The 56,795-nt window shown below is 65.1% G+C and carries 52 protein-coding genes and 3 pseudogenes (1 of these 55 cut by a window edge); 41 read left to right on the top strand and 14 right to left on the bottom strand.

What is annotated here, in order from left to right:
* The 3 genes in view from AS156_RS09400 to AS156_RS09390 are tightly spaced (at most 16 nt apart) and all read left to right on the top strand, a layout consistent with a single transcriptional unit that may run on beyond the window.
* On the top strand, positions 1–391 hold the 3' portion of the coding sequence (locus tag AS156_RS09400) for an AtzE family amidohydrolase (protein ID WP_245312656.1). Its footprint begins 1,007 nt before the window's first position; only the last 391 of its 1,398 coding nucleotides appear in the window; its start codon lies beyond the left edge, outside the window; it ends in the stop codon at positions 389–391.
* 1 nt (position 392) lies between these two features.
* Positions 393–785 carry an oxalurate catabolism protein HpxZ gene (gene hpxZ, locus AS156_RS09395; RefSeq protein WP_066503068.1) on the top strand — a complete coding sequence of 131 codons (393 nt, stop codon included), beginning with the start codon at positions 393–395 and terminating at the stop codon, positions 783–785.
* Positions 786–801: 16 nt separating this feature from the next.
* Entirely contained in the window at positions 802–1,548 is a 747-nt protein-coding gene (locus tag AS156_RS09390; RefSeq protein WP_066503067.1) for a GntR family transcriptional regulator, read from the top strand.
* A gap of 188 nt (positions 1,549–1,736) precedes the next feature.
* Here the strand turns inward: AS156_RS09390 and atzF are convergent, their stop codons facing one another.
* Together atzF and AS156_RS09380 are read right to left on the bottom strand one after the other, a co-directional pair.
* Positions 1,737–3,518 (bottom strand): allophanate hydrolase, encoded by a 1,782-nt coding sequence (gene atzF / locus AS156_RS09385; RefSeq protein WP_066503065.1) that lies wholly within the window; start codon positions 3,516–3,518, stop codon positions 1,737–1,739.
* A gap of 204 nt (positions 3,519–3,722) precedes the next feature.
* On the bottom strand, positions 3,723–4,253 hold the full coding sequence (locus tag AS156_RS09380; RefSeq protein WP_082747401.1) for a MarR family winged helix-turn-helix transcriptional regulator: 531 nt from the start codon (positions 4,251–4,253) through the stop codon (positions 3,723–3,725).
* 150 nt (positions 4,254–4,403) lie between these two features.
* On the opposite strand from AS156_RS09380, the gene AS156_RS09375 reads away from it, so the two are divergent.
* On the top strand, positions 4,404–6,332 hold the full coding sequence (locus AS156_RS09375) for a feruloyl-CoA synthase (RefSeq protein WP_430641788.1): 1,929 nt from the start codon (positions 4,404–4,406) through the stop codon (positions 6,330–6,332).
* A gap of 450 nt (positions 6,333–6,782) precedes the next feature.
* Here AS156_RS09375 and AS156_RS09370 read toward each other — a convergent pair whose 3' ends face one another.
* The gene (locus AS156_RS09370) at positions 6,783–7,307 is read right to left on the bottom strand and encodes a MarR family winged helix-turn-helix transcriptional regulator (protein WP_066503171.1); all 525 of its coding nucleotides are present in this window, start codon (positions 7,305–7,307) and stop codon (positions 6,783–6,785) included.
* Positions 7,308–7,389: 82 nt separating this feature from the next.
* Here AS156_RS09370 and AS156_RS09365 point away from each other — a divergent pair.
* The 3 genes and pseudogenes from AS156_RS09365 to AS156_RS09360 all read left to right on the top strand — a co-directional run.
* Positions 7,390–8,420 (top strand): annotated as a pseudogene (locus AS156_RS09365) (cytochrome P450); the annotation flags it as partial.
* Between the two features lies 1 nt (position 8,421).
* Positions 8,422–8,593: pseudogene (locus AS156_RS44145) on the top strand (cytochrome P450); the annotation flags it as partial.
* A gap of 58 nt (positions 8,594–8,651) precedes the next feature.
* Positions 8,652–9,863, top strand: a complete 1,212-nt coding sequence (locus AS156_RS09360) for an ABC transporter substrate-binding protein (protein ID WP_066503169.1) — start codon at positions 8,652–8,654, stop codon at positions 9,861–9,863.
* A gap of 163 nt (positions 9,864–10,026) precedes the next feature.
* Here AS156_RS09360 and AS156_RS09355 read toward each other — a convergent pair whose 3' ends face one another.
* Positions 10,027–10,686, bottom strand: coding sequence for an isochorismatase family protein (locus AS156_RS09355; protein WP_066503062.1), 660 nt, complete (start codon positions 10,684–10,686; stop codon positions 10,027–10,029).
* Positions 10,687–10,835: 149 nt separating this feature from the next.
* Here AS156_RS09355 and AS156_RS09350 point away from each other — a divergent pair, with 149 nt between their 5' ends.
* Positions 10,836–11,780, top strand: a complete 945-nt coding sequence (locus AS156_RS09350) for an AraC-like ligand-binding domain-containing protein (RefSeq protein ID WP_066503060.1) — start codon at positions 10,836–10,838, stop codon at positions 11,778–11,780.
* Positions 11,781–11,895: 115 nt separating this feature from the next.
* Here the strand turns inward: AS156_RS09350 and AS156_RS09345 are convergent, their stop codons facing one another.
* The gene (locus AS156_RS09345) at positions 11,896–13,170 is read right to left on the bottom strand and encodes an NAD(P)/FAD-dependent oxidoreductase (protein ID WP_066503057.1); all 1,275 of its coding nucleotides are present in this window, start codon (positions 13,168–13,170) and stop codon (positions 11,896–11,898) included.
* Between the two features lie 115 nt (positions 13,171–13,285).
* A complete protein-coding gene (locus tag AS156_RS09340; protein ID WP_066503054.1) occupies positions 13,286–14,692 on the bottom strand; it encodes a DHA2 family efflux MFS transporter permease subunit in 1,407 nt (468 codons plus the stop codon).
* Positions 14,693–14,857: 165 nt separating this feature from the next.
* Between AS156_RS09340 and AS156_RS09335 the strand changes: the two genes are divergently transcribed.
* A complete protein-coding gene (locus AS156_RS09335) occupies positions 14,858–15,166 on the top strand; it encodes a hypothetical protein (protein ID WP_066503052.1) in 309 nt (102 codons plus the stop codon).
* Positions 15,167–15,185: 19 nt separating this feature from the next.
* Positions 15,186–16,070, top strand: a complete 885-nt coding sequence (locus tag AS156_RS09330) for a sigma-70 family RNA polymerase sigma factor (protein ID WP_066503167.1) — start codon at positions 15,186–15,188, stop codon at positions 16,068–16,070.
* Positions 16,071–16,486: 416 nt separating this feature from the next.
* Here AS156_RS09330 and AS156_RS09325 read toward each other — a convergent pair whose 3' ends face one another.
* Positions 16,487–17,191 (bottom strand): hypothetical protein, encoded by a 705-nt coding sequence (locus AS156_RS09325; RefSeq protein WP_136626101.1) that lies wholly within the window; start codon positions 17,189–17,191, stop codon positions 16,487–16,489.
* Between the two features lie 243 nt (positions 17,192–17,434).
* Between AS156_RS09325 and AS156_RS09320 the strand changes: the two genes are divergently transcribed.
* The 5 genes from AS156_RS09320 (at position 17,435) to AS156_RS09300 (ending at position 22,199) form a co-directional block, all read left to right on the top strand.
* Positions 17,435–18,607 (top strand): ABC transporter substrate-binding protein, encoded by a 1,173-nt coding sequence (locus AS156_RS09320; RefSeq protein WP_066503051.1) that lies wholly within the window; start codon positions 17,435–17,437, stop codon positions 18,605–18,607.
* Between the two features lie 249 nt (positions 18,608–18,856).
* Positions 18,857–19,774: a branched-chain amino acid ABC transporter permease gene (locus AS156_RS09315; RefSeq protein ID WP_066503050.1), complete on the top strand. Its 918-nt coding sequence runs from the start codon at positions 18,857–18,859 to the stop codon at positions 19,772–19,774.
* The gene (locus tag AS156_RS09310; RefSeq protein ID WP_066503049.1) at positions 19,771–20,718 is read left to right on the top strand and encodes a branched-chain amino acid ABC transporter permease; all 948 of its coding nucleotides are present in this window, start codon (positions 19,771–19,773) and stop codon (positions 20,716–20,718) included. Before AS156_RS09315 ends, AS156_RS09310 begins: the two co-directional genes overlap by 4 nt.
* Positions 20,711–21,478: an ABC transporter ATP-binding protein gene (locus AS156_RS09305; protein ID WP_066503048.1), complete on the top strand. Its 768-nt coding sequence runs from the start codon at positions 20,711–20,713 to the stop codon at positions 21,476–21,478. Before AS156_RS09310 ends, AS156_RS09305 begins: the two co-directional genes overlap by 8 nt.
* Positions 21,471–22,199 (top strand): ABC transporter ATP-binding protein, encoded by a 729-nt coding sequence (locus tag AS156_RS09300; protein ID WP_066503045.1) that lies wholly within the window; start codon positions 21,471–21,473, stop codon positions 22,197–22,199. The genes AS156_RS09305 and AS156_RS09300 overlap by 8 nt, the downstream gene beginning before the upstream one ends.
* Before the next feature lie 112 nt (positions 22,200–22,311).
* Here AS156_RS09300 and AS156_RS09295 read toward each other — a convergent pair whose 3' ends face one another.
* Both AS156_RS09295 and AS156_RS09290 read right to left on the bottom strand, forming a co-directional pair.
* Positions 22,312–23,748, bottom strand: a complete 1,437-nt coding sequence (locus AS156_RS09295) for a glutamine synthetase family protein (RefSeq protein WP_066503044.1) — start codon at positions 23,746–23,748, stop codon at positions 22,312–22,314.
* 129 nt (positions 23,749–23,877) lie between these two features.
* The gene (locus tag AS156_RS09290) at positions 23,878–25,236 is read right to left on the bottom strand and encodes an aromatic ring-hydroxylating dioxygenase subunit alpha (protein ID WP_066503042.1); all 1,359 of its coding nucleotides are present in this window, start codon (positions 25,234–25,236) and stop codon (positions 23,878–23,880) included.
* Between the two features lie 123 nt (positions 25,237–25,359).
* Between AS156_RS09290 and AS156_RS09285 the strand changes: the two genes are divergently transcribed.
* Positions 25,360–26,145: an IclR family transcriptional regulator domain-containing protein gene (locus AS156_RS09285; RefSeq protein ID WP_066503039.1), complete on the top strand. Its 786-nt coding sequence runs from the start codon at positions 25,360–25,362 to the stop codon at positions 26,143–26,145.
* Between the two features lie 5 nt (positions 26,146–26,150).
* Here the strand turns inward: AS156_RS09285 and AS156_RS09280 are convergent, their stop codons facing one another.
* Positions 26,151–27,092, bottom strand: coding sequence for a helix-turn-helix transcriptional regulator (locus AS156_RS09280; RefSeq protein WP_082747399.1), 942 nt, complete (start codon positions 27,090–27,092; stop codon positions 26,151–26,153).
* 109 nt (positions 27,093–27,201) lie between these two features.
* Between AS156_RS09280 and AS156_RS09275 the strand changes: the two genes are divergently transcribed.
* The 5 genes from AS156_RS09275 to AS156_RS09255 all read left to right on the top strand — a co-directional run bounded on the left by AS156_RS09275 (position 27,202) and on the right by AS156_RS09255 (position 34,249).
* Positions 27,202–28,734: a benzoate-CoA ligase family protein gene (locus AS156_RS09275; protein ID WP_066503037.1), complete on the top strand. Its 1,533-nt coding sequence runs from the start codon at positions 27,202–27,204 to the stop codon at positions 28,732–28,734.
* Between the two features lie 168 nt (positions 28,735–28,902).
* Entirely contained in the window at positions 28,903–29,712 is an 810-nt protein-coding gene (locus tag AS156_RS09270; protein WP_066503035.1) for an alpha/beta fold hydrolase, read from the top strand.
* Between the two features lie 157 nt (positions 29,713–29,869).
* The gene (gene boxC / locus AS156_RS09265; RefSeq protein ID WP_066503033.1) at positions 29,870–31,558 is read left to right on the top strand and encodes a 2,3-epoxybenzoyl-CoA dihydrolase; all 1,689 of its coding nucleotides are present in this window, start codon (positions 29,870–29,872) and stop codon (positions 31,556–31,558) included.
* A gap of 154 nt (positions 31,559–31,712) precedes the next feature.
* Positions 31,713–33,164 (top strand): benzoyl-CoA 2,3-epoxidase subunit BoxB, encoded by a 1,452-nt coding sequence (boxB, locus tag AS156_RS09260; protein WP_066503031.1) that lies wholly within the window; start codon positions 31,713–31,715, stop codon positions 33,162–33,164.
* Positions 33,165–33,412: 248 nt separating this feature from the next.
* A complete protein-coding gene (locus AS156_RS09255) occupies positions 33,413–34,249 on the top strand; it encodes an alpha/beta fold hydrolase (protein WP_082747398.1) in 837 nt (278 codons plus the stop codon).
* 182 nt (positions 34,250–34,431) lie between these two features.
* Here the strand turns inward: AS156_RS09255 and AS156_RS09250 are convergent, their stop codons facing one another.
* A complete protein-coding gene (locus AS156_RS09250) occupies positions 34,432–35,232 on the bottom strand; it encodes an SDR family NAD(P)-dependent oxidoreductase (protein WP_066503030.1) in 801 nt (266 codons plus the stop codon).
* Positions 35,233–35,353: 121 nt separating this feature from the next.
* Positions 35,354–36,412, bottom strand: coding sequence for a polysaccharide deacetylase family protein (locus AS156_RS09245; RefSeq protein WP_066503153.1), 1,059 nt, complete (start codon positions 36,410–36,412; stop codon positions 35,354–35,356).
* A gap of 166 nt (positions 36,413–36,578) precedes the next feature.
* On the opposite strand from AS156_RS09245, the gene AS156_RS09240 reads away from it, so the two are divergent.
* From AS156_RS09240 to phoB, 14 genes are all read left to right on the top strand, one after another.
* Positions 36,579–37,973 (top strand): OmpA family protein, encoded by a 1,395-nt coding sequence (locus tag AS156_RS09240; RefSeq protein WP_066503029.1) that lies wholly within the window; start codon positions 36,579–36,581, stop codon positions 37,971–37,973.
* 2 nt (positions 37,974–37,975) lie between these two features.
* Positions 37,976–38,272: a hypothetical protein gene (locus AS156_RS09235; RefSeq protein ID WP_066503027.1), complete on the top strand. Its 297-nt coding sequence runs from the start codon at positions 37,976–37,978 to the stop codon at positions 38,270–38,272.
* Positions 38,273–38,374: 102 nt separating this feature from the next.
* Positions 38,375–38,965, top strand: a complete 591-nt coding sequence (locus tag AS156_RS09230) for a TetR/AcrR family transcriptional regulator (protein ID WP_066503024.1) — start codon at positions 38,375–38,377, stop codon at positions 38,963–38,965.
* A complete protein-coding gene (locus AS156_RS09225; RefSeq protein ID WP_066503019.1) occupies positions 38,962–39,870 on the top strand; it encodes a haloalkane dehalogenase in 909 nt (302 codons plus the stop codon). Before AS156_RS09230 ends, AS156_RS09225 begins: the two co-directional genes overlap by 4 nt.
* 19 nt (positions 39,871–39,889) lie before the next feature.
* Positions 39,890–40,117, top strand: a complete 228-nt coding sequence (locus tag AS156_RS09220; protein ID WP_066503017.1) for a SelT/SelW/SelH family protein — start codon at positions 39,890–39,892, stop codon at positions 40,115–40,117.
* 2 nt (positions 40,118–40,119) lie between these two features.
* The gene (locus tag AS156_RS09215) at positions 40,120–40,581 is read left to right on the top strand and encodes a GNAT family N-acetyltransferase (RefSeq protein ID WP_066503014.1); all 462 of its coding nucleotides are present in this window, start codon (positions 40,120–40,122) and stop codon (positions 40,579–40,581) included.
* Between the two features lie 293 nt (positions 40,582–40,874).
* Positions 40,875–41,930 (top strand): lysylphosphatidylglycerol synthase domain-containing protein, encoded by a 1,056-nt coding sequence (locus AS156_RS09210; protein WP_066503011.1) that lies wholly within the window; start codon positions 40,875–40,877, stop codon positions 41,928–41,930.
* Positions 41,931–42,014: 84 nt separating this feature from the next.
* The gene (locus AS156_RS09205; protein ID WP_066503008.1) at positions 42,015–43,319 is read left to right on the top strand and encodes a sensor histidine kinase; all 1,305 of its coding nucleotides are present in this window, start codon (positions 42,015–42,017) and stop codon (positions 43,317–43,319) included.
* A 136-nt stretch (positions 43,320–43,455) separates the two neighbouring features.
* Positions 43,456–44,466, top strand: a complete 1,011-nt coding sequence (pstS, locus tag AS156_RS09200; RefSeq protein WP_066503006.1) for a phosphate ABC transporter substrate-binding protein PstS — start codon at positions 43,456–43,458, stop codon at positions 44,464–44,466.
* Between the two features lie 224 nt (positions 44,467–44,690).
* On the top strand, positions 44,691–45,680 hold the full coding sequence (gene pstC, locus AS156_RS09195; RefSeq protein ID WP_066503004.1) for a phosphate ABC transporter permease subunit PstC: 990 nt from the start codon (positions 44,691–44,693) through the stop codon (positions 45,678–45,680).
* A 4-nt stretch (positions 45,681–45,684) separates the two neighbouring features.
* Complete coding sequence (pstA, locus tag AS156_RS09190; protein WP_066503002.1) at positions 45,685–46,530, top strand: phosphate ABC transporter permease PstA; 846 nt, start codon at positions 45,685–45,687, stop codon at positions 46,528–46,530.
* On the top strand, positions 46,527–47,345 hold the full coding sequence (pstB, locus tag AS156_RS09185; protein WP_066503000.1) for a phosphate ABC transporter ATP-binding protein PstB: 819 nt from the start codon (positions 46,527–46,529) through the stop codon (positions 47,343–47,345). Before pstA ends, pstB begins: the two co-directional genes overlap by 4 nt.
* Before the next feature lie 11 nt (positions 47,346–47,356).
* The gene (phoU, locus tag AS156_RS09180; protein ID WP_066502999.1) at positions 47,357–48,076 is read left to right on the top strand and encodes a phosphate signaling complex protein PhoU; all 720 of its coding nucleotides are present in this window, start codon (positions 47,357–47,359) and stop codon (positions 48,074–48,076) included.
* 59 nt (positions 48,077–48,135) lie between these two features.
* The gene (phoB, locus tag AS156_RS09175; protein WP_066502997.1) at positions 48,136–48,849 is read left to right on the top strand and encodes a phosphate regulon transcriptional regulator PhoB; all 714 of its coding nucleotides are present in this window, start codon (positions 48,136–48,138) and stop codon (positions 48,847–48,849) included.
* Positions 48,850–48,989: 140 nt separating this feature from the next.
* Here phoB and AS156_RS09170 read toward each other — a convergent pair whose 3' ends face one another.
* On the bottom strand, positions 48,990–49,502 hold the full coding sequence (locus AS156_RS09170; protein WP_066502995.1) for a GcrA family cell cycle regulator: 513 nt from the start codon (positions 49,500–49,502) through the stop codon (positions 48,990–48,992).
* A gap of 486 nt (positions 49,503–49,988) precedes the next feature.
* Here AS156_RS09170 and AS156_RS09165 point away from each other — a divergent pair, with 486 nt between their 5' ends.
* From AS156_RS09165 to AS156_RS09155, 3 genes are all read left to right on the top strand, one after another.
* Positions 49,989–51,191 (top strand): aspartate aminotransferase family protein, encoded by a 1,203-nt coding sequence (locus tag AS156_RS09165; protein ID WP_066502993.1) that lies wholly within the window; start codon positions 49,989–49,991, stop codon positions 51,189–51,191.
* The gene (gene argF, locus AS156_RS09160; protein ID WP_066503150.1) at positions 51,191–52,117 is read left to right on the top strand and encodes an ornithine carbamoyltransferase; all 927 of its coding nucleotides are present in this window, start codon (positions 51,191–51,193) and stop codon (positions 52,115–52,117) included. Before AS156_RS09165 ends, argF begins: the two co-directional genes overlap by 1 nt.
* Before the next feature lie 243 nt (positions 52,118–52,360).
* Positions 52,361–53,368 carry an Hsp33 family molecular chaperone gene (locus tag AS156_RS09155; protein WP_066502991.1) on the top strand — a complete coding sequence of 336 codons (1,008 nt, stop codon included), beginning with the start codon at positions 52,361–52,363 and terminating at the stop codon, positions 53,366–53,368.
* A 232-nt stretch (positions 53,369–53,600) separates the two neighbouring features.
* Here AS156_RS09155 and apaG read toward each other — a convergent pair whose 3' ends face one another.
* Positions 53,601–53,993, bottom strand: a complete 393-nt coding sequence (gene apaG, locus AS156_RS09150) for a Co2+/Mg2+ efflux protein ApaG (RefSeq protein WP_066502990.1) — start codon at positions 53,991–53,993, stop codon at positions 53,601–53,603.
* Between the two features lie 289 nt (positions 53,994–54,282).
* On the opposite strand from apaG, the gene AS156_RS09145 reads away from it, so the two are divergent.
* The 3 genes and pseudogenes from AS156_RS09145 to AS156_RS44140 all read left to right on the top strand — a co-directional run.
* Positions 54,283–55,530: an OpgC domain-containing protein gene (locus AS156_RS09145; RefSeq protein ID WP_066502984.1), complete on the top strand. Its 1,248-nt coding sequence runs from the start codon at positions 54,283–54,285 to the stop codon at positions 55,528–55,530.
* Entirely contained in the window at positions 55,527–56,306 is a 780-nt protein-coding gene (locus tag AS156_RS09140) for an SGNH/GDSL hydrolase family protein (protein WP_066502982.1), read from the top strand. The genes AS156_RS09145 and AS156_RS09140 overlap by 4 nt, the downstream gene beginning before the upstream one ends.
* A 14-nt stretch (positions 56,307–56,320) precedes the next feature.
* Positions 56,321–56,795, top strand: a pseudogene (locus tag AS156_RS44140) (SGNH/GDSL hydrolase family protein); the annotation flags it as partial.

Raw genomic sequence — 56,795 nt, 5'->3', positions numbered from 1 at the left:
CGATCGCTTCATCGCCGGCGCGATGGTGCCGGCCGTCTATGTCGACAAGGCGCAGAAGTTCCGCCGCTGGTATCGCGCCAAGGTGCTGGAGCTGTTCAACTCGGTTGACGTGATCCTCGCGCCCGCCACGCCCTGCACCGCGCCGAAGCTCGGGCAGGTCAATTTCGTGCTCGATGGCGTCGAGCTTCCGGTGCGCGCCAATATCGGCATCCACACCCAGCCGATCTCCTTCATCGGTCTTCCCGTTGTCGCCGTGCCGGTGCCGCTGGAACCGATGCCGATCGGCGTTCAGCTCATCGCCGCGCCGTGGCGCGAGGACGTCGCGTTGCGGGTCGGATACGCGCTCGAACGGATGGGCGTTGCGACGGCACCTGCACCAAGGGGAATCTAGTATGGATATCGATCTTCCCGACGTCGTCGCCGAAGTCGCCGCGCAGTTCGCGCGCTACGAGACGGCGCTGGTGTCGAACGACGTCGCGGTGCTCGATGAGCTGTTCCGCGACGACAAGCGCACGCTGCGTTACGGCATCGGCGAGAATCTCTACGGCTATGACGAGATCATGGCATTCCGCGCCGCGCGCTCGCCGGTCGGGTTGATGCGCAAGATCGATCGCACCGTGATCACGACCTATGGCCGCGACACCGCGATCGCCTCGACGCTGTTCTACCGGGAAAGCGTGCCGGGCAAGGTGGGCCGCCAGATGCAGACCTGGATTCGCTGCTCGGAGGGATGGAGAATCGTCGCGGCCCATGTCAGCATCATCGATGAACCCAAGGTCGCTTGAACGGGGCGCTTGAGGCATGAGCCTGGACGATCTTCCAACGCGCACCCCGCAACCGGGCGCCGAGCCCCAAGGGTCCGTCCAAGGGCTCGTGCGCCGCGTCGATCGTCCGTCGTCGCTGCTGGACAAGATCACCCGCGCCGAGGAGCTCCGGCTGCAGCTCGCCGACGAGATCGTGCGCGGCACGCTGGCGCCGGGGGCTGCACTCGACGAGACCGAGATCGCGCGCCGCTTCAAGGTCTCGCGCACGCCGGTGCGGGAGGCGCTACGGCAGCTCGCGGCCAGCGGCCTGGTCGATGCTCGCGCGCATCGCGGCGCGGTGGTGGCGCGGCCATCGCTTGACAGGCTCAGCGGCATGTTCGAGGCGATGGCGGAGCTCGAAGCGATGTGCGCCGGGCTTGCCGCCGAGCGCATGACGCCGGCAGAACGCCACGCTTTGGAGGCGGTCCACGAGGAGCTGCGCGGGCTGAGCTATAGCGGCAATCCGGAGCGCTTCCATGAGGTCAACGAGCGCTTCCACAACGCGATCTATGCGGGATCGCAGAATGCCTATATCGCCGAGATGACGTTGGCCACGCGGGTGCGCGTGCAGCCGTTCCGCCGCGCCCAGTTCCGCAACCTCGGCCGTCTCGCCAAGTCCCACGCCGAGCACGACCGCGTCGTGGTCGCCATCATGCGCGGCGACAAGGCGGGCGCAGCGGCTGCGATGCGCGCCCATATCGAGCAAGTGCGCGGCGAGTATGAGATCTATGCAGTGTCAGTGTAGCCCTCTTACCTCGCCCCGCTTGCGGGGAGAGGTCGGATCGCATCGAAGATGTGATCCGGCTGAGGGGGTACAGGTCTAGCCAAGCACATTGCTCGCGGAGAGAGGCCCCTCACCCCCGCCCTCTAAGACCGAGCTTCGCTCGTCTCGACCCCGCAAGCGCGGGGCGAGGGAGCATGGTCCCGTCGCCGCTATGTCCGTCCCGCCACGAAGGCCCGCCAGCCGCCATAGGCCGAAATATCCTTGGCGCCGTTGATCGCGGCAGGCTCGACGATGAAGCCTTTGGCCTCGCGTCCATCGGCGAGCCTGATGGTGCCGATCGACAGCGGCGGCGGGATCGCGGCGACGAATGTGCCGAACGCTTTGGGTGACATCGCCCAGAGTTCGAGCTTGATCGATGCGCCCGTGCCAGCGTCGATGCGCAGCATGCCGGGTTTTGATGGCACGGTGTCGAGCGCAAAAAGCTTGTAGTCGGGCGCGGTGGCGGCCTCTTCGAGCAAGCGTGCATCGAGCGCGGTGAGTTCGCCATTCAGCGCCATGCCGGAAAGGTGCGCGCCGACCACCGCGATGGCGATCTCGTCGCGATCGACGTCCGTCGGCGCAGCGGCAAGCGGCGGCTGCGGCAGTGCCTTGGCACCGACCGGAAGCCCGGTGTCGGCATGGAAGACACGGCCGATGCCGGCAAGCTCCGCATCACGGCCGGCGGGCGCCAGCAGCGTGATGCCGAACGGCGCGCCGTCGGGCCGCATCGCCGCGGGGATGGCGAGGCCGCAGAGATCGAGCAGGTTGACGAAATTGGTGTAGGTGCCGAGCCGCGAGTTGAGCTCGACCGGATTGGCCAGCACCTGCGCGGTGGAATAGACCGTTGGGGCCGTCGGCAGCACGATCGCTTCGAGTTGCGCGAAGGCGCGCTCGGCGGTCCGGCGCAGCGCCTGCAGGCGATAGAGCGCGGCGAAGGTGTCGGCGGCGGTGAGCCGCGATCCGGCCGCGGTGATTTCGCGTGTCACCGGATGGATCGCCTCGGGCGCCGATGCCAAGAGGTCGCGGATCACGAGGTAGCGCTCGGCGACCCACGGTCCCTCATACAAGAGCCGCGCGGTCTCGTAGAACGGCTCGAGGTCGAATTCGACGAGATTGACGCCAAGCGCCTGCCAGCGCTTCAGCGCCTCGCCGTAGGCTTTCTCAAACTCCCGATCGCCGAAGAAGATCAGTTGTCCGCTGCGGGGAATGCCGAGCTTCACCTTGGCCGGGAATGCCGCGACGGTGCCGAGCGGCCGGTCGCGCGAGAACGGGTCGGCGCTGTCGGGCCCGGCCATCACCGCAAGCGCCGTCATCGCGTCGTCGACCGTGAGCGAGAACACCGAGACGCAGTCGAGCGTCCGGCAGGCCGGCACCACACCGGCGGTCGAGATCAGCCCGAGACTCGGCTTCAGGCCGACGATGTTGTTGAGCATTGCCGGCACGCGGCCGCTGCCCGCGGTGTCGGTGCCGAGTGCGAGCGGCACCAGGCCGGCGGACACCGCGACCGCCGAGCCCGAGCTCGATCCGCCCGGCACGAGATCGTCGCGCACCGGATTCCTGGGAACGCCGTAGGGCGAACGCACGCCGACCAGGCCGGTGGCGAACTGATCGAGATTGGTCTTGCCGATGATGATGGCGCCGGCCGCGCGCAGCCTTGCCACCACCGTGGAGTCCTGGGCCGGCATATAAGAGAAAGCGGGGCAGGCAGCGGTGGTCGGCAGGCCCTTAACGTCGATATTGTCCTTCACCGCGACCGGCACGCCATACAGCGGCAGCGTCGGGTCCGTCAGCCGCCCGGCCTCCGCGAGCGCATCGGTCTCGTCGCGCAGGCTGATGAAGATCGCGGGATCGTTGTGGTCGCGGATACGCTGGTAGCTGCGCGCCACGGTTTGCGCCGGCGTCATGGTGCCGGCGCGGTGCGCGGCGACGATCGCAGCGACAGTTTCAGTCACGTGGTGGCCCCGTCTGTTGAGCGGTGAGGCATCCGTGCCTCCGCGAGGGAATTGCCGCGTGATCGAAGCAAGCCGTGTGCCATTGTGTACAATCCGCCGGCGCTCGCGCCTCAGCAGATTATTGTATAATATCAGCTGGTTGAATGATCACTCCGAGCCGACACTAAGCTGGCCGTCCGATGTATATGCCTAATTCTTGGGCGGTCAGGTGAAGCGGGCGAGGATCTGCAGCAGCCGTTCGCGGTTCTCCTTGCCGATCTTCTCGGCGACGTGCCGCTCGTGCTCGGCGGCGAGCCGCTTGAACTGCGCCAGCGCCGCCTTGCCGCGCGCGGTCAGGTGCAGCGCATGGGAGCGGCGGTCGGTGGCGGAGGCGCTGCGGCTGACGAAATTGCGCCGCTCGAGGCTGTCGAGCAGATGTACCAGCCGGGCGCGTTCGATCCCGAGCCGCTTCGCCACTGCCATCTGGCTCAAGCCCGGATTGGCACCGATCACGGTCATCACCGAATACTGCGTCGGGCGGATGTCGGCCTCGGCGAGCGTCTTGATGAAGTCCTGGAAGATCCAGAGCTGGAAACGACGTACGGCGTAGCCGGCGTGACCGGCCAGCGCGTCGAGGCCGATCTCGCGCTCCGGGGTGGCGATATCGGCGCCGCCGTTCGCTGTCCGCAGCGTGGAGCGGCGGATTGTCGTTTCCGATCGTGTCGCCTTGCGCAGGGCCTGTTGCTTCCTCGCCATGATCAGATGCTAGCGCGCCGCCGCCGCGAGGGAAAGATTGATGTTGACGACAACAATTGGTGTCCGCAACATTATGGGCAAAGAGCCCGGCCGGGATCCGCTGCATGTTGCTGCCGCGCGATCTCGGCACAGACGGCTGAGGAGGAAACCATGACGATGGCCGCCGCCAGCGGAGAGAATCCGAGCAGCCTGTTCGCGACACCCGCGATCGTTGCCGACCGGCGCGCGGACGGCAGCATCCTGGTCCGCTCCACCGTGCCGCTGAAGGACTTTGCCCGTTGCATCGGCGACTGGCTGGAGCATTGGGCGCGGCAGGCGCCGGATCGCATCTTCCTCGGCGAGCGCGCTCATGCCGATGCGCCATGGACCACCGTCACCTATCGCGATGCGCTCAAGACCGTGCGCGCGGCGGCATCCTGGGTGCTGGCGCAAGGGCTCAGCGCCGAACGGCCGCTCGTCATCCTCTCCGACAACAGCATCGATCACGCGCTGTTCGCGCTTGGGGCGCAGCATGTCGGTGTGCCATCGGCTGCGATCTCGCCGGCCTATTCGCTGATGTCACGGGATTTCGACAAGCTGAAGAGCATGATCACGCTGCTCGATCCCGGCGCGGTCTATGTCGCGGGCACCAAGCCGTTCGCGGCGGCACTGGCTGCGATCGCGCCGCTGCACCGGGCGACCATCGTCAGCGGCAATCCCGACGATGCCGACGCGCTGCCGTTCCGCAGCATCGCGGCGACGCCGGAAGCGCCAGAGGTCGCGAAGGCCTTCGCCGCGGTGACGCCGGATACGATCGCGAAATTCCTGTTCACCTCAGGCTCGACGGGCACGCCGAAGGCTGTGATCAACACCCAGCGTATGCTGACCTCGAGCCAGCAGGCCAAGGCGCAGACCTGGACGTTCCTCGAAGACAGCCGCGACGAGCTAGTCATCCCGGATCACCTCGTGATCCCGGATCACCTCGTGATCCTGGACTGGCTGCCCTGGAGCCACACCTTCGGCGCCAACCACAATTTCAACCTGGTGCTGCGCAACGGCGGCACGCTCTATATCGACGGCGGCAAGCCCGCGCCCGGCCTGTTCGCAACCTCGCTCGCCAATCTGCGCAGTGTGGTGCCGACGGTCTATTTCAATGTGCCGCGCGGTTTCGACATGCTGATCGCGGCGCTGCGGACGGACGAAGAGCTGCGCCGCAGGTTCTTCGAGGGCACCAAGTTCGCCTTCTATGCGGGCGCGGCGCTGCCGCAGAATCTCTGGGATGCACTGGAGGAGCTGTCGCTGCAGACCGTCGGGCGGCGCTTGCCGATGGTTTCGGCCTGGGGCTCGACCGAAACCTCGCCGCTCGCCACCGATTGCCACTTCCTGGCCAAACGCTCCGGCAATATCGGCGTGCCGATATCAGGCACCGAGCTGAAGCTGGTGCCGTCGGGCGACAAGCTGGAAGTGCGGGTGCGCGGCCCGAACGTCACGCCGGGCTACTGGAAGGCGCCAGAGCTCACCGCGCAGGCCTTCGATGAGGAAGGGTTCTACCTGATCGGCGACGCCGTCACCTTCGCCGATCCGGATAGGCCAGAGCTCGGCCTGTTCTTCGACGGCCGCGTCGCGGAGGATTTCAAGCTCAATTCCGGCACCTGGGTCTCGGTCGGCACGCTGCGCGTCGCCGGCATCACCGCGCTGGCGCCGCTGGCGCAGGACATCGTGGTGACCGGCCATGGCCGCGACGAGGTCCGCTTCCTGGTGTTCCCGAACATCGCCGCCTGCCGCGCGGTGGCCGGGATGCCCGAGAGCGCCAGCGCCGGGGACGTGATCGGCCATGCCGGCGTTCGCAGCGCGATCGCGCAGGGGCTCGCAAAACTGAAGGCGCAAGGCGGCCATTCCTCGGGCCATGCCAGCCGGGCGCTGCTGCTGGCCGAGCCCGCCTCCGTCGACGGCGGCGAGATCACCGACAAGGGCTACACCAACCAGCGCGCCGTGCTGACCCGCCGCGCGGCGGCGGTCGCGCTGCTGGAGGACGATGCGTCGGCGGAGCCGATTGCAGCGGGTGAGATCGTCCCATCCGCACCTTGGAGCGCAGGTTGAGCCGCATTGGGCGGGGTGGGGGTCTTTCCACGAGTCATATTGAGGAGGGAGCACCCGCATCGCATCTTGTGATGCGATCCGACCTAAGAGCGAGCTTCGCTCGTCTCGACCCCGCAGGCGGGAGAGGTGCAACAAGCTAGCGGATCGTGCGCCGCCTATAATGTTGCTTGGACCATCGTCATGCCGTTCGATCCATCGGCATCTTGGTCACCACCCCTCCCCAAACAGTTCCCGCCTGCTTCCTCCCGCCGCGCCGCACACGTCCGGCTTTTTAGTTGCCACAGCAACTAAGCTGTGCGAGTTTCGCTCCCACAGGGCAGGCCGGTCAACGGCGCCGCATGTCTGGGAGGACAAATCTTGCGCAGCACGGCGCAAACAGCACGGATGATCGTCGAAGGCTTGGGGCAAGCCGCGGCTGCGCCGGATGGCGCGTCCGGCAGGGCCGTGCGCTCAGTTCGTGCTTTGCCCGGTCACGGTGCCGAGGTTCTCGTGCAACCGGCCCAGCAGGCCGATCAGCACCTCGCGCTCGTCCTTCTTCAGGCAGGACAACAGCCGGCGCTCGCGCTCCAGCGCCGCGACGATGACCTTGTCGTGGACGGCGCGGCCGCGGGCGGTCAGGGTGATCGCATGGGTGCGGCCGTCGTCCGGCGCGGTGCGGATCGTCAGCAGCCCGCGCTTTTGCATCGCCGCGAGATTGCGGCTGACCGGCCCCTTGTCGAAGCCGATGACGTGGCAGATCCGCGAGGCCGGAATGCCCGGCTCGATCGCAAGCTGCGATATGATGCGCCACTCGGTGACGTTGACGCCGAAATTCTTCTGGTAATAGGCCGTCGCGCTGTTCGACAATTTGTTGGCGATGAAGGTGATGAGCGCCGGAACATAGCGGCTGAGGTCGAGCAGCGGGCCGTTGGCGGCCTCTGCGGGATCGGCCGGTTTCGGCCGGCGGGACTTTCGGGGAAGGGGCTGACTGCTCATCTCTCGAATCATCGCTGCGAAACCGTCCGGGAGCAATAGACATGCGCCCTGTATTGACAAGATCAAACCTTGGGAGGTCCCGATGACTGCCACAGCCAGTACGTCCGTCCCGCATCTCGACTTCGACCCGTTCGCGCTCGACTTCTTCGCCGACCCGTTCCCGACCCATGAGCGGCTGCGCGAGGCCGGGCCGGTGGTCTATCTCGACAAATGGAACGTCTATGGCGTGGCGCGCTATGCCGAGGTCCATGCGGTCCTGAACGACCCCGCGACGTTCTGCTCCAGCCGCGGCGTGGGCCTGAGCGACTTCGCCAGGGAGAAGCCGTGGCGTCCGCCGAGCTTGATCCTGGAGGCCGATCCGCCCGCCCATACCCGGACCCGTGCGGTGCTGAGCACGGTGCTGTCGCCGACCGTGATGAAGCAGCTTCGCGGGCGATTTGCCGCCGCTGCGGAAGCCTGTGTCGATACGCTGCTGGAGAAGCGCAGGTTCGATGCGATCGCGGACCTTGCGGAAGCCTATCCGCTGTCGATCTTCCCGGATGCGCTTGGCCTGAAGCCCGAAGGTCGCGAGCATCTGCTGCCCTACGCGAGCCTGGTGTTCAACGCCTTCGGCCCGCCGAACCGGCTCCGCGAGGAGGCGATCGAGCGCTCGGCGCCGCATCAGGCCTATGTCGCCGAGCAGTGCCAGCGCGACAATCTCACCCCGGGCGGCATCGGCGCCTGCATCCATGCCCATGTCGACGACGGCGCCATTACCGCGACCGAGGCACCGCTCCTGGTGCGCTCGCTGCTGTCGGCCGGTCTTGATACGACCGTCAACGGCATCGGCGCTGCCGTCTATTGCCTGGCGCGCTTCCCCGACCAGCTGCAAAAACTGCGCGACGATCCGACGCTGGCGCGCAACGCCTTCGAGGAAGCGGTGCGGTTTGAAAGTCCGGTCCAGACCTTCTTCCGCACCACCACCCGCGACATCGAGCTCAGCGGTGCCAGAATCCCGGAAGGCGAGAAGGTGCTGATGTTCCTCGCCGCGGCCAATCGTGATCCGCGCCGCTGGGACAAGCCCGACACGTACGACATCACGCGTCGCACCTCGGGCCATGTCGGTTACGGCTCNGGGCATCCATATGTGCGTCGGCCAGCTCGTCGCCCGCCTCGAAGGCGAGGTGATGATGGCAGCGCTGGCGCGCCGCGTTGCCAGGATCGAAATCACCGGGGAGCCAAGGCGGCTTTTCAACAACACGCTGCGCGGGCTGGCCAGCCTGCCGGTCGAGATCACGCCGGCCTGACGGAAAACTTCAGGTCGGCAATCGGCTGGCCAAGGAACGAGGAAACGGAGGGGATATGATGAGGGGCTTTGGGGTGGGTCTGGCGCTGGCATTGGCCTGCGCCGCAGGGAGCGCACGCGCGGAGATTTCCGATCACGTGGTGCGGATCGGCGTGCTCAACGACATTTCCGGCATCTTCCAGGACACCAACGGCATGGGTTCGGTGGAAGCCGCGCGCATGGCGGCGGAGGATTTCAACGGCGGCGGCAAAGGCATCAAGGTCGAGATCGTCTATGCCGATCACCAGAACAAGGCCGATGTGGGCTCGGCGATTGCGCGCAAATGGCTCGACGTCGAGGGCGTCGATGCCATCGTCGACGTGCCGAACTCGGCCGTCGGGCTCGCCGTCAACACCATCCTGCGCGACAGTAGGATGACGTTCCTGGCGTCGTCGACCGCAAGCTCGGATCTCACCGGCAAGGCCTGCTCGCCCAACACCATTCAATGGGTCAACGACACCTGGGCCACCGGCAACACCACAGCAGCCGCGATGATGCAGCGCGGCGGCAAAGACTGGTATTTCGTCACAGTGGACTATGCACTCGGCAAGGGCATCGAGGCGGAGGCGACCAACTATATCGAGCATCACGGCGGCAAGGTGCTGGGCTCCAGCAAGCATCCGCTCGGTACCTCGGATTTCGCCTCCTTCCTGCTGCAGGCGCAGAACTCCAAGGCCAAGGTGATCGGCCTAGCCAACGCCGGCGGCGACACCATCAACGCGGTGAAGCAGGCGGCCGAGTTCGGCATCCAGCAAAGCGGCCAGACCATGGTGGCGTTCCTGTTGTTCGTGAACGACATCCACGGCATGGGCCTGAAGGTCGCGCAGGGCCTGCAGCTGCTCGAGGCGTTCTACTGGGACATGGACGACGACACCCGCGCATTCGCCAGGCGCTTCGCCGCGCGCCCCGGCATGAACGGCAAGATGCCGAGCGGCAACCAGGCCGGCGTCTACGCCTCGACGCTCGCCTATCTCAATGCGGTTGCCGCTACCGGCAGCGACGACGCCAAGATGGTCGTGCCGCAAATGAAGACCTTCAAGGGCAAGGACAAACTGTTTGGCGACGTCACCATCCGCCAGGACGGCCGCGTCATTCATCCGATGTATCTGTTCGAGGTGAAGAAGCCGGAGGAGTCGAAGTACCCCTATGATTATTACAAGCTGATCGCGACCATCCCGGCCGATCAGGCGTTCCGGCCGATGGCGGATGGCGGCTGTTCGTTGGTGAAGTGACGCTGTTGCCGCGGTCTCGGTCAGCCTCGCCCCGCGTGCGGGGAGAGGCCGGATCGCATCGATAGATGCGATCCGGGTGAGGGGAACTCTCCGCGAGTTGCGCTCGTGGATGGAGCCCCTCACCCCAACCCTCTCCCCGCAAGAACGGGGAGAGGGGGAGGACCTACGCCGCCTTCACCGCTCCATCCTTGGCCTTCACGCGCGCCAGCATCTCGGCTGCCATCATCACATGTGCCGTGGAGAACGCCAGGATCGTCAGCGTGGCGCGGTGCACTTGCTCGGCGGACATCGCGCCCTGGCCGACATCGGGATAGTCGAACGTCCCCGTCGCATCGGACAGGAACACGACCCTGTAATTGTGGAACATGGCGTCGCGCGCGGTGGCGTGGCAGCAGTTCTCGGTCGTCGTGCCTGAGATGATGACCGTCGTGATGCCCCATTCGCGCAGGATCAGGTCGAGGTCGGTCGAGAAGAATGCGCTGTAGCGGTGCTTCTTGATGACGTGCTCGCCCGGCGCCGGCGCCAGGTCGTTGAAGATCTCCACGCCCTCGCTGCCGTCGACCAGCGACGAGCGGTCGGCGATCGGCGAATAGAGGTCGTCGTAAAGCCCCATGTCGCTGCCGTCGCGGCGATGGACATGGGCGGTGTAGATGACGCGGATGCCCTTGTCGCGGCAAGTCTTCAGGGTCTGCGCCAGCCGTGGCACCATGGCGGCGGCCTGGGCGGAGCGCAGCTTGGCGCCGTCGGCCACGAAATCGTTCTGCATGTCGACAACGATCATGACGGTCCTGGCGGGATCGATGATGTCGCATTGATAGGGCATGGGTGGTCTCCTCTCCTGTCAGGAGATCGTCTCTACATCGGCCGCGGCGGACGGTCTTGGCTGGGCTTGCCAATCGATGGCCTCTGCTTGCCAGAACCGGGAGGCGGACGCAGAATGGCTGCAGCCGGGTTGAGCGGGAGCATCGTCCAGTGCAGGCCCACCATCACACAGTCGCGGTCGAGCCGGGTGACAGCTTCGATCGCTGGCATCACGTCACCTGCCGCGAGTTCTCGCTGACCGAATGTCGCCGCCTCGCGGACGACGCGTTTGAGGCGTCGATCGCGATCCACCATTTCGGCCCGCTTGTGATCAACGACATCTGGTCGAAGACCGCGGACGCCGACCGCATCAGGGTGATGCGCAGTCCGGGCGACACAAGGAAGGACTCGCGCGATTATTTCATGCTGTGGCTCACGCTCTCCGGCGAGGTCAGCTTTGCGCAGAACGGGCGAGACGCGCAGATGGGCCGTGGCGACCTGATGCTGCACGACCAGGCGCAGCCCTTCGCGCTCGAATTCGCGCCTCGGGCTCACGCGATCATGGTTTCGATCCCGCGGCCGCTGCTGGTGTCGCGCCTGCCTGATGCGTATCGCCTGACCGCACGGCGGATCGGCCGCGAGTCGAAAGTCGGTGCGCTGGCGGGGTCATTCATCCGGCAACTGATGCGCTTCGGCGATGACGCCGGGCCTGCGGCCGTCAGGCTCGGCGCCGCGGCGCTCGACATCTTTGCGACCGCGCTGCAAGCCGAGCTGACCGACGACACGCCGCGGCGCGGCGATGAGCGGCTGGCACGGGTCAAGGCCTACATCGTGGCGCATCTCGACGATCCCGAGCTCGATCTCGATGCGATCGCCGCCGCACAGAACATGGCGCCGCGCACCCTCAATCGCCTGTTCGCACGCGAGGGGACGACGCCGATCCGCTGGCTCTGGCAGCAGCGCCTCGCCGGTGCCTACAGTGCGCTCGCCGAGCAGCGCTTCGCGCACGTCACCGACGTCGCGCTCTCATTCGGCTTCAGCGACGTCTCGCATTTCAGCCGCGCCTTCAAGGCGGCGTTCGGACGCTCGCCGCATCTTGTGATTCCGTCATCCTGAGAGGCTCACCCGGCGGCGCAAGCGCGCCGCAAGGCTCGCACCTCCAGCGACAAAGGCGAAGCCTTTGCGGGGGGATGACGGGACAGAGATTGCGCGCGTAGCCCAAGGGGTAAAGCTACTGCCCCACCTTGCTGCTGCCCTGCGTGATCAGCCGCGCGGCGCGCTGGTCGCGGGTGTGGATCCAGAGCCAGTTCATCGCCACCGCAATCCGGTGGCGCACGCCGATCAGGAAGTAGATGTGGGCGAGGCCCCAGATCCACCATGCCAATGAGCCGCGCAGCTTGAGCCAGCCGAAATCGATCACCGCCTTCTTCTTGCCGATCTGCGCGAGGCTGCCGGCATGCTTGTAGCGGAACGGCGGCAGGGTCTTGCCGTCGAGCCGGGCCTTGATCAGTGCGGCGACATAGCGCCCCTCCTGCTTGGCGGCCGGCGCGATGCCGGGCACCGGATTGCCGTCCGGTCCTTTGATGGTGACGGTGTCGCCGACCGCGAAGACGTCAGGATGACCGGGCACGGTGAAATCGGGCTCGACCTGCAGCCGATGGGCGCGGTCGGCGGGCGCGTTCAGCCACTCGGCGGCGCGTGAGGCGCGCACGCCGGCGGCCCAGACGATGGTGCGTGCTTCCAGCCTCTTGCCGCCGAACACCACGCCGTCGGCCGAGCATTCCGTGACCGGCTCGCCCAGCATCACCTCGACGCCGAGTTTTTCCAGCGACGCTTGCGCATAGGCCGAGAGATCGTCCGGGAAGCCGGCCAACACGCGCGAGCCGGCCTCGATCAGCACCACGCGCGCCTTGCGTGTGTCGATGTGGCGGAAGTCGTTCGGCAGCGTGTCCTTGGCGAGGTCGGCGATGGTGCCGGCCATCTCGACGCCAGTCGGCCCGGCGCCGATGATGACGAAGGTCAGCAGCGCCGCGCGCCCGTCCGGATCGGTCTCGCGCTCGGCGCGCTCGAACGCGACCAGGATGCGTCGCCGCAGCGTGGTCGCATCCTCCAGCGTCTTCAGGCCGGGCGCGAACGGCTCCCATTCGTCATGGCCGAAATAGGCGTGGCGCGCGCCGGTGGCGAGGATCAGCGTGTCGTAGGGAATGCTGCCGCCGTCGTCGAGCTGCACCTGCTTTCCCGCCGCGTCGACGCCGCAAACATTGGCGAACAGCGTCGTCACTTCGGGCCGGTCGCGCAAGAGATAGCGGATCGGCCAGGCGATCTCGCTGGTAGCGAGCGATGCGGTCGCGACCTGGTAGAGCAGCGGCTGGAACAGATGATGGTTGCGGCGGTCGATCAAGGTGATTTCGACCAGCGCGCCCTTGAGACCGAAGGCGGCTTCCAGCCCGCCGAAGCCGGCGCCGACAATCACCACGCGATGAGGTTTGGCCGGCGCTTGCGTCATCTGATGTCGCCCTCGGTTTCGAACGGCTTCGTCGTCTCATTATGTATTCATTCGTGGCCTCATTCCAATACGGATTGCTTGATCGCCCGATAGCAAAACCCAATCGCTGACAACCTCACGCATCCTGTGGCGCGGCCGCTGCAACGACCCGTCGCCGCATCGGCAGGAACAGCCCCGCGACCGCACCGGCCAGCGACAGCGTCGCGGCGAGACTCATCGCCGCGGCGAATCCGCTCGCGAAATGAACGGCAGAATCGGCGGCGCCATTCGCCGAGAAGTTCGCCACCAGTGCCGCGATGCCGAACATCCCGCCGAGGAAGCGGCCCATGTTGAAGACCCCCGAGGCTTTGCCGATCTCCGTGACCGCGACCGCGCTCAGCACCGCGTTCTGCGCCGCCGGCATCGCCATCGACACGCCGACGCCGGCCAGCACCAGCGGCGCGGCCAGCGCGGAATAGGAGATGGTCGGGCTCACGACCTCGCTGATCCAGCCGAGGCCGATCGCCTGCATCAGCAGGCCCGTCACCACCAGCGGCCGCTCACCGAACCGGTTGACGACTGCGCCAGCGACCGGCGCGGTGACGAACAGCGTCGCGGTCCAGGGCAGCAGGCGCAGCCCGGCGCCGAAGGCGTCGAAGCCGAGCGTGGTCTGCAGGAACTGCGGCAGCAGGAACAGCACGCCGTACATCGCGGCATAGAACAGCACGCTGGCAGCAATGCCCGACGCAAAGGCACGCGACGCGAACAGCCGCATCGGCACCATCGGGCTTGTCGTGCGCAGTTGCCACAGCACGAAGCCGACCGCGAACATGACGCCGGCGGTCAGCGTGCCCATCACCTCGGTGCTCGTCCACCCGACGGCATTGCCGCGCAACAGGCTCCAGACCAGCGCCAGCGCCGCGACCGCAACCAGCGCCAGCCCGGTGATATCGAGCGGCGCGGCCGGGCCGAAGCTTTCCCGCAGGCGCGCCAGCACCATTGCGATCACGATCAGGCCGATCGGCAGGTTGATCCAGAAGATCCAGCGCCAGCCGAGATGGGTGGTGATAAAGCCGCCGATGGCGGGGCCGATGATCAGCGCGCATCCGGTGATGCCGCTGAAAATGCCGAGCGCGCGGGCGCGCTCCTCCCGGCCGAAGGCGCCGCTCAGGATCGCCATCGCCAGCGGCATCACCAGCGCAGCTCCGGCGCCCTGCAACGCGCGGGCGGCGATCAGCGCCTGCGCATTGCCGGCCAGCGCGCAAGCCGCGGATGCAACCACGAACAGGGCGATCCCGGTTGCGAACATCCGGCGTCGCCCGAAGCGGTCGCCGAGCGCAGCCCCGGTCAGCAGCAGCACCGCGAAGGTCAAATTGAAGGCGTTGACGGTCCATTGCAGCGTCTCCACCGAACTGCCGAAATCGGCGCGGATGGTCGCGAACGCCGTCGTGATGATCATGGCGTCGAGCGCCATCATGAAGGATGCCAGCGCGGTGACGCTGAGCACCCAATGCTGCTCGGCGCGAGAGATCGGGGTCTGCATGGTTGCTCTCCATTGCCGCGCCGCCCTGTTGCGGCGCGCTTCGCCGCCAAGACGAGGCGGGAGCGGCAAAGGATGCGGCCCAAGAATATTTTTGCCGGACCGCATCCTTTGGCGGCCGGCAAACGTCCTTGGGGGGACGACAACCCTCATCCCAAGGAGCGACCCATGAGACGAACCCTGATCAGGTACAAGGCCAAGCCGGAGATGGCGGACAGGAATGCCGAGCTGGTTTCGGCTGTTTTTGCAGAGCTGAAGGCGGCGCGGCCGGACGGCGTGCGCTATCTGACGCTGCGCCTGGAAGACGACACCTTCGTGCATATTGTCGAGGCCGCGGCCGAGGACGGCTCAACGCCGATCCCGAAACTTGCGGCGTTCCAGGCATTCCAGGATGGTATCCGCGACCGCTGCACCGAGCCGCCGCTGCTGCGCAGTGCCAGCATCGTCGGCAATTACCGTATGCTGGAGGAATCCTGATCGGGTTCGGAGTGGAATGATGTCAGCATCGCCTGTCGTCGATATCAGCGAGCATCTTTCGGCATTGCGTCCGAAGCTGCATCGCTATTGCGCGCGCATGGTCGGCTCGGTGATCGACGGCGAGGATGTGCTGCAGGACGCGCTGATCAAGGCGGTGGAGGCCTTCGCTTCCGCCGCCCCGATCCAGAACGTGGAAGCCTGGCTGTTTCGGATCGCCCACAACACCGCGCTCGACTTCCTCAGGCGGCGCAATCGCCAGGAAGCACTCCGTTCGCCGGAGGAGGTGGACATGATGGCCGGAGAGCTCGATGACGTCACGCGCCGCGAGATCGCGGCAAGCAGCCTGCGCACCTTCATGCGCCTGCCGGTGGCGCAGCGCGCCAGCGTAATCCTGATGGATGTGCTCGGCTGCTCATTGCAGGAGGTCTGCGGCATCATGGATTTCAGCCTGCCTGCGGTGAAGGCGGCGCTGCATCGCGGACGCACTCAGCTTCGTGAGTTCGCCAGCGAGCCGGACGATGCGCCGCGGCCCGGCCTGTCGGAAGCCGATCGCGTTCGGCTGAACGCCTATGTCGGCCGCTTCAACGCCCGCGACTTCGACGCCATCCGCGCCATGATCGCCGACGACATCAGGCTCGAGCTCGTCAACCGCACCAGGCTGAACGGCAAGGCCGAGGTGTCGCGCTACTTCACCAACTATTCCAAGGTCAGCGACTGGCATCTGGTGCCGGGGCAGGTCGAGGGCCGTCCCGCGATCCTGGTGTTCGACCCGAACCAGGCGAATGCCCCGCCGGTGTCGTTCATGCTGCTCGACTGGTCCGCCGACAAGGTCGCCGCCATCAGGGACTTCCGCCACGCGCCCTACGCCATCGACGGCGCGGAGTGGGCAGTGGATGGGGGGTAGTTTCGCCACGCGATAATCGACAATTGCGAGCGAAGCAATCCATCATTCCGTGCATGCTGCGGCATGGATTGCTTCGCTGCGCTCGCAATGACGCCGTAGACGCAATGGGTGCGATCGGCACCTGGCTTTCCCTGCGCCTTTTGCTTCCTAAGCGGGTTGGAAAGGGACGAAAACCTCGGACGGTTCACGTCGCGAGAACGTAAAGCTGTGTCCGATCCACATCTGTCATCGTCCGGCCTTGTGCGCAATTGCGCACCAGGACCGGGCGATCCAGTACGCTGCGGCCCCTCGGCTCAAGCATCGTCGTCTCTGGGATACTGGATCACCCGCATGCGCCGGTGATGACAGCGCGACTAGCTGTTTGACAGTTGAATCGGATCTCAACCCGTCGGATGGAGCGACGCGTGAATGAGCCCCTATTTCCCCCGGCCGCCGAATTCGCCGTTGGCGACGCGCGCGATGCGGCTGGTGGGGGCGGCCGGCGCGCCGTTCCTGCTGAAGAAGCCGTCCGATCCACCGCCCGTATCGCGCGGCCGCGCCGGCGGTTCGTCGCCGGCATAGCCGCTCGGCCAGAACAGCAGGGCGAGCGTCAGCCCGAGATTGACGAAAGCGCCGACGGCGGTGGCCTGATGCCTTGTGCCGATCGCCCATGCGGGAAACTTGCTGGCGATCAATCCATCGATGATCGTGAACGCAATCCAGCCCACGACCACCACGACCGGATCCCATCCGATGTCGCGGATGCGCATGCAGTACAGCATGAACGTGGCCACCGCGAAAATGCCGGCAATCACGAGTACGGGCCAGCCCAGTTGCTCGACCGTCAGCGCCCCGCCATAACGCACCGTTCGGTAGGCCTGGCTCGCGGCGCCCATGCACATCAGCGTCGCGACGACCGCAAGCGCGATCGAGGCGAGGAAATATTGCAGCCGGCCGATCCGGGCGTTGAAGCCGAACAGATATCCCAACATGTGGCGCGCTCCTCTCCATGGAGCCTCGCGTGCCACTGCTTTCCGGTCCGTGAAGGCGCCGCTGCCGCCAGCACTGGTGGTTTCCAGTCGCTTTACCGAATGCATCAATTCTGCTGCACTGCGCCAAGGAGGGACCGCCGCCTGCGACAATAGTTGCCCTCGCAACCGGCATTATAATTCTTGCCATCGCCGGCTTGTGCGAATTATGGTGCACGGTGCTGGGGTATGCGCCGAAGGTTCTAATTGAGAGCCGTCGGATCACACTTGCTGCATGCTTACAATTTCGCGCACAAAACACGACGCCGGGAACGGCGCGCCAAGCGCAGCCGCAGGTGAGGATTTGAAGTCCGATGACCTTGCGGGACGTTCAACCGGTTGAGGAGGGGATTGAATATGAAAAAGGCATTTTGGCTGGCAGGCGCCGTGGCCGTGGCGCTGGCGCAGCTCGCGACGGCGGCCGACAGCATCAAGATCGGATTTGTTTCGACCTTCAGTGGCCCGACCGCCGTGATCGGCAACGACATGCGCAATTCCTTCGAGCTCGCGCTCGACCATCTGGGCCGCAAGATGGACGGCAAGCCGGTCGAGGTGATCTACGAGGACGACCAGCAGAAACCCGACATCGGCAAGCAGAAGACCGAGAAGCTGGTGCAGTCGGACAAGGTCGATTTCATCGTCGGCTACATCTGGTCGAACGTGCTGCTGGCCTCGCTGAAGACCGCGGTCGACAGCAAGACCTTCCTGATCTCGGCCAATGCCGGTCCGTCGCAGCTCGCCGGCGAATTGTGCTCGCCCTACGTGTTCTCGACCTCCTGGCAGAACGACCAGACGCCCGCCGCGATGGGCCTCTACATGAACCAGAAGGGCGTCAAGTCCGTGTTCCTGATCGGCCCGAACTACGCCGCCGGCAAGGACATGCTGGCGGGCGTGAAGAGCACCTTCAAGGGCAAGGTGGTCGGTGAGGAATACACGGTGTGGCCGAGCCAGCTCGATTTCTCCGCCGAGCTGACCAAGGCGCGCAACTCGGGCGCGGAATCGATCTTCGTGTTCTATCCGGGTGCGGCCGGCGTCCAGTTCCTGAACCAATACGCCCAGGCCGGCATCAAGCAGCAGATCCCGCTCTACACCGCGTTCACCGTCGACGAATTGTCGCTGCCGCTGCAGAAGGACAATGCGATCGGCATTCCCGGCGCGCAGGAATGGGTCAACGACCTGCCGAACGAGCAGAACAAGGCGTTCGTCGCGGACTATCGCAAGAAGTATCCGGGATTGCGCCCGACCTATTACGGCGCCCAGGCCTATGACGCTGCCCAACTCATCAACAGTGCTGTCGTGGCGGTGAAGGGCGACCTCGCCAAGAAGGACGCGATGAAGGCCGAGATGGAAAAGGCCGACTTCAAGTCGCTGCGCGGCCCGTTCAAGTACGGCAACAACCACATCCCGATCCAGAACTTCTATCTGCAGGACGTGGTCAAGGACGCCGACGGCCAGCTCTCGCTGAAGACGGTCGCGACCATCGTCAAGGACAACCAGGACCAGTTCCACGACAAGTGTCCGATGAAGTGACTGTAAGGCGCCGTTTGGCGCGGCGCTTGCTTCTTCACCTCGCCCCGCTTGCGGGGAGAGGTCGATCGCGAAGCGATCGGGTGAGGGGGCTCTCCACGAATCCGCTCGTGGAGACAGCCCCTCACCCCAACCCTCTCAGGGCGAGCTATGGCTCGTCCAGACCCCGCAAGAGCGGGGCGAGGGAGAACGCGCAGCGTGCGATGCGTCGGCGCGCCCATCCCGCTTCGCTCAAGGGGACATAGCCTCACGATGTATCTCGTCGTCGAACAACTCCTGAACGGCCTGCAGTTCGGCCTCCTGCTGTTCCTGCTGGCGGCCGGCCTGACGCTGGTGTTCGGCATCATGGATTTCGTCAATCTGGCGCACGGCTCGCTCTACATGATGGGCGCCTATTTCGCGGCGACCTTCGTGGCATGGACCGGCAGCTTCGTGCTCGGCGCGCTGCTGGCGCTCGGCGCCACGCTGTTGCTCGGCATCGTGCTCGAATATGTCGCGCTGAGACATCTCTACGGCCGCGATCACCTCGACCAGGTCTTGGCGACCTTCGGCCTGATCCTGTTCTTCAACGATGCCGTGCGGCTGATCTGGGGGCCGGCCGGCCTCGCGCTGCCGCTGCCGCCCTGGCTCACCGTGCCGGTACAGATCATTCCCGGCGTGTACTATCCGGCCTATCGCCTCCTGATCATCACCGTCGCGCTGGTGGTTGCCGCGCTGCTCTATCTTGTCGTGATGCGCACCCGTGTCGGCATGCTGATCCGCGCCGGCGCCTCGAACCGCGAGATGATCGGCGCGCTCGGCATCAACATCAAGCTGCTGTTCACGCTCGTGTTCGGTCTGGGCGCAGCGCTCGCAGGCCTCGCCGGCTTGATGCAGGCGCCGATCCTCACCGTGCAGATCGGCATGGGCGAGAACATCCTGATCCTCGCCTTCGTCATCATCGTGATCGGCGGTATCGGTTCGATCCGCGGCGCGTTCCTGGCGGCGCTGTTCGTCGGCATCATCGATACGATGGGCCGGGCGTTCCTGCCGGATCTCCTGCGCAAGGTGCTGAGCGGCGCTGCCGCCTCGACCGCGGCGCCGGCGATCTCCTCGATGCTGATCTATCTCCTGATGGCGATCGTGCTGGTGGTGCGGCCGGAAGGGCTGTTTCCGGCGGCCAAACGATGATGCCCAAGCTCAACGCCCCCAACGCCGTCGCGGCGCTGCTCTGCGCCGCCCTGGTCCTGCTGCCGGTCTATTCGGCCGTCACAGGCAACATCTTCATCCTCACGCTGTTCACCCGCATCGTGATCTTCGCGCTCGCCGCCGCGAGCCTGAACCTGATCATGGGCTATGGCGGCATGATGAGCTTCGGCCACGCCGCCTATCTCGGCGTCGGCGGATATGCGGTCGGCATCCTCGCTGCCGAAGGCATCGGCTCCGGCTTCATCCAGTGGCCGGTGGCGCTCGCGGTTTCGGCGCTGTTCGCGCTCGTGATCGGCGCGCTCTCCTTGCGCACCCGCGGCGTCTACTTCATCATGATCACGCTGGCCTTTGCGCAGATGGCCTATTACGTCGCCTCCGGCCTTTCGCGCTACGGCGGCGACGATGGACTGACCATCTACAAGCGCAGCGATTTCGCCGGGCTGATCAATCTGTCCGATCGCAACCAGTTCTACTACCTCTGCCTCGTCTGTCTGTTCGGCGGCCTCTATCTGATCTGGCGCATCGTCAATTCGCGCTTCGGCCTGGTGGTCCAGGGCGTCCGCTCCAACGAGCAGCGCATGCAGGCGATTGGCTTCCATGCCAACCGCTACCGGCTGGTCTGCTTCGTCATCGCCGGCACGATCTGTGGGCTCGCGGGCGCACTGCTTGCCAACAACACCGATTTCGTCAGCCCGGCCGTGATGTACTGGACCCGTTCCGGCGATCTCATGGTGATGGTGATCTTGGGCGGCATGGGCTCGCTGTTCGGCCCCGTGATCGGCGCCATCATCTATCTGGTGCTGGAGGAGCTGTTGTCGCAGTTCACCGAATACTCTGGGATCATCCTGGGTCCGGTGCTGCTCCTGATCGTGCTGTTCGCGCGCGGCGGCATCATGGGCCTGCTCGGGAGGATGCGCCGTGCCTGATCCCTTGCTCCGCGTCGACAATCTGGTGCGCCGCTTCGGTGGCATCACCGCGACCGACAACCTCTCGCTGGAGGTCAAGCCGGGCGAGCTGCACGCGATCATCGGCCCCAACGGTGCCGGCAAGACCACGTTGATCAGCCAGCTCACCGGGCAGCTGATGCCGAACTCCGGCAGCATCCATTTCGGCGGTCGCGACGTGACGCGGCTGCCGTCCTACAAGCGCAGCCGGCTCGGCCTGGCGCGTTCGTTCCAGATCACGTCGCTGCTCAAGGACTTCTCGGCGATCGACAATGTCGCGCTCGCCGCGCAGGCCCATGATGGCCACTCCTTCCGCTTCTGGGGCAATGCGCGGAAAGAGCCGCAGCTCCGCGAGGCCGCGGGCGCCGCGCTGGAGCGCGTCGGCCTCGGCAAGCGCGCCAATGTCGTGGTCTCGCAACTGAGCCATGGCGAGCAGCGTGAGCTTGAGCTTGCGGTGGCGCTCGCCACCAAGCCGCGGCTCCTGTTGCTGGACGAGCCGATGGCGGGCCTCGGCGTCACCGAATCCGCGCGAATGGTCGCGCTGCTCAAGGAGCTGCGCAAGGAGGTCACCATCGTGCTGGTCGAGCATGACATGGAGGCGGTGTTCGCGCTTGCCGACCGCATCACGGTGCTGGTCTACGGCCGCGTCATCGCCTGCGACGTGCCCGATGCGATCCGTAGGCATGACGAGGTCAAGCGCGCCTATCTCGGCGAACAGCATGCGGTGACGCGCCATGGCTGATCTCAAGACGGCTGAGACCCTTCTCGAAATCGACGCGATCGAGACCTGCTACGGGCTGAGCCAGGTGCTGTTCGGCCTGTCGTTGCAGATCAAGTCCGGCGAGATGGTCGCGCTGATGGGCCGAAACGGCATGGGCAAGACCACGACGATCCGCTCGATCATGGGGCTGACGCCGGCCCGCGCCGGCGCCATCCGCTTTGCCGGTGAAGCGGTGCGGGGGCTATCGTCTTACAGAATCGCGAAGCTCGGCATCGGGCTCGTGCCCGAGGGTCGCCAGATCTTCCCCAATCTCACCGTGCGCGAAAACCTCGTTGCCGCCTCAGGCAATCGCCTGGGCGCGTCCGATCCGTGGACGCTAGACAAAATCCACGCGCTGTTCCCGCGGCTCGCCGAGCGCGGCAGCAACATGGGCGTCACGCTCTCAGGCGGCGAGCAGCAGATGCTCGCGATCGGCCGCGCGCTGATGACCAACCCGAAACTGCTGATCCTCGATGAGGCCACCGAAGGCCTCGCGCCGCTGATCCGCGACGAGATCTGGAGCTGCCTGTCGATGCTCAAGGCGCGCGGGCAATCGGTGCTGGTGATCGACAAGAACGTCGAGAATTTGTCGCGCATCGCCGACCGCCACTACATCATCGAGCGCGGCAAGACGGTGTGGAGCGGGACCAGCGAGCAGCTGATCGCGGAGCCGGATCTGCAGCACAAATATCTGGGGATTTGATCGAATTGGCCTTCCCGTCATTGCGAGCGAAGCGAAGCAATCCATCGCGCCGAATATGCGGAAGCATGGATTGCTTCGTCGCTTCGCTCCTCGCAATGACAGTGCAGGAGCGTCAAAACATCTCAAAATATTCGCGCTGTTCCCAGTCCGACACCTCGGCCTGAAACCGTTCGATCTCCGCGTTCTTGATGAAGACGTAATAGTCCACGAACTCAGGCCCTAGTGCCTGGCGGAAGAACGGATCGTCCTGCAGCGCGAACACCGCCTCGCGTAGCGACTTCGGCAGCAGCGCGGCCTTGGTCTCGTAGGGCGTGTCCGCTGAAGGGCCGGGATCGAGCTTGCGGTCGACGCCGTCGAGGCCGGAAAGGATCTGGCTCGCCATGTAGAGATAGGGATTGGCCGCAGGCTCGCCGATCCGGTTCTCCAGCCGCGTCGCCGGATCATCGGCACCGCCGAGCACGCGGATCATCACGCCGCGGTTGTCGCGGCCCCAGATCGCGCGATCGGGCGCCAGCGAATAGGAGCGGTAGCGCTTGTAGCCGTTGATGGTCGGCGTCGTGAATACGGTCGAGGCCCGCGCGTGCTCGATCAGGCCGGCGAGATAGAAACGGCCGAACGAGCTCAGCGGCTCGCCGCTCTCCCTGGCCATGAACGCGTTCTCGCCGTTGGCGCGCGACACCAGCGATTGGTGCAGGTGCCAGCCGCTCGCGAACACGTTCGGCAGCTTCGGCCGGCACATGAAGGTGGCGTGATAACCGTGGCGGCGCGCGATCTGCTTCACCGCCGAGCGGAACAGCACCATGGTGTCGGCGGGCGCGAGCCCGACCGTCGGCTGGAAGGTGAACTCGCACTGGCTCGGGCCGAATTCGACCTCGACCGAGCGCAAGGGCAGGTCGAGCGCGATGATGTCGCGGCGGATGATCTCGAGCGCCGGCTCCATCAGATCGTAGCGCTGCTCGGTCAGATACTGGTAGCCCTGCGACAGCAGGCTGACCGATGGAGGGCGTCCGGGCTGGCCGGCATCCTCCGGCGCCATATGGGCGTCATCGAGCTTGAACAGATGGAATTCGACCTCGAGCCCGGCGACAAAGTCATAGCCGCGGTTTCCGAGCTGATCGAGCACCTTGCGATAGAGATTGCGGGTCGCGAACGGCACCGGACGGCCGTCGTTGAAATAAAGGTCGCAGAGCAGCCAGCCGGTGGTCGGCGCCCAGGGCAGCACGCGGAACGTGGTGGGGTCGGCGACCATCAGCACGTCGGCCGCGCCCTCCATCTCCTTCATGCCGAAGCCGCCGCCGGCGGTGAACACCGGGAACACCGTCTTGTGTGAGGTGTCCTTGGCCAGCATCGTCGTGGTGATCGAGCAGCCGCCCTCCAGCGAGCGCACTGCTTCGCTTGCGATCAGCGTCTTGCCGCGCAGGATGCCGTGCTGGTCGGGAAACGACAGCCTGACGATTTCGAGATTGTTCTCTTCGACGATGCGGCGGAGGCGGGATGCCGCCTCCTTCTGCTCGTCCGACCACAGGCCGTGACGCTCGACAAAGCTCAAGGCGTCACTCCTTTGTTTCTGTAGTCGTCATTGCGAGCGAAGCGAAGCAATCCACGCATCCACAAGCGCGGAAAGATGGATTGCTTCGTCGCTTCGCTCCTCGCAATGACGGTGGCTTCATCGGATACGTCACTCCGCCGCGGTCAGATGATGCACCTTGCCGGCGATCTCGCGCGGCACGGGAGCGGCCCACGGCGCGCCGCGGCGGCGCTTCACGTCGACTTCCATCCAGTAGAGCTCCCAGCCCTGGGTCGGCCCGATGCCATCCATCGTGGCCGGGCCCTGGATGCTGCGCGCACTGGCGTCATCGAGGAACGGCATCGGCTTCTCGCCGCCGGCGACCTTCTCGATCTCCTGCCGCAGCAGGCGGCGATACTGCACGATCGCCTTGTCGCTCTGACCGAGATGTTCGTTGGTGCGATCCTGGATCGGCCCCATCGATTCCACCGCCCACTGGTCGTGGACGTTGATGTCGGTGCCCATGCCGGTGTAGGTCGCGGTATCCTGCTCGTGCGGATCGAAGCCGTAATCGTTGCTCTTGTTCTTGCGCGACTTGTAGTCCGGCAGCTCGTAGAGCTCGAGCCGCTGGTCGCGCATCTTCTGCTTGTCGACCGGGGCTGCGTAGCTGGTGAAGATCGCGTACCAGTAGCAGTTCTCGTCATCAACAGGCACGTGCCACTGCGTGATCGTCATCTCCGTCGACATCGGAATGACGAAGCCGTGCGGGAACAGCTGGTTGGTCACGCGCACATGGGTGCGCTCCTCGTCGAGCTCGCGCAGCGCGATCAGGCGCAGGCCGTATTCGGTGTGCTCGACATTGATGATCGGGCGATCGTATTCGCGCAGGATCTTGGTCATCGGCATGTCAGAGCCGGCCGAAGCGCCGCGGAATTGCTTGCCGTAGGCCGCTGACGTGTCCTCGTCTTCGAAGAAGCGATGCAGAAAGGAGGCGTGCGCCGGGTCGATGCCGACCTCGAGCGCCTGCAGCCAGTTGCAGTTCATGTGGCCCTTGAACGCGAAGGTGTGGCTGTCGGGTGCGACAAAGCAGTCGAGCTCGGGGAAGGCCGGTGGCTCGCCTTCGCCGAGATAAGCCCAGAGGATGCCGCTCTTCTCGATCACTGGATAAGAACGCTGCTTGATGCCCTTGCAAAGCTGCGAGCCGGCGGGCTCAGCCGGTGTCTCGATGCACTGGCCGCTCGCGTCAAACAGCCATCCATGGAAGGCGCAGCGCAGCCCGCCATTCTCCAGCCGGCCGAAGGCGAGGTCGGCGCCGCGATGCGCGCAGTGGCGATCGATCAAGCCGTAGCGGCCGTCCTCGCCGCGAAACAGCACCAGGTTCTCGCCGAGCAGCCGCACGGGGCGCACCGGGCGCGAGCCCTGCAACTCGTCCACCAGCGCCGCCGGCTGCCAGTACATCCGCATCAATTTCCCGCAGGGGTCTTTGCGGCCGGTGCGGGTGATCAGGTCGTTCGCTTCCTGGCTCATCATGGCGGCGTCTCCCAAGATTGGATTTGTTCGCCTATTGAACGAATGTGCGGATTATGCCATGTCTGGTCTGGACAGCAAGTCCAATTTTCGAACCGTTCAAAGCCGAACCCCAACCTGAACCAAATGCCAAAGCTGAAGCGGACCGATCAGGACGAGCGTGCCACCGACTTCGTCGAGGCGCTCGATCGCGGCCTGCGCCTGTTGCAGGTGTTCGGCACTGTTAGCGGTCCGGCGACACTGAGCGATCTGGCGCGTGCCGCCGACCTGCCGCGCGCGACCGCGCGGCGTATCCTGTTCACGCTCGCGCATGGCGGCTTCGTCATGACTGACGGCAAGCTGTTCACGCTGACGCCGCATGTGCTGACGCTGGCGGGCTCCTTCCTGCAATCGAACCAGGTGGTGACGGTGCTGCAGCCGGTGCTCGATCGCATCGCGACCGCGGCGCAGGAGATTGCATCGCTCGCGCTGCTCGACGGCGACGATGTCGTGTTCGTGGCGCGCTCGAGCCCGACACGGGTGTTCTCCGCCGGTCTCGATATCGGCTACCGGCTGCCGGCGTTCTGCACCTCGGTCGGCCGCGCGATGCTCGGCCGGCTCGGCGATGCCGAACTTGCTGAGAGACTGAAGGTGATGCGCCGCGAGGCCGTGACGCCGCAGACCGTGACCGATCCAAAGCGACTGCTCGCCACCATCATCGCCGATCGCGAACAGGGCTATTCGCTGGTCGACCGCGAGGCGGAGCCGCATTTCCGTTCGATCTCGGTGCCGGTGCGTCGCTATGACGGCACCATCGTCGCGGCCATCAACATGGGCGCCCACGTCGATCGCGTGCCGGCGAAGGAGTTGATCGACCGCTTCCTACCGCTGCTGCGGGAAGGGGCCGAGGATGTGAAGAGCAGGCTGCTGTGAGGTGGTTACAGCGCGACGCTGCGCAGCCCGAAGCTCCGCGCTTCATTCTGCAGCACGGGCCGCACCGAGTCGATCAGCCGCGCGGCAGCAGCATCGACCGAAAGTCCGGCGGTGTCGACCACGGCGGACGCGCGCGCGTAGAGCGGCTCGCGGCTGACCAGGATGTTGCGCAACTCCGCCATCGCCGAGCGGTCGTCGGCCATCGGCCGCAAATCACCCTGGCGGCGGACGCGGGCCATGTGCTCTTCGGGCTCGGCCTTCAGCCAGATCGTGTAGAACGACGACAGGATCAGGTCGAAGGTCAGGGCCTCCGAGACGATGCCGCCGCCGGTCGCGAGCACCATCAATTCCTTCCGCGCCAATAGCTGCGTCAGTGCCGCCTGCTCCATGCGGCGAAAGCCTTCCTGGCCGTAGAGCGCGATGATCTCGGCGACCGAGAGGCCGTTCTGCGTCTCGATCTCCTTGTTGAGCTCGACGAAGCTCCAGCCGATCTTCTTCGCCAGCATCCGGCCGAGCGTGGTCTTGCCGGCGCCGCGCAGTCCGATCAGCGCGATGCCGGAGAACGACGCGCGCCGCGGTGCCGAGGGGCTGCCGCCGGCGAGGATGTCCTTGGCCTGCGCGATCTGGCTCGGTGTCGCCTTGCGCAGCAGATCGCGGATGACGGCCCAGTCGGGTGCAGGCTCATCCGACGGGATGAGGTCTTCGAGATGCGCACCCATCGCGCCCGCGACGCGGCGCAGCAGCACGATCGAGACATTCCCTTTGCCGCTCTCGAGCTGGGCGATGTAACGTTCGGAAATGCCCGAGACCTTGGCGAGCACCTTGCGCGACATGCCGCGCAGGGCGCGCGTCGTGCGCACGCGCTGGCCGAGCTGCTCGAGGAAGTCGGATTCGGGATCGTTATCCTGGGTCATCGTCCCTGTGCGGCGCGCGGTTTCAGGAAACATAGTGCCGACGAGGATTGACAGCAAGCCAATGTAGTGGCTTTGTATGAATTATAATTCTTAAATTCACAGGAGAGGGAAGCGTGGCGCGTTCGGGTCCGAGGAGCGGGGCATGACTTATAACGCGGTGACCTGGTTGCTCGATCGCAATGTCGACGAAGGCCGCGGCGGCAAGATCGTCTTCGACGACACTGTGTCGAAGCTCACCTACGGCGAGCTGCAGCAGCAGACGCGCCGGCTCGCGAACATGCTGCGCCGGCTCGGCGTCCGCCGCGAAGAGCGGGTCGCGATGATCATGCTGGACACGGTCGACTTCCCGATCGTGTTCTTGGGCGCGATCCGCGCCGGCGTGGTGCCGGTGCCGCTGAACACGCTGCTGACCGCGGAGCAGTATGCCTACATCCTCGGCGATTGCCGCGCGCGCGTGCTGTTCGTCTCCGAAGCGCTGTTGCCCATCGTGAAGGATGTCATCGGGCGCATGCCTGACCTCGAGCATGTCGTGGTCTCCGGCAAGGACGCGCACGGTCACAAGACATTCTCCGACGAGCTCGCGCGCGAGAGCGACGTGTTCGCCACCGTGGTGACGCACGCCGACGAGCCGGCGTTCTGGCTGTATTCGTCGGGCTCGACCGGCATGCCGAAGGGCGTGCGCCATCTGCATTCCAATCTCGCCGCGACGGCGGAGACCTATGCCAAGCAGGTGCTCGGCATTCGCGAGGACGATGTCAGCCTGTCGGCGGCCAAGCTGTTCTTCGCCTATGGCCTCGGCAATGCCTTGACCTTCCCGATGTCGGTCGGCGCCACCACGGTGCTGAATTCGGAGCGTCCGACCCCGGCCGTGATGTTCGCGCTGATGAACAAATATCACCCCAGCATCTTCTTCGGCGTGCCGACCTTGTTCGCCTCGATGCTGAACGACGAGACGATGAAGACGCAGCGTGGCGGCGACCGCCTGCGCATCTGCACCTCGGCGGGTGAAGCGCTGCCGGAATCGGTCGGCAATGCCTGGAAGTCGCGCTTCGGCGTCGACATCCTCGACGGCGTCGGTTCGACTGAGCTGCTGCACATCTTCCTGTCCAACGCACCCGGCGACATCAGATACGGCACCTCGGGCCGTCCGGTGCCCGGCTACAAGGTGCGGCTCGTCAATGAGCAGGGAGCCGAGGTGGCCGACGGTGAGGTCGGCGAGCTCTTGGTCGATGCACCCTCGGCCGGTGAAGCCTACTGGAACCAGCGCAACAAGAGCCGCTCGACCTTCGAGGGCGCGTGGACCCGCACCGGCGACAAATATGTCCGCGACGCCGAGGGCCGCTACACCTTCTGCGGCCGCGCGGACGACATGTTCAAGGTCTCGGGCATCTGGGTCTCGCCGTTCGAGGTCGAGAGCGCGCTGATCACCCATCCGTCGGTGCTGGAAGCCGCCGTCGTGCCGGAGGCCGATCCCGAGGGGCTGCTGAAGCCGAAGGCGTTCGTGGTGCTGCGTCCCGGCACCTCGACCGATGGGCTGCGCGAGGCGCTGAAGGAGCACGTCAAGCAGAAGATCGGGCCGTGGAAATATCCGCGCTGGATCGACGTGGTGGATTCACTTCCGAAGACCGCGACGGGCAAGATCCAGCGGTTCAAGTTGCGCGACGGTGCGCAATAGCGCCTCCGCGTGTCGTCCCGGCCTAGTGCGCAATTGCGCACGGGAGCCGGGACCATAACCACAGGCGTTAGTTGTTGCGCAAAGCCGTCGAACACCATCTCTCCAAACGAAGGCCGCGGCGTATGGGTCCCGGCCTTCGCCGGGACGACGAGTGAGGAAGGCCCTACCATGCAGGATTTGACACCCTCAGGCTTCCTCACCATCGACGACGCCGATCTCGAATACCGCATGATCGGCCCAATGCCTGACGCGGCGCCGACCATCGTGATGCTGCATGAAGGGCTCGGCTCGGTCGGGCTGTGGGGCGACTTCCCGGAGAAGCTACAGGCTGTGACCGGCGCCGGCGTGTTCGTCTATTCGCGTGCGGGCTATGGCGCGTCGAGCCCGGTCGAGCTGCCGCGCCCGGTCGACTACATGCATATCGAGGCGCTGGAGGTATTGCCGAAGCTGCTCGACCGGATCGGCTTCCGCCGCGGACTGCTGGTCGGCCATTCCGACGGCGCGTCGATTGCTGCGATCTATGCCGGCTCGCGCCAGGATCATCGCCTGCAAGGCATCGCACTGCTCGCGCCGCATTTCATCGTCGAGGACATCTCGGTGAAATCGATTGCCGAGATCAAGACGGCGTATGAGACCACCAACCTGAAAGAGAAGCTCGCGCGCTGGCACAAGAATGTCGACAACGCGTTCTACGGTTGGAACGGAGTCTGGCTCAACCCGGCATTCCGCGATTGGGATATCTCCGACTATCTCGCCTACATCCGCGTGCCCGTGCTGATCGTGCAGGGGGCGGACGATCAATACGGCACGATGCGCCAGATCGAGATCGCCCAGGAGGAGTGCTACTGCCCGGTCGATGTCGCTGCCATCGAAGGCGCCGGCCATTCGCCGCACCGCGAGGCGGCCGCGGTGACACTTGAAACGGTCGTCGAATTCGCTCAGGCGGCGTTGCGCGACGACCAGACCCTGGCAGCGTGACCTCTGCACTCAGCGTAGGTCGTTGGACGAACTGGTATTTTCTACCAGCATGAAACAAAATGCATGTTTTTGAATTTTGAACTAGACCAGATCGAAAACATGCATTATTGTGCATGTAAATCGACAAATCAAACAAGCAACAGCGAAGGGTGGCCCAATGGCTGGCGACGATCGCGTCCTCGCAGGCGGGGCGAAATACATCGATTTCCAGACCGAGCCGTCGCGCTACCGGCACTGGAAGCTGGACGTGCAGGGCGACGTCGCGACGCTCACCATGGACGTCGACGAGAATGCCGGCCTGTTCGAGGGCTATCAGCTCAAGCTGAATTCCTACGACCTCGGCGTCGACATCGAGCTGGCGGACGCCGTGCAGCGGCTGCGCTTCGAGCACCCCGAGGTCAAGGTCGTGGTGATGCGCTCGGGCAAGAACCGCGTGTTCTGCGCCGGCGCAAACATCCGCATGCTGGCGGGCTCGACCCACGCCCACAAGGTCAACTTCTGCAAATTCACCAACGAGACCCGCAATGGTTTCGAGGACTCCAGCGAGAACTCCGGCCAGAGCTTCATCACCGTTGTGAACGGCACCGCGGCCGGCGGCGGCTACGAACTGGCGCTGGCGACCGACCACATCATGATGGCCGATGACGGTGCGGCCGCGGTCGCGCTGCCGGAGGTGCCGCTGCTCGCGGTGCTGCCGGGAACCGGCGGGCTCACCCGCGTGGTCGACAAGCGCAAGGTGCGCCGCGACCATGCCGATTTCTTCTGCACCATCGAGGAAGGCATCAAGGGCAAGCGCGCGGTCGCCTGGCGCCTGGTCGACGAGATCGCGCCGAACAGCAAGCTCGAAGGCAAGCTTACCGAACGCGTCAAGGAATTCGCCGCGAAGTCGAAGCGCAACGGCACAGGTCCCGGCATCACGCTGGCGCCGCTGAAGCGGACCATCGACGACAGCGCGATCCGCTACGGCTCTGTCAGCGTCGATATCGACCGCGCGGCGCGCATCGCCACCATCTCGATCAAGGCGCCGGAAGCAGCGCCGCCGGCCAACATCGACGGCATGATCGCGCAGGGCGCGTCGTTCTGGCCGCTGCAGGTCGCCCGCGAGCTCGACGATGCGATCCTGCATCTGCGCATCAATGAGCTCGAGATCGCGATGCTGGTGTTCAAGAGCCATGGCGACGCCGCCAATGTCGTCGCCTATGACGGCTTCCTCGAAGCCAACAAGTCGCACTGGCTGGTCAACGAGATCAGGCATTACTGGAAGCGCGTGCTCAAGCGCATCGACGTTACCTCGCGCACGCTGGTGACGCTGGTCGAGCCCGGCTCCTGCTTCGTCGGCACGCTGGCCGAACTCGTGTTCGCCGCCGACCGCTCCTACATGCTGATCGGCCAGAAGCAGGGCGACAATCGCGCCCCGCCGACCATCGAACTGACCGCGATGAATTTCGGGCCGTATCCGATGAGCCATGGCCTGACCCGGCTGCAGTCGCGCTTCCAGGCCGACCCGTCGGATATCGAGCGCGCACAGGCCTCGATCGGCAAGGCGCTCGATGCGGAAGAGGCCGAGGAGCTCGGTCTCGTCACCTTCGCGCTCGACGACATCGACTGGGACGATGAGGTGCGCGTGTTCTTCGAGGAACGCACCTCGTTCTCGCCCGACGGTCTCACCGGCATGGAAGCCAATTTGCGCTTCGTCGGGCCGGAGACCATGGAATCGAAGATCTTCTCGCGCCTCACGGCGTGGCAGAACTGGATCTTCCAGCGGCCGAACGCAGTCGGTGAAGACGGCGCGCTGCGCCGCTACGGCACCGGCCAGAAGGCGCAATTCGACATGACGAGGGTTTAGGAATTTTCGCCGTCATCCTGAGGTGCGAGCGTTAGCGAGCCTCGAAGGATGAATATGACCAAGCCAGCATCCTTCGAGACGCGGCGAAGACGCCGCTCCTCAGGATGACGGTCGAGCAAGACGCGATACTCGAAACGATACCCAGGAGCACGCCATGAACGTGAACATCATGAACGTCGATTACTCGACCAAGATTCCGAACAACGTGAATCTCGCCGAGGATCGCCAGGTGCTGAAGGCGCTGGAGGGCTGGCACCCCGGCTACATGGATTGGTGGAGCGACATGGGCCCGGACGGCTTCCAAGAATCGCTCGTCTATCTGCGCACCGCCTATTCGGTCGATCCGCGCGGCTGGGCCAAGTTCGACTATGTGCGCATGCCGGAATATCGCTGGGGCATCCTGCTTGCGCCGCAGGAAGAGAACCGTGTCATTCCGTTCGGCGAGGATTACGGCAAGCCGGCCTGGCAGGAGGTCCCCGGCGAGCATCGCGCGATGCTGCGCCGCCTGATCGTGATCCAGGGCGACACCGAGCCGGCCTCGGTCGAGCAACAGCGCCATCTCGGCAAGACCGCACCCTCGCTCTACGACATGCGCAACCTGTTCCAGGTCAATGTCGAGGAAGGCCGCCATCTCTGGGCAATGGTCTACCTGCTGCAGAAATATTTCGGCCGCGACGGCCGCGAGGAAGCCGACGATTTGCTGCGCCGCCGCTCGGGTGACGCGGATTCGCCGCGCATGCTCGGCGCCTTCAATGAAGCGACGCCGGACTGGCTGTCGTTCTTCATGTTCACCTACTTCACCGACCGCGACGGCAAGATGCAGCTGCACTCGCTGGCGCAGTCGGGCTTCGATCCGCTGTCGCGCACCTGCCGCTTCATGCTGACCGAGGAAGCCCACCACATGTTCGTCGGCGAGACCGGCATCACCCGCGTCGTGCAGCGCACCTGCGATGCGATGCAGGAAGCCGGGATCACCGATCCGACCGATATCGCCAAGGTCCGTGCGCTCGGCGTGATCGACCTGCCGACGATCCAGAAGAAGCTGAACCTGCACTATTCGCTGTCGCTCGACCTGTTCGGTTCGGAGGTCTCGACCAACGCGGCGAATGCCTTCAATGCCGGCATCAAGGGCCGCTACAAGGAAACCACGATCGACGACGACCATCAGCTCAAGAGCTCGACCTATCCGGTCATGAAGCTGATCGACGGCCAGATCAAGATGGTCGACGAGCCGGCGCTGACCGCGCTCAATATGCGCCTGCGCGACGACTACACGCAGGATTGCGTCAAGGGCATGCTGCGCTGGAACAAGGTGATCTCGACTGCGGGCTATGACTACAAGCTCACGGTGCCGAATACCGCCTTCCACCGCCAGATTGGCGAGTTCAAGGACGTCCACGCAACGCCCGACGGCCTCGTGATCGACGATACGACCTGGGCCAAGCGCAGGAACGACTGGCTGCCGTCGACCGAGGACGGCGACTTCATCGCCTCGCTGATGAAGCCGGTGACCGAGCCCGGCGAGTTCGCCTCCTGGATCTCCGCGCCCAAGGTCGGCATCGACAACAAGCCCGGCGATTTCGAGTATGTGAGGATCGAGAGCTGATCGCCTGAGAGTTCTCTCTCCTCCCGAGAGAGTTGGAGAGGGGCGAGCCGAAAGGTCCCTGGCTTGCCCCTTTTCTTTGTCTGAAACAGCAGTCCCGACGACATGACAGCCGGCGCGCGAAGCGAGGCGTGACGGAGTGAGCCACGTCCCGTCTTGACAAGCGCTGTGCGTTCGCGCCGAGATATCCCATTCAAACAAGATGGACCGCGACGATTGTCGTTGCGGCTTGGGAATGCGGTGGTGCGGTCATGAGTGAAGAAGCGTTTCCCGGTCCCGACCTGCGTCCGCTCAAGCTTCAGATCGGCGAACTGACGATCGCGGGCTTCGAGAGCTCGGGCACCGGCCGCGATATCCTTCTCGTGCACGGCAATTCATCCTCGTCGCGGATCTGGCAGAAGCAGCTCCAGGGGCCGCTCGGCGCCAAGTATCGGATCGTTGCGATCGATCTCCCGGGTCATGGTGCGTCCTCGCGGCCATCCAATCCGGAGCAGGGCTATTCGGGCGAAGGCTATGCATCCTGCCTTGCTTCCATTGCACGCGAAATCGGCCTGAAGGACGCGGTGGTCGTGGGCTGGAGCCTCGGCGGCCATGCGGTGATCAATGCGGCCGCGTCCCTGCCGGCGGCTGGGCTCATGATCTTCGGCACGCCGCCCGTCGCCAAGACCCCGGACGGATTTTCCGGCTTCAAGGGATTGTCGGCCACCACCTTCACGCCGGCGCCTGATGATGCCGCGATTGAGGAGTGGATGCAGTCGGCCTTCGCTCCGGGCTATTCGCTGCGGCCATCCTTCTTCGAAGCCGATTTTCGTCGCACCGACGGCAATGCGCGCGGCTATCTCGGCGCCAGCGTGCAGGCCGGCCGCTTTGCCGACGAGGCCGAGATCGTGCGCAATCTGACAATCCCGCTGGCGATCGTGCATGGGAGCGAAGAGCAGATCGTCGATCTCGGCTATCTGCAGCGGCTGCCCGCGCCGACACTGTGGCGCGGACAGGTTCAGGTGATCGACGGTGCCGGCCACACCACACAATGGGAGAAGGCGGACGCCTTCAACCGCACCCTCGACGCCTTCGCATCGAGTCTTTGAGGGCGTGATTTCCTTCACCTCTCCCCGCTTGCGGGGAGAGGTCGGATCGCCTTTGCGATCCGGGTGAGGGGGTACAGGTCTCTCGGCACTCGTGCGCGCGGAGAGGAGCCCCTCACCCCAACCCTCTCCCCGCAAGAGCGGGGCGAGGGAGTGCACTTCCGATGCCATGCGATCGCGCGACCTTACCCCGCGATCTCCAGTCCCGCCGTCGCATAGACCACGCCACCGTCAACGGCGATGGTCGCCCCGACCACGTAGTCGCCGGCGCGCGAGGCGAGATAGATCGCGGTACCCGCCATGTCCTCATCGGTCCCGACGCGGCGCGCCGGAACGCGCTTGGCGACCTCGTCCCCATGATCGCGCGCGGCGCGGTTCATGTCCGATTTGAACGCGCCCGGCGCGATCGCCGTGACGTTGACGTGGTCTTTGACCAGCCTGGTCGCCATGCGCCGCGTCAGATGAATGACCGCAGCCTTGCTCGCCGCGTAGGAATAGGTCTCCATCGGATTGACGAAGATGCCGTCGATCGAGGCGATGTTGATCACTTTCGCCGGCTGTTCGGCGCTGGCCGCGGCGCGCAACGGCTTGGCCAGTGCCTTGGTCAGGAAGAACAGGGCCTTGACGTTGAGGTCCATGACCTTGTCCCAGCCGCTCTCGGGGAATTCGTCGAAGTCGGCGCCCCATGCAGCGCCGGCATTGTTGACGAGGATGTCGAGCTTCGGCTCGAGCTTGATGATCTCGCCGGCGAGCTTCTCGCAGCCCTCGACCGTCGAGATGTCGATCGGCAGCGCGATGCATTCGCCGTCATAGGCAGCGGAAAGCTCCTTGGCGGTGACCTCGCATGGCCCGGCCTTGCGCGCGGTGATGTAGACCTTGGCCGCGCCTTGCGCGAGGAAGCCGGCCGCGATCATCTTGCCGATGCCGCGCGAGCCGCCGGTCACCAATGCGACGCGGCCCTTGAGTGAGAACAGATCCTTGAACATGCGTTCCTCCGTTGCGTTGCCAGTGGTTCTGGGCGCGGCAGGGGAACGAGTCAAGGAAGCTGACGCACCCTCTCCCACAAGGGGAGAAGGGAAGTGAGTGAGTTTGTAGTCCGGATGCGGCCTACGCCGCGTCGATGCGGCGGAAACCGTTCCACACTGCGGTGGCGGCGCCGGAGGTCAGGACGGGCAGCAGACGCGCCTCCTGGTAATTGCCGTTCAGCGAGACGCGCTGCAGGGCCGTCAAATGCTCGGTGCTTTCGGCGAACAACATGCCCGGCCGCGTCGTCACCGCGGTCCTGAAACCGATCGCCTTGGCGAGCGCGAATTCGCGCTGCCCGGCGGCCATCCGGTCGCCGTAGGGATAGGCGAGATGCAGCACTGGCCGTTGCAGCGCGTCCTCGATCCGGGCGCGGCTGGTCATCAGCTCGAACGACGCGATCGTCTCGCTCTGCTTGGCGAGATTGCAATGGGTGATGGTGTGCGCGCCGATGGTGACGAGCGGATCGCAGGCGAAGCTGCGCAGTTCGCTCCAGGACAGGCAGAGCTCGCGCGCGATGCGAGCCTCGTCGACGTTGTGACGACTGCAGAGTGCGGAGATTTCGCGCTGCACGTCCTGCTCGCCGGGCAGCGCGCGCAGCCAGCCGTGCATGCGGTCGAACGCCGCCTGCTTGGCTTGTGCCGTCGAAGCATCGAGGCGCGTCATGCTGCCGCCGATCGGCACCTCGATCGCGGACGCGGAGGCGATCACCCGCTCCAGCGCGATCCACCACAGCCGGCCGGAGCCCTCGGCGAAATCGCTGGCGACGTAGACGGTCAGCGGCGCGTCGAACTCGCGCATCACAGGCAATGCGAAGTCCCGGTTGTCGCGATAGCCGTCGTCGAAGGTGAAGCAGGCGAAGCGCCGCTCGAAATTCCGTTCGGTGAGGCGACGATGCGCCTCGTCGATACTGATGATGTCGACGTGGAGCGCACGCAGATGCATCAGCATCGCGCGCAGGAAGTCCGGTTCAACCTCGAGATGGTGATTCGGCTGGAACGAATCGTCGCGTCGCGGGCGGACGTGGTGCAGCATGAAGATCGCGCCGACGCCGGCGAAGATCGGTCGCAGCAGGACGTGTGCGCCCGAAAAATAAAGTGCCTCCAGCCCGGCGCGGATCACGGTGTTGCGAAGCTGTTTCATGAGCGCACGGCGGGCGATTTGCATTCCGCCACAAACTTAGCGAAAGACCACTGAAGAAACTGTTAGCCTGATCGGAACAGGGCGCTCTGCCGGGGATCGCGATTTGGGGTTTGACAGCCAGCCAAGGGTTTGTTTTCTCTCTGTTTCCCGAGCCGCAGGACCCTGAATGCACGGACTTTTCAAGTGGAGTAGCAAATGGTGGCCGGGCGTGATTCCGCTGGTCATCTTTTGGGGTATTGCGGCCTGGACCAGCACGGCGACGGTCGAAGCCGATCTCGCGGCGCGTTCTAATGCCGCACTCAAGGATACCGTCCTCGACAAGCGTCGAATCAGCGTCGATGGCCGCGATGTGACCTTTGCTGCGAATGCATTTTCGGAAGACGGCCGCCTCAGCGCGGTGGCGTCCGTCGAAGCCGTGCCAGGCGTGCGGCTCGTCAACGACGAGACCCGTCTTGTTCCCGAAGCCAAGCCGTATGTCTGGTCCGCCGAACGCGACGTCGGGAAGGTGACGCTTGGCGGCAACGCGCCGTTGCCGTCGAGCAAGGGCAAGCTGATGGAGGCCGCGAAGGCCAATCTCGGTGGTATCGAAGTCGCGGATCAGATGGCGCTCTCGCGCGGCGCGCCGACGCGTTTCGACGCCGCCGCGCTGTTGCTGCTCGACCAGATCGGCAAGCTGAAGGACGGCAAGATCACATTGACCGACACCAAGGTCAGCCTCGCAGGCATGGCGCGCGAGCTCGGTGGGCGCGAGGCGATCGTGGGAGCGCTGAAGAACCTTCCCGAGGGTTATTCGATCGCGGCCAATGACATCCAGGCCCCGCCTTACGTATTCCAGGCCTACAAGGATCCGGTCGCGCTGACGCTGACGCTGACCGGCTACGTCCCCGACAACAACACGCATGCGGCACTGGTCGCTGCCGCCGGTCGCAAGTTCTTCAGCGAGAAGGTCGTCGACAATCTGAAGGCCAGCGTCGGCGCGCCCTCGGGCTTTGCCGCAGCCGTGGTGCCCGCGCTCGGCGCGCTGTCGCGGCTGTCGACCGGAACGCTGGTGGTGTCCGATCGCGAGGTGAAGCTGTCGGGCGATGCGCTCTATGACGCCGCCGCCGGCCAGATCCGCAACGGCCTGGGCAAGGACTTTCCGCAAGGCTGGCAGTTCAAGGCCGAGGTCACCGTCAAGCCGCCATCCGCGCCGGTCGACGCCTCGGTGTGCCAGCAATTGTTCGCCGACCTCCTGGTGAAGGGACGAATCCGTTTCGAGTCCGGCAAGGCCGACATCGTGCCGGATTCCGCAGGCCTGCTCGATCGCCTGATCGAGATAGCGATGCGCTGCCCGACGACCAACATCGAGGTCGCCGGCCACACCGACAGCGACGGTGATGAAGCTGCCAACCAGGCGCTGTCGGAAAAGCGCGCGCAGGCGGTGGTGGATTATCTCGTCCGTGCCGGATTGCCGGCCAGCCGCTTCACGGCGGTCGGCTTCGGCAGCACGCAGCCCCTGGCCGGCAACGACACTGAAGACGGCAAGGCGCAGAACCGGCGCATCGAATTCGTGGTGAAGTAGCGATGACCGCTGTAGCGACATTCTTCTGGGGTTGGTTGCTGACGGCGCTGCTGCTCGGCTTCTGCATGGGCTGGATCGCCGTGGTGCATCGGGCGCAGGGCGTTCCGAAGGTCTGGATCGGCTGGCTGTCGCTGCTCGCGATTGCGCTGGTGGCGGCGTCGTTCACGCGGATCGTGCCCGGCCGCTTCGGCTATTGGCTCGATCTCTTCCTGGTGATGTTCGCGCTCTATCTGTGCGGCTGCGCCGTCGGCTCCTGGCTGCGCGACTGGGTGGTGTCGCGCAGCAAGCCCGCGAGCTGACCTCCAAATCCTTCCGTTCCTAAGTCCCGGCTGGCGCCGCGTGACGCCAGCCGCAATCTTCTTGCCTGTTGACAATCAATACGTACGTACGTATTGATTGTCATGCCAAAGCCATCCCTCCGCGATGCCATCCTCGACGCCGGCCTGAAGGCCATGTTCCGCACCGGCTATCACGGCACCAGCGTGCGCGACGTCACCGCCGCCGCCGGCGCGCCGCAGGGCTCGTTTACCAACCATTTCCGGTCAAAGGAGCTGTTTGCCTCCGAAGTGCTCGACCGCTACTTCCTCCATGTGCGGGGCCTCGTGGCCGAAGCTCTGGGCGATACGTCGCTCACGCCGCGCGAGAGGCTCAAGCGTTACCTCGATCTCATCACCGGCAAGCTTGCCAATGACGGCTTCACCCGCGGCTGCCTGATCGGCGATTTCAGCCTCGAAGCGTCGGGCTCGAGCGAGATGCTGCGCGAACAACTCGACGCGATCTTCAATGAGTGGCGCGCGCCGTTTGCGGCCTGCATTGCCGAGGCTCAGGCCAAGGGCGAGATCGCGTCCGATTTCGATCCCCATGCGCTCGCCGATTTCCTGCTCGCATCCTGGCAGGGCGCGATGCTGCGCATGAAGGTCGAGCGCAGCGCGGCCGCCCTCGACCGTTTCAAGACCATCGCATTCCAAACCGTGTTCAAGGAGTTGCCATGACTGTACCTGCCGAGATCAGCCTGCATCACCGGTCCGTACGCGGATCCACGATGGCCTATCGCGAGACCGGACGTCACGGCGCGCCGCACGTGCTGTTCCTGCACGGCAATCCGACGTCGTCCTACATCTGGCGCAACATCATGCCGCTGACGGCTTCAGTCGGGCACTGCATTGCGCCCGACCTGATCGGCTACGGCCAATCCGGCAAGCCCGACATCGCCTACCGCTTCGTCGACCACGCAGATTATCTCGACGCGCTGATCGACGATCTCGGCATTGGCTCGGCCTATCTCGTCGCGCAGGACTGGGGCACGGCGCTGGCGTTTCATCTCGCGGCGCGCCGCCCGGATTTCGTGCGCGGACTCGCTTTCATGGAGTTCATCCGTCCGATGCGCGACTGGTCCGATTTCCACCAGCATGAAGCGACGCGCGACACGTTCCGCAAATTCCGCACACCGGGTGAGGGCGAAGCGATGGTCCTCGACCGCAATGTGTTCGTCGAGCGCGTGCTGCCGGGCTCGATCCTGCGCAAGCTCAGCGAGGAGGAGATGGCCGCCTATCGCGCGCCGTTTGCAACGCGCGAGAGCCGCAAGCCGACATTGATGCTGCCGCGCGAATTGCCGATCGCGGGCGAGCCGGCAGATGTCGATCAGGCGCTCACCGCAGCGCACGCGGCGCTTGCGGCCTCGACCTATCCCAAGCTGCTGTTCGTGGGAACGCCGGGCGCGTTGGTCTCGCCGGCCTTCGCCACCAAGTTCGCCGCGACGCTCAAGCATTGCGCGGTCATTCAACTCGGCGCCGGCGCACACTATCTACAGGAGGATCATCCTGAGGCGATCGGCCGCACGGTGGCCGGCTGGCTCGCCGGTATCGAGGCCGTCGGCGCACGGCGCCTTGCAGCATGAACGGATGGGAGAGCATGACATGACCGATCTCTCGATCACCTATTGCCGGCCCTGCGGTTACGAGAAACGCGCGAAGGAGGTCGCCGCGCTGCTGCGCGAGCGCCTCGGGCTCGATGCCGTGCTGGTGCCCGGCAAGGGCGGCATCTTCGAGGTCAAGCTCGGCGACAAGGTCGTCGCCAAGCGCGCCAAGGGGCATTTCCCCGATGCCGGCGAAATCGTCGCTGCGGTCGCTGCGGCGCGGGCATGACGATGAGCGGGCCTGGCTCCTCTCCGCTCGCCTGGCGCGACGATCTGTCCGCGATCGACTGGGACGAACTGTCGGCGCTCTACCGCGTGGCGCCGCTCGGCGACAAGAGCGCCGCCGACCTGAAGCTCGTGTTCGGCAACAGCATGTTTCGCGTCTTCGCCTTCGGGGACGGCCGGCTGGTCGGCGCCGGCCGCGCGCTCGCCGACGGCCGCGACTGCGCCTATCTCTGCGACATCGCCGTGCATCCGACCCATCAGGGCCGCGGGCTCGGTAAGGAGATCGTGCAACGGCTGGTTCGCCTGTCGGCCGGGCACCGCAAGATCATTCTCTATTCGGTGCCCGACAGGGAGCCGTTCTACGCGTCCTTCGGCTTTCGTCGCATGACCACCGCGATGGCGATCTTCGCCGACCAGGCCAAGGCGTTCGCCGCCGGCTATCTCGCCGACATCGGACCGAAGTCCTGAGGTACAGCGACGCGCCGCCGCCTGCTCCCCGTATTTTTCCGGTCTGCCTTGTCAGCGGTATCACGGGCTATCTGACGCACCGGCTTGTCAAGGTCTTGTCCGTGTGGCGGGAAACGCTCAAATTTGTCCATGCGTCGTCATGAATAGTCCCTAATATCTTGAAGAAACGCGTTTTATCGTTGTTTGACGAATTCCACTCCCGCTCAAAACGCGCTACAGGGTTCAGGGAACAGCGGAGCGTCGGCGGGGTTCGCCCGGGAGCCGCCGTCGCGGGATCGCAATTCGAGGTCTAGATGCTGGAAGCAATACGCAGGGCGATGGCGTTTCTGCGCCAGAAGCAGATCCTGCATAAGCTGGGTGTTGTGATCAGCATCGCCGTTATCGGCATCGCCTGCTACGTCCTCTATCATATGCTGCGCGGCATCGACACCAACGAGGTGATCGAGGCCATCAAGAGCACCGAGCCGCGTCAGATTGCGCTCGCGGCGCTGTTCGTCGCAGCCGGCTACTTCACGCTGACCTTCTACGATCTGTTTGCGGTGCGCGCGATCGGGCATGCCCATGTGCCGTATCGCATCAACGCGCTCGCGGCGTTCACCTCCTATTCGATCGGCCACAATGTCGGCGCCAGCGTCTTCACGGGCGGCGCGGTGCGCTACCGCATCTACTCGGCCTCGGGCCTGAACGCGATCGACGTCGCCAAGATCTGCTTCCTCGCCGGCCTTACCTTCTGGCTCGGCAACGCGGCAGTGCTCGGCCTCGGCATCGCCTATCATCCGGAGGCCGCCGCCAACATCGACCAGCTGCCGCCCTGGCTCAATCGCACCCTGGCATTCGCGATCATCACGGCGCTGGTCGCCTATGTGGTCTGGGTCTGGACCCAGCCGCGCGCGGTCGGCCGCGGCCCGTGGACGGTGACCCTGCCAGGCGGGCCGCTGACGCTGCTGCAGATCGCGATCGGTATCATCGACCTCGGCTTCTGCGCGCTCGCGATGTACGTGCTGGTGCCGGACGAGCCGAATCTGGGGTTCGTCGTGGTCGCCGTCATCTTCGTATCGGCGACACTGCTCGGCTTCGCCAGCCATTCCCCCGGCGGCCTCGGGGTGTTCGATGCCGCCATGCTGGTCGGCCTCTGGCAGATGGACCGCGAGGACCTGCTCGGGGGCATGCTGCTGTTTCGGCTCCTCTACTATATTGTGCCGTTCGTCATATCTGTAATCTTGCTGACGTTTCGGGAGGTTATCGTCGGCGCCCGACTCAAACAGCTGCCGCAGGCTGATTCGGGTCCCCGCGCCGAACCGCACCACGAGGCGGTTTATGTCCGCAAGCGCGGTGACTCCGGCGCCTGACGAAGCGGCCAGATGTCTCCTTGCGCGACGTCGATTTGACATCGCCTGAGCGGGACATGAACCGACGGGAAGAAAGCCGCCGCGATGGCAATTGACGATTCTCCTTCCTCCATGTTCTCGCCGTGGCCGGATCGGCTGCGGCACGCCGCGATCATCCTGCTCGCGGCCGCGCTGGCGCTGAGCGTGGTCGTCGCGCTCGGCGAGCTGTCGTTGGTGCGGGCCTGCGCGATATTCGCCTGCATCGCGGCCGCAGCCCTGGTGCCGTGGCGGCTGCACGATGCCTCGACGTCGCGCGAGGATGTCCGTGGCGTCAATCCGGTCGAGGCCTCCGCGGTCAGCGCCGTCGTCGCCGGCATGCCGGATCCGGCCGTGCTGCTCGATCGCGCCGGCCGCGTCATCCACCTCAACGCCGCCGCCGCGCAGCTCGCGCCGGCGCTGCGCAAGAACGAACTGGCGCAATTCGCGCTGCGTTCGCCGGAGATCATCACCGCGCTGCGCGAGGCGATCGCGACCACCGAGCCGCGCCGCGCCACCTATACCGACCATGTGCCGGTCGATCGCTGGATGGAATTGATCATCACGCCGGTTCCGGTGCCCACCCTGTTCGGCGGCACCGACAAGTGCATGCTGATGACTTTCCACGATCAGACGCCGTTGCGCCGGGTCGAGGAGATGCGCGCCGATTTCGTCGCCAATGCGAGCCACGAGCTGCGCACGCCGCTGGCGGCGCTGTCCGGCTTCATCGACACGCTGCAGGGCCCGGCGCGGGACGACACGAGGGCGCGCGAGCGCTTCCTCGGCATCATGCATACCCAGGCCACCCGCATGGCGCGGCTGATCGACGACCTGCTGTCGCTGTCGCGGGTGGAGCTCTCGGCGCATGTCCGGCCCGAAGCCCTGATCGACATCGCCCCCATCATCCGCCAGGTGGTCGACGGACTCGAGGCGCTGGCGAGCGAGCGTCAGGTCGAGATCGAGCTCGATCTGCCGCCGACGCCGGTCACGATCGCCGGCGACCGCGAGGAGCTGCTGCGGCTGTTCGAGAACCTGATCGAGAACGCGCTCAAATACGGCGCCTCCGGTGGCCGCGTCATAGTGTCGCTGAGCCAGCCGGCGCCGGGCGAGGCGAACCCCGAAATCCGTGTCATGGTACGGGATTTCGGCCCCGGCATCGCGCCGGAGCACCTGCCGCGGCTCACCGAGCGGTTCTATCGGGTGGACGTCGGCGACAGCCGCAACCAGGGCGGAACAGGCCTCGGATTATCATTGGTGAAACATATTCTTAACCGTCACCGCGGCCGTCTTTTGATCGAAAGCGTGCCGAAAAGCGGTGCGACTTTTACCGCCTGTTTTCCTCGTCCGAAGACCTCCTTGCCGGTGCAAAGCTAAGCGATTTCAGTTGCTTAGATGTGTCATCCAGCTGTCATCCAACCGTCGTAAAAGCAGCACCGACCGCTCCTAGATGGACCGGCGTGGGCGCGATCGGGCGCATTCGGCGCTTCGCCCACATGATGGAGACGACCCCATGAATTTCATCAAGACTATCGTCGCGGCCGGCCTTGTCGCCGCTTCGACGTCGGCCTTCGCTGCCGATATTACCGGCGCGGGCGCGACGTTCCCGTTTCCGATCTATTCGAAGTGGGCTGACGCCTACAAGAAGGAGACCGGCAACGGTCTGAACTATCAGTCGATCGGCTCCGGCGGCGGCATCAAGCAGATCCAGGCCAAGACCGTCACCTTCGGCGCGAGCGATATGCCGCTCAAGGTCGAGCAGCTCGAGAAGGACGGCCTCGTTCAGTGGCCGATGGTCATGGGCGCGATCGTTCCGGTCGTGAACCTCGACGGCGTGAAGCCGGGCGACATGGTGTTCGACGGTGAGACCCTCGCCAACATCTATCTCGGCAAGATCACCAAGTGGGATGATCCGGCGATCAAGAAGCTCAATCCGAAGGTGAACCTGCCCTCGGCCGCGATCACCGTGGTCCGCCGCTCGGACGGTTCGGGCACCACCTTCAACTTCACCAACTATCTCTCAAAGGCCAGCGCCGAGTGGAAGAGCAAGGTCGGCGAGGGCACCGCGGTCGAATGGCCGACCGGCGTCGGCGCCAAGGGCAACGAGGGCGTATCCGGCAACATCAGCCAGACCAAGAACTCGATCGGCTATGTCGAGTATGCCTACGCCAAGCAGAACAAGCTGACCTACACCGGCATGGTCAACAAGGGTGGCAAGACCGTGCAGCCGACGGTTGACGCGTTCCAGGCCGCCGCTTCCAACGCCGACTGGTCGCATGCGCCCGGCTACTACGTGATCCTCACCGACCAGCCCGGCGACAAGTCCTGGCCGATCACCGCGGCGACCTTCATCCTGATGCACAAGGACGCGACCGACAAGGCGGCGTCCCAGGAAGCGATCAAGTTCTTCCGCTGGGCGTTCAAGACCGGCGACAAGATGGCCGAGGAGCTCGACTACATCCCGATGCCGGACAACGTCGTCCAGCAGATCGAGAAGACCTGGACCTCCGAGATCAAGAGCTAAGTCCAACGCTTCGAACGAAAGCCGTGCCGCCTGCGGGCGGCACAGCCAAGGCAACCGGATCCGGACTCCATCAATATCAGAAGAACCGTGGAGTCCGGCACTTGCGCCCCGGGAGGCGCAACTGGAACGACGCCGGTGTCAGAAAATCGTCGGTGACGATCGCTTCGGGGGCGTGGCGGTTTGAGTAGCATTCACATACTAGAGAGGGGATTGGCGTGGCAGACATGGCTGTTCAGAGCGATGTGATGGAAGCCGCCGGACCTTACGATCGCGCCAAGGCCCTCAGCGCCTTCAAGCTCGGTGACGCCACCTTCTATTGGGTCACCCGCATTTCCGCGATTTCCGTTCTCGTGATCCTCGGCGGCATCATCCTGTCGCTGATCGTCGGCGCGTGGCCTGCTATGCGGGAATACGGCTTCGCCTTCCTGTGGACCCAGCGTTGGGCGCCCTCGGCCGATCCGCCGATCCTCGGCGCCGTCGGCCCGGTCTACGGCACGCTGGTCACGTCGGCGATCGCAATGCTGATCGCCATTCCGGTCGGCATCGGCATCGCCGTGTTCCTGACCGAGTTGTGCCCGCAATGGCTGCGCCGCCCGATCGGCATCGCGGTCGAACTGCTCGCCGGCATTCCGTCGATCATCTACGGCATGTGGGGCTTCTTCGTGCTCGGCCCGTTCCTGGCCAACACGTTCCAGCCGTTCATGATCAGGATCTTCGAGAACGTGCCGGTGCTGAACGCCGTGTTTGCCGGCCCGCCGTCCTATCTCAGCCTGTTCAACGCGTCGCTGATCCTCGCGATCATGGTGCTGCCCTTCATCACCGCGATCTCGGTCGACGTGTTCAAGACCGTGCCCCCGGTGCTCAAGGAAGCCGCCTACGGCATGGGTTGCACCACCTGGGAAGTCGTCCGCAACGTCGTGATCCCCTATACCCGCGTCGGCGTGATCGGCGGCGTCATGCTGGCGCTCGGCCGCGCGCTCGGCGAGACCATGGCGGTGACCTTCATCATCGGCAACTCGTTCCGCATCTCGTCGTCGATCTTCGCGCCGGGCACCACGATCTCGGCGGCGATCGCCTCCGAATTCGCCGAGAGCGACGGCCTGCACCAGTCCGGCCTGATCCTGCTCGGCCTGCTCCTGTTCGTGCTGACCTTCTTTGTGCTCGCCGGAGCGCGGCTGATGCTGCTGCGGCTGGAAAAGAAGGCGGGGAAGTGACGCCATGAATCCGATTTACAAATCCCGCCGTCGCAGCGACATCATCGTCCGCGCGCTTTGCATCGGCGCCGCATTGTTCGGCGTCACCTGGCTGGCGCTGATCCTGCTCACGCTGCTCTACAACGGCGTTGCGGGCCTCAGCGTGCAGCTCTTCACCCAGAACACGCCGCCGCCGGGCTCGACCGAAGGCGGTCTTCTGAACGCCATCGTCGGCTCGATCATCATGACGGTGATCGGGGTCGGCATCGGTGCGCCGCTCGGCCTGTTCGCCGGCACCTACCTTGCCGAATACGGCCGGCACGACAAGCTCACCTCGGTGATCCGCTTCATCAACGACATCCTGCTGAGCGCGCCTTCGATCATCATCGGCCTGTTCATCTATGGCGCCGTCGTGGTGCCGATGCGCGGCTTCTCGGCGATCGCAGGCTCGCTCGCGCTCGCCGTGATCGTGATCCCGGTCGTGGTGCGCACCACCGAGGACATGCTGCTGCTGGTGCCCAATCCGTTGCGCGAGGCGGCGTCCGCGCTCGGCCTCCCGCGCTCGCTGGTGATCAAGCGGATCGCCTATCGTGCCGCCCGGTCGGGTCTGATCACCGGCGTGCTGCTGGCGACCGCCCGCGTCGCCGGCGAAACTGCGCCGCTGCTGTTCACCGCGCTCTCGAACCAGTTCTTCAGCCTGAGCCTGAATAAGACGATGGCCAACCTGCCGGTGACCATCAACAACTTCGTACAAAGCCCCTACGCCTACTGGAAGGAGTTGGCGTGGAGCGGCGCATTGCTCATCACGTTCACCGTGCTCGCGCTCAATATCGGCGCGCGCATCCTTGGTGCCGAAAGGGCCGCAAAATGACAGAGCTTTCAGTTTCGACAACCGTCGCGAGCCACGTTCCCCAGGTGCCGCTCCCGGAGGCCGCCCCCAAAGTCACGGCGCGCAACCTCAATTTCTATTACGGCGAGCACCACGCGCTGAAGAACATCAACCTGACGCTCGGCACCAACCGCGTCACGGCGTTCATCGGTCCGTCGGGCTGCGGCAAGTCGACGCTGCTGCGCATCTTCAACCGGATGTATGATCTCTATCCAGGGCAGCGCGCCGTCGGCCAGCTGATGCTGGACCAGACCAACATCCTCGATGCCAAGCTCGACCTCAACCTGTTGCGCGCGCGGGTCGGCATGGTGTTCCAGAAGCCGACGCCGTTCCCGATGACGATCTATGAGAACATCGCCTTCGGCATTCGTCTCTACGAGAAGATCTCGAAGTCGGAGATGGACGACCGCGTCGAGAAGGCGCTGCGCGGCGGCGCGCTGTGGAACGAGGTCAAGGACAAGCTGAACGCCTCGGGCCTCTCGCTCTCCGGCGGCCAGCAGCAGCGCCTGTGCATCGCGCGCACCGTGGCGGTGCGGCCCGAGGTGATCCTGTTCGACGAGCCGTGCTCGGCACTCGATCCGATCTCGACCGCCAAGGTCGAGGAGCTGATCCAGGAGCTGTCCGAGGACTACACGATCGCGATCGTCACCCACAACATGCAGCAGGCGGCGCGCGTCTCCGACAAGACCGCCTTCATGTATCTCGGTGAGCTGATCGAGTTCGACGACACCAACAAGATTTTCACGTCGCCCAGCGATCGGCGCACCCAGGACTACATCACCGGCCGGTTCGGCTGAGGAGACAAGCGATGGCTTCTGAACATACCGCCAAGGCATTCGACAGCGATCTGCAGGAACTTACCCGCCTGGTCGCCGAGATGGGCGGCCTCGTCGAACGCATGATCACCGAGTCGGTCGACGCCTTGATCCGCCGCGACGTGGCGCTCGGCAAGCGCGTCGTCGCCGCCGACATCGAGATCGACAACCTGCAGCGCGTCATCGAGGAGCGCGCGGTGCTGACCATCGCGCGCCGGCAGCCGATGGCGATCGATTTACGCGAGATCGTCAGCGCAATGCGGGTGGCGACCGACCTCGAGCGGATCGGCGACCTCGCCAAGAACATGGGCAAGCGCGTCGCGGCGCTGGAGAGCGATTTCCAGCCGTTGAAGCTGATCCGCGGCCTGGAGCACATGACCGACCTCGTGCTGTCGCAGGTCAAGTCGGTGCTCGACGCCTACGCCGCGCACGACCTGCCGGCCGCGATGAACGTCTGGAAGGGCGACGAGGAGGTCGATGCGATCTGCACGTCGCTGTTCCGCGAGCTGCTCACCTACATGATGGAGGATCCGCGCAACATCTCGTTCTGTATCCACCTGATGTTCTGCGCCAAGAACATCGAGCGGATCGGCGACCACGCGACGAATATCGCCGAAACCGTATTCTACATGATCGAAGGCCAGCAGATCACCGACAAGCGCCCGAAGGGCGACATGACCACCTTTGCGACCACGGTGCCGGGCAACGGCTAGCCGGGGGTGTTTGGTTCGCGTCCGGGCAACGGATCAAGACAGAGAAAGAACATAGACCGATGAGCGCACGCATTCTGGTAGTCGAAGACGAGGAGGCGCTGACAACGTTGTTGCGCTACAACCTCGACGCGGAAGGCTACGACGTCGAAACGGTCGGGCGCGGCGACGATGCCGACACACGGCTCAAGGAGCGCATCCCCGATCTGGTGGTACTTGACTGGATGCTGCCGGGCCTTTCCGGCATCGAGCTGTGCCGCCGCCTGCGGGCGCGGCCCGAGACCAAGCAGCTTCCGATCATCATGCTCACCGCGCGCGGCGAGGAGAGCGAGCGGGTGCGCGGACTCGCCACCGGAGCCGACGATTACATCGTCAAGCCGTTCTCGGTGCCGGAGCTGCTGGCGCGCGTGAAGGGCCTGTTGCGCCGCGCAAGCCCGGAGCGGCTCGCGACCGTGCTGACCTACGGCGACATCGAGCTCGACCGCGAGAAGCGCCGTGTGGCGCGCTCGGGGCGCCCGATCGATCTCGGGCCGACCGAGTATCGCCTGCTCGAGTTCTTCCTCGAGCATCCGGGCCGCGTGTTCAGCCGCGAGCAACTGCTGGACAGCGTCTGGGGCCGTGACATCTATATCGACGAGCGAACCGTCGACGTGCATATCGGCCGCCTGCGCAAGCTGCTCAATCCCGGCCGCGAGCAGGATCCGATCCGCACCGTGCGCGGCGCCGGCTACGCGCTCGACGACCGTTTTGCGAAAGCCGAGCCGCAGCAGCAGTAAGTGTCGACATCACCACGCATCGGGATCGCATCATTGCGATGCGGTCCGTGGGTTGTGCACCGATAGGCTCCGCGTCCAATCCTGTATAGGCATAAAAAAATCCCCGCTTGCGCGGGGATTCTTCTTTCACGAGTTCCTGTTCAACGCGTCGGCGGCTTGTGGGCCGGGCGCCGCCGATCCGCGGCCGGCTGATAGGCGACGCGCGAGTGATGCGCGCAATAGGGCAGGCCCGCGAGCGCCTTCCCGCCGCAGAAGAAGAATTCCGGGCTCGAGGGGTCGCCCACCGGCCAGTGGCAAGTTGCCTCGTTCAGCTCGAGCAGCGACAGCCGCTGGCTCATCGGCACCACATTGTCATAGGCGACCGGATCCGGCTCCAGCTCGACCTCGAAGGCGTGCGCGAGCGCAGTGTTGCCGCGCGAGACTGGGCGCGCCACCCGCATCATGTGCTGGGCGGGACGGGCCTTGCGCTGCCGCGGTGCGGCTGTGGAGGGTGCCTTGGCGCGGCCGGAGAGGCCGAGCCGATGCACTTTGCCGATCACGGCGTTTCGCGTCACATTGCCGAGTTCCGCCGCGATCTGGCTGGCCGACAGGCCGGCCTCCCAGAGCTTCTTCAACTGCTCGACGCGATCATCGGACCAGGTCAAAACCGTCATCGCATTCTTCCCTTCGCCTTGCGCCGGCCATTCGTTGGAGCGGCGCTGCGGGCCAAATCTGACAAAAATCCCTGCGGTCAGAATCCCTTAACCCTCGCCGGGCGCGATGTTGCGCCCGAACGTTCACGCAGAACAAATGGCTACTTAGAGGGTCCAGTACTGCCGCACGAGATGTCGTACCCGACAGGCCAAACGCTACAATATGGCGTGACTCCGGCGCAAGAGTCCGCGGCAGCGCGTCCACATGTTCCCACTACTTATGCATTGCAATGAGGCTTTTCCACCGCACCGGAATGCTCCGGATTGCGCGCGTTTCGCATTGCAGGAAGGCCACTTCGTGGCGATTGACAGTTACTGGCCGCAGCTTAGAATGTTGTCCACGTGCCGCCCGCAAAGGCGGCACGTTTTGTTTTCCGAAGCTGGCCGTTGCTGCGCTGGCGTCAAGGCGCGCGGCAATTGTCGGCCTCCAAACCGTCAGTGATTGCCATGACCAACGCCACGTCGCATCTGCTTCCCGTCTTCGCCAGGGTCGATCTCGGCTTCGAGCGCGGTGAGGGCGCCTGGCTGATCGCAACCAATGGCGACCGCTATCTCGACTTCACCTCGGGTGTCGCGGTGAACGCGCTCGGCCACGCGCATCCGCATCTGGTCAAGGCGCTCCAAGAACAGGCGACCAAGCTCTGGCACATGTCGAACCTGTTCAAGAGCCCGGACGGCGAGGCGCTCGCCGCGCGGCTTTGCGAGCAGAGCTTTGCCGATTTCGTGTTCTTCTGCAATTCCGGCGCGGAAGCCATGGAGGGCGTGATCAAGCTGGTCCGCCACTATCACTTCTCGAAGGGGCATCCTGAGCGCTACCGCATCGTCACCTTCGAAGGCGCGTTCCATGGCCGCACGCTGGGCACGCTCGCCGCGACCGGTTCCGCCAAATATCTCGAAGGTTTCGGCCCGCCGATGGACGGCTTCGATCAGGTGCCGCATGGCGACATCGAGGCGGTGAAGAAGGCGATCGGGCCGCACACCGCCGGCATCCTGATCGAGCCGGTGCAGGGCGAGGGCGGCGTGCGTTCGGCGCCGCAGGCCTTCTTCAAGGCGTTGCGTCAGCTCTGTGACGAGCACGGCCTGCTGCTCGCATTCGACGAGGTGCAGACCGGCATGGGCCGCACCGGTGAACTGTTTGCCTACAAGCGCGTCGGCGTCACGCCTGACGTGATGTCGCTTGCGAAGGCGCTCGGCGGCGGCTTCCCGATCGGTGCGGTGCTGGCGAACGCGAAGGCTGCGGCCGGCATGGCGCCGGGCTCGCACGGCTCGACCTTCGGCGGCAATCCGCTCGCGGTGGCGGCTGCCAATGCCGTGCTCGACGTCATGCTCAAGCCTGGCTTCTTCGACCACGTGCAGAAGATGTCGCTCTTGCTCAAGCAGAAGCTCGCCTCCGTCGTCGATCGCTATCCCGGCGTGATTTCGGACGTGCGCGGCGAGGGCCTCCTGATCGGCGTGAAGGCCGTGGTGCCCTCGGGCGATCTCGTTGCCGCGCTGCGCGAGCAGAAGCTGCTCACCGTCGGCGCCGGCGACAATGTCGTGCGGTTCCTGGCGCCCCTGATCGTCACCGAGGGTGAAATCGACCTGGCGGTCGGAAGCCTCGAGCGCGCCTGTGCCGCGCTTGTGGCCGTGCAGCCGAAGAAGGCTGGATGATGAGCGCACCCGTCCGTCACTTCCTCGACATCAACGAGTTGCCGCTCGGCGAGCTGCGCAACATGCTCTCCGCCGGCGCCGCCATGAAGGCGAAGCTGAAGGCGCACGAGAAGGGCAAGAAGCCGCTCGAAGGCAAGACGCTGGCGATGATCTTCGAACGCCCGTCGACGCGCACGCGGGTGTCGTTCGACGTCGGCATGCGCCAGCTTGGCGGTGAATCGATTATGCTGACCGGCGCCGAGATGCAGCTCGGCCGCGGCGAGACCATCGCCGACACCGCGCGCGTGCTGTCGCGCTATGTCGATGCGATCATGATCCGCATCCTCAATCATGACGCGCTGCTCGAGCTCGCCGCGCACGCCACCGTTCCCGTGATCAACGGGTTGACGCGCCGCTCGCATCCCTGTCAGGTGATGGCCGACCTGATGACCTTCGAGGAAAATCGCGGGTCGATCGAGGGCAAGACGGTGGCCTGGACCGGCGACGACAACAACGTGCTGGCCTCCTGGGCGCACGCTGCCGAGCGCTTCAAGTTCCAGCTCAACGTCGCCACCCCGCCGGAGCTCGCGCCGAAGAAGCCGATGCGCGACTGGATCAAGGCGGTCGGCGCCCCGATCGTGCTCGGCACCGATCCGGAGGCCGCGGTCCGCGGCGCTGATTGCGTCGTCACCGATACCTGGGTGTCGATGGGCGACAAGGAGGGCGAGCATCGTCACAATGTGCTGAGGCCGTATCAGGTCAATGCGAAGCTGATGTCGCTGGCCAAGCCCGACGCGCTGTTCATGCACTGCCTGCCGGCGCATCGCGGCGAGGAGGTCACCGACGAGGTGATCGACGGTCCGCAATCGGTCGTGTTTGACGAGGCGGAAAATCGCCTGCATGCGCAGAAGGGCATTCTGGCCTGGTGTTTTAACACGGTCGCGTAAGCTGTAGGTCACTAACGTTGTCGTCCCGGGCAAGCCAACGGGTCGGCGCGAAGCGCCGCCCGATGACAGGCTCCGCGCGACCCGGGACCCATACGCCGCGGCCTGTGAAAAAAAGGCTCAAGGGGAGACGCCTTGTGTCACGACAGCGTCTTGTGGTTATGGGTCCCTGCTTTCGCAGGGACGACGCATCTCTCTGTTGGTGAACCCCTTTATTTCATGGTCCGAGACCCCAGATAGAGCGCCATGGCCCCACAATCCCCTGACATTAAAACCGCCGCCGAGGCGCCGATCCGCGCGCCTTCGCCCATTCCGGTCGACGACGCGGTGCTGGCGTTCGAGGTCGACGCGCTCGACCTGCGCGGCCGGCTGACCCGGCTCGGTCCCGCGCTCGACGAGATCCTGCACAAGCACGATTACCCGCCTTCGGTGGGCAAGCTGCTGGGCGAGGCCATCGTGCTGACCACGCTGCTCGGCTCATCCGTGAAGTTCGAGGGCCGCTTCATCCTGCAGACCCGGACCGACGGTCCGGTCTCGCTCTTGATCGTCGATTTCCGCGCGCCCGAGCGGCTGCGCGCCTATGCGCGCTACGACGCAACGGGCCTCAAGGAAGGCATGACCTCGGGCGAGTTGCTCGGCAAGGGCCATCTCGCGATGACCATCGACCAGGGGGCGGAGATGAGCCGCTACCAGGGCCTGGTCGCGCTCGACGGCGGCAGCCTGGAAGATGCCGCGCATGAGTATTTCCTGCGCTCCGAGCAGATCCCGACCCGGGTGCGTCTCGCGGTCGGTGAGGAGATGCGCGGTGGCGAGGGCGGCAAGCTGCACTGGCGCGCCGGCGGCATCATGCTGCAATTCCTGCCGAAGGCACCGGAACGCGCCAAGCAGGCCGATCTGCATCCGGGCGACGCGCCGGAGGGCACCGTGCCGCACAGCGTGCCTGACGACGACGCCTGGGTCGAGGGACAGTCGCTGATCTCGACCGTCGAGGATGTCGAACTGATCGATCCCGACCTTTCCGGCGAACGGCTGCTCTATCGGCTGTTCCACGAACGCGGCGTCCGCGTCTTCACCCCGCAACCGCTGCGCGCGCAGTGCTCCTGCTCGCGTGAAGCGGTGTCGTCGATGCTCAAGAGCTTCGAGCCGAAGGATCGCGCCGACATGGTCAAGGACGGCAAGGTCGTCGTGACCTGCGAGTTCTGCTCGTCGGTCTACGAATTCACTCCGGAAGAGGCGGGCGTGGAGGCGGAATAGGCGCACGGCGTCACCACACGCAACGCTTGTCATCACCCGCATGCTGTTTAGACCGGACAGATCACTGAAAGTGGGTGATCCAGTATTCCGGAGGCGTTAGCAAACGGCACAAAAGCCGGGGGGCGTACTGGATGCTCCGCATGCGCGGGGCATGACACCGCAGGCTAAGGCGCGATGAGATTAGGTTGAGCCGAAACCTTGGCGAGCCGATTCGACCAAAATTCATCCCGGTCTAGTTCAACACCCGCTTCCCGTCCGGGCTATCCAGCGAGAATGTCGGCACGTTGATGTCGAAGCGTTCGCCGCTCTCGCTGACCATCTGGTAGCTGCCGGTCATGAAGCCGGAGGCGGTCGGCAGCGGCACGGCCGAGGTGTATTCGAAGCGGTCGCCGGGCGCGAGCACCGGCTGCTTGCCGATCACGCCCTCGCCACGCACCTCCTGGCGGCGGCCGGTGGCGTCGGTGATGATCCAGTGCCGCGTGCGCAACTGCACGGTCTCGGGGCCGGAATTGGTGATCACGATCGTGTAGGACCAGAAATACTCGCGCCGCTCGGCCGATGAGCGATCCGGCATGAAATTCGGCTCGACGGTGACTTCGATCTGGCGGGTAACGGCACGGTACATGCGGCAAATTCCGATGGTCTTGCAGCATGATCCGGAAAAGTGCGTCGCGGCTTTCCGGCCAGATCACGCTGAAACAGAGATGCTATCATACCGAATTGAATCCGCGGAACCAATCGCCTGCCGAGGCGGCGAAACGTCGGCCCGGTTCGGCTCCGGTCATCGCGGTTTCAACACAGTTCCGTTCTAAAGCGCGGCCGCATGCCGCCGCACCCAGTGCTTTGTCCGCCACTCGCGGACCGATATTATGTTTTCACGGCCTGCGCACTTCCCGCAGCCGACATGGTGTTTGATGAGCTTGATTGCCGATCCCATAGCCGGTTCGCCCATGGCTGACGCCAAGGCGGCGAAGCCCAGAGCGGCTGCGCCGGCGATCACGCTGCCGGCGGCCGGCGAGCGTGAGCTGCGGCTCGACCTGTTCCGCGGGCTCGCGCTGTGGCTGATCTTCATCGATCACCTGCCGACCAACCTTCTGACCTGGCTGACGATCCGCAACTACGGATTTTCCGACGCCACCGAGATCTTCATCTTCATCTCCGGCTACACCGCGGCCTTCGTCTACGGCCGCGCGATGCTGGAGGCGGGCTTCGTGATCGCGACCGCGCGGGTGCTGCGCCGGGTCTGGCAGATCTATGTCGCGCACGTCTTCCTGTTCACGATCTTCCTCGCCGAGATCTCCTACGTCGCGACCTCGTTCGAGAACCCGCTCTACACCGAAGAGATGGGGATCATGGACTTCCTCAAGCAGCCCGACGTCACCATCGTCCAGGCGCTGCTGTTGCGCTTCCGCCCCGTCAACATGGACGTGCTGCCGCTCTACATCGTGCTGATGCTGTTCCTGCCGCTGATCCTGTGGCTGATGAAATGGAAGCCCGACGTCACGCTCGGTCTGTCGGTGCTGCTCTACGCGCTGACCTGGCAGTTCGACCTTTATCTCTCGGCCTATCCGAACGGCGTCTGGGCGTTCAACCCGTTCGCCTGGCAATTGCTGTTCGTGTTCGGCGCCTGGTGCGCGCTCGGCGGCGCGCGGCGGATGTCGCGCGTCCTGGCCTCGCCGGTCACGATGTGGATCTGCATCGCCTATCTGGTCGCGGCGTTCTTCGTGACGCTGACCTGGCACGTGCCGCAGCTCGGGCACGTCATGCCGAAGATTATCGAGCAATGGATGTATCCGATCAACAAGACCGACCTGGACGTGCTGCGTTTCGCGCACTTCCTGGCGCTCGCCGCGCTCACCGTGCGCTTCCTGCCCAGGGATTGGCCGGGGCTGAGATCGCCCTGGCTGCGACCTTTGATCCTGTGCGGCCAGCATTCGCTTGAGATATTCTGTCTCGGTGTCTTCCTCGCCTTCGCCGGTCATTTCGTGCTCGCTGAGGTGTCGGGCGGTGCCGCACTGCACGCCTTGATCAGCGTCTGCGGTATCCTCATCATGTGGGGCATGGCGTGGATCATTTCGTGGTACAAGCACTCCGCCGACAAAGGTGCCTCGCGCACGAAAGGCGCCGGCGGCAACGCCGATTTGGCGGGAGGGGGTGCATGAAGTCCGCATGGATGATGCTGTGCTTGACGTTGCTTGCCGTCTGCCTTGCGGCCGCGCCGGCGCGGGCCGACGACACGCCGGCGCCGGCAGCCGAGCAACCGCAGCAGCCTTGCGATGTGCCGGCCTATCTGCTCGCCAGCGAGAGCGCACTGCCGAAGGTCACCGCGGCCATCAAGGGCGCGCAGCCGTTGGAAGTGCTGGTGGTGGGCAGCCGCTCCTCAACCATCCCCGGCAACGAGGCGAGCGCCTATCCGGCCCAGCTGCAGACATCGCTGAAAGAGGCGCTGCCGTCCGCGACCATCAATTTGTCCGTGGAATTACAGGGAAAGAGCACGGCGGAAGAGACCGCCGGAACCCTCGTTAAGCTTGTCGACGCTAAAAAGCCTACTTTGGTTATCTGGCAGACCGGGACCGTGGATGCTATGCGAGCGGTCGATCCCGATGATTTCCGCGGCGCTATCGACGACGGAGTTGTTGCGTTGCGGAACGCTGGGGTCGACGTGGTTTTGGTCAATTTGCAATACAGCCCACGCACGGAGACGATGATCTCTGCGCCGCCATACCTGGACAATATGCGTGTGGTGGCTCAGCAGCACGATGTCCCGCTGTTCGACCGGTTCGCGATCATGAAGCAGTGGAGCGACGCGGGATATTTCGACCTGTTCAGCACCTCGCATGGTGTCGATCTGGCCAAGCGCGTGCACGGTTGTCTCGGCCGCGCGCTGTCGAAGTTCGTGATCGATGCCGCCCATCTGGGCCCGGTGCAGCAGAATTAGAGGATCCAGGGTTAATGCGTTTTGCCGTCCCTTTTCGCCTCGTCACATGGCTAAGCGTGCCCGCCGTTGCCGGCCTCGTGCTGCTGACGTCAGCCTCGATCGCGCCGCTCCATGCGCAGTCCACGCAGACCGACCAGCACGCGTCGCTATCGCCCGGTGCGAAAGCCGATGCAGCCGCAAAGTCTGATGCCGCGAAGCCTGATGCGGCCGCGCCTGCACCGGCGGCTGCCGCCGATGCGGCCGGCTCCACCGAGCAGCGCAGCGCGACCGCAAAAGCCATCGACAAGGTGAGGCAGGTCGCGAAATCGGCCAGCGACATCTTCCATCGCGTGCCCTGCCTGCAGCCCAAGGGCGTGCCGAACACGATGGGGTCGCTGCCGCATGTCGCAGCCAAGCTCGCCGAGGGCAAGCCCGTCGTCATCATCGCGTTCGGATCGTCCTCGACCCAGGGCTACGGCTCGTCCGCCCCGGAGTTCACCTATCCGAACC

Source organism: Bradyrhizobium macuxiense, from assembly GCF_001542415.1.
Classification (GTDB): domain Bacteria; phylum Pseudomonadota; class Alphaproteobacteria; order Rhizobiales; family Xanthobacteraceae; genus Bradyrhizobium; species Bradyrhizobium macuxiense.
This window is presented reverse-complemented; position numbering and strand designations above follow the sequence as displayed.

Coding starts and splice junctions, on each gene's coding strand:
- apaG (WP_066502990.1), bottom strand. CDS start 53,993: ATGTACCGTGCCGTTACCCGCCAGATCGAAGTCACCGTCGAGCCGAAT.
- AS156_RS09140 (WP_066502982.1), top strand. CDS start 55,527: ATGAAGTCCGCATGGATGATGCTGTGCTTGACGTTGCTTGCCGTCTGC.
- AS156_RS09250 (WP_066503030.1), bottom strand. CDS start 35,232: ATGTTCAAGGATCTGTTCTCACTCAAGGGCCGCGTCGCATTGGTGACC.
- AS156_RS09340 (WP_066503054.1), bottom strand. CDS start 14,692: ATGCAGACCCCGATCTCTCGCGCCGAGCAGCATTGGGTGCTCAGCGTC.
- AS156_RS09375 (WP_430641788.1), top strand. CDS start 4,404: ATGACGATGGCCGCCGCCAGCGGAGAGAATCCGAGCAGCCTGTTCGCG.
- AS156_RS09390 (WP_066503067.1), top strand. CDS start 802: ATGAGCCTGGACGATCTTCCAACGCGCACCCCGCAACCGGGCGCCGAG.
- AS156_RS09275 (WP_066503037.1), top strand. CDS start 27,202: ATGACTTATAACGCGGTGACCTGGTTGCTCGATCGCAATGTCGACGAA.
- AS156_RS09245 (WP_066503153.1), bottom strand. CDS start 36,412: ATGAAACAGCTTCGCAACACCGTGATCCGCGCCGGGCTGGAGGCACTT.
- AS156_RS09145 (WP_066502984.1), top strand. CDS start 54,283: ATGAGCTTGATTGCCGATCCCATAGCCGGTTCGCCCATGGCTGACGCC.
- phoU (WP_066502999.1), top strand. CDS start 47,357: ATGGCTTCTGAACATACCGCCAAGGCATTCGACAGCGATCTGCAGGAA.
- AS156_RS09225 (WP_066503019.1), top strand. CDS start 38,962: ATGACTGTACCTGCCGAGATCAGCCTGCATCACCGGTCCGTACGCGGA.
- AS156_RS09380 (WP_082747401.1), bottom strand. CDS start 4,253: ATGGCGAGGAAGCAACAGGCCCTGCGCAAGGCGACACGATCGGAAACG.
- AS156_RS09310 (WP_066503049.1), top strand. CDS start 19,771: ATGATGCCCAAGCTCAACGCCCCCAACGCCGTCGCGGCGCTGCTCTGC.
- pstC (WP_066503004.1), top strand. CDS start 44,691: ATGGCTGTTCAGAGCGATGTGATGGAAGCCGCCGGACCTTACGATCGC.
- AS156_RS09355 (WP_066503062.1), bottom strand. CDS start 10,686: ATGCCCTATCAATGCGACATCATCGATCCCGCCAGGACCGTCATGATC.
- AS156_RS09205 (WP_066503008.1), top strand. CDS start 42,015: ATGGCAATTGACGATTCTCCTTCCTCCATGTTCTCGCCGTGGCCGGAT.
- AS156_RS09315 (WP_066503050.1), top strand. CDS start 18,857: ATGTATCTCGTCGTCGAACAACTCCTGAACGGCCTGCAGTTCGGCCTC.
- pstS (WP_066503006.1), top strand. CDS start 43,456: ATGAATTTCATCAAGACTATCGTCGCGGCCGGCCTTGTCGCCGCTTCG.
- AS156_RS09285 (WP_066503039.1), top strand. CDS start 25,360: ATGCCAAAGCTGAAGCGGACCGATCAGGACGAGCGTGCCACCGACTTC.
- AS156_RS09320 (WP_066503051.1), top strand. CDS start 17,435: ATGAAAAAGGCATTTTGGCTGGCAGGCGCCGTGGCCGTGGCGCTGGCG.
- pstB (WP_066503000.1), top strand. CDS start 46,527: ATGACAGAGCTTTCAGTTTCGACAACCGTCGCGAGCCACGTTCCCCAG.
- pstA (WP_066503002.1), top strand. CDS start 45,685: ATGAATCCGATTTACAAATCCCGCCGTCGCAGCGACATCATCGTCCGC.
- AS156_RS09240 (WP_066503029.1), top strand. CDS start 36,579: ATGCACGGACTTTTCAAGTGGAGTAGCAAATGGTGGCCGGGCGTGATT.
- boxB (WP_066503031.1), top strand. CDS start 31,713: ATGAACGTGAACATCATGAACGTCGATTACTCGACCAAGATTCCGAAC.
- AS156_RS09290 (WP_066503042.1), bottom strand. CDS start 25,236: ATGATGAGCCAGGAAGCGAACGACCTGATCACCCGCACCGGCCGCAAA.
- AS156_RS09270 (WP_066503035.1), top strand. CDS start 28,903: ATGCAGGATTTGACACCCTCAGGCTTCCTCACCATCGACGACGCCGAT.
- argF (WP_066503150.1), top strand. CDS start 51,191: ATGAGCGCACCCGTCCGTCACTTCCTCGACATCAACGAGTTGCCGCTC.
- AS156_RS09370 (WP_066503171.1), bottom strand. CDS start 7,307: ATGAGCAGTCAGCCCCTTCCCCGAAAGTCCCGCCGGCCGAAACCGGCC.
- phoB (WP_066502997.1), top strand. CDS start 48,136: ATGAGCGCACGCATTCTGGTAGTCGAAGACGAGGAGGCGCTGACAACG.
- AS156_RS09155 (WP_066502991.1), top strand. CDS start 52,361: ATGGCCCCACAATCCCCTGACATTAAAACCGCCGCCGAGGCGCCGATC.
- AS156_RS09230 (WP_066503024.1), top strand. CDS start 38,375: ATGCCAAAGCCATCCCTCCGCGATGCCATCCTCGACGCCGGCCTGAAG.
- AS156_RS09345 (WP_066503057.1), bottom strand. CDS start 13,170: ATGACGCAAGCGCCGGCCAAACCTCATCGCGTGGTGATTGTCGGCGCC.
- AS156_RS09215 (WP_066503014.1), top strand. CDS start 40,120: ATGAGCGGGCCTGGCTCCTCTCCGCTCGCCTGGCGCGACGATCTGTCC.
- AS156_RS09255 (WP_082747398.1), top strand. CDS start 33,413: ATGAGTGAAGAAGCGTTTCCCGGTCCCGACCTGCGTCCGCTCAAGCTT.
- AS156_RS09330 (WP_066503167.1), top strand. CDS start 15,186: ATGTCAGCATCGCCTGTCGTCGATATCAGCGAGCATCTTTCGGCATTG.
- AS156_RS09360 (WP_066503169.1), top strand. CDS start 8,652: ATGAGGGGCTTTGGGGTGGGTCTGGCGCTGGCATTGGCCTGCGCCGCA.
- AS156_RS09165 (WP_066502993.1), top strand. CDS start 49,989: ATGACCAACGCCACGTCGCATCTGCTTCCCGTCTTCGCCAGGGTCGAT.
- AS156_RS09220 (WP_066503017.1), top strand. CDS start 39,890: ATGACCGATCTCTCGATCACCTATTGCCGGCCCTGCGGTTACGAGAAA.
- AS156_RS09280 (WP_082747399.1), bottom strand. CDS start 27,092: ATGTTTCCTGAAACCGCGCGCCGCACAGGGACGATGACCCAGGATAAC.
- boxC (WP_066503033.1), top strand. CDS start 29,870: ATGGCTGGCGACGATCGCGTCCTCGCAGGCGGGGCGAAATACATCGAT.
- AS156_RS09210 (WP_066503011.1), top strand. CDS start 40,875: ATGCTGGAAGCAATACGCAGGGCGATGGCGTTTCTGCGCCAGAAGCAG.
- AS156_RS09170 (WP_066502995.1), bottom strand. CDS start 49,502: ATGACGGTTTTGACCTGGTCCGATGATCGCGTCGAGCAGTTGAAGAAG.
- AS156_RS09300 (WP_066503045.1), top strand. CDS start 21,471: ATGGCTGATCTCAAGACGGCTGAGACCCTTCTCGAAATCGACGCGATC.
- AS156_RS09235 (WP_066503027.1), top strand. CDS start 37,976: ATGACCGCTGTAGCGACATTCTTCTGGGGTTGGTTGCTGACGGCGCTG.
- AS156_RS09335 (WP_066503052.1), top strand. CDS start 14,858: ATGAGACGAACCCTGATCAGGTACAAGGCCAAGCCGGAGATGGCGGAC.
- hpxZ (WP_066503068.1), top strand. CDS start 393: ATGGATATCGATCTTCCCGACGTCGTCGCCGAAGTCGCCGCGCAGTTC.